This is a genomic window from Pseudomonas sp. Xaverov 259 (assembly GCF_019352915.1).
Classification (GTDB): domain Bacteria; phylum Pseudomonadota; class Gammaproteobacteria; order Pseudomonadales; family Pseudomonadaceae; genus Aquipseudomonas.
On record NZ_JAAAFV010000031.1, the window covers coordinates 202,093 to 259,763 of the forward strand.

Below are 57,671 nucleotides of genomic sequence, written 5' to 3' on the forward strand. Positions count from 1 at the left end.
GTCCAATCCTGCACCACCGAGGCCACGGCCTGTTCGTCGACACTGATCAGCACCAGCGGGTGTTCACCCTGCTGAACCGCCAGTTCATCCTGCAATTGCCGCAGTTCGACCAACCCGGCTTCACGATCAGATGAGTCCGCCAGCTGGCTGCGCAGACGCTGGATCTGCTCCACCAGTGCCAGCTCGTTGTCCCAGCGCCCTTCCACTGCATCCAGGCGCGCACGCTCGGCCTCCAGCAACGCCTCGACCGAAACGCGGCGGCTGGCAGTGTCCACGCCGATGGCGGTCTCACGTTCAATAATCGCAAGCTCGGTGTCCAGCGACTCGATGCGCCGACGGCTGTCGTCCACTTCGGCCGGGGTGGCATGCAGGCTGATGGCCACGCGGGCGCAGGCGGTGTCGATCAGGCTGACGGCCTTGTCCGGCAGCTGACGCGCCGGGATGTAACGGTTGGACAGGCGCACCGCCGCCTCCAGCGCCGCATCGAGGATATGCACCTGGTGGTGGTTCTGCATGGTTTCGGCAATACCGCGCAGCATCAGCAAGGCGCGGGCTTCGTCGGGTTCGTCGACCTGCACAGTCTGGAAACGCCGGGTCAGCGCCGGGTCTTTTTCGATGTGCTTTTTGTACTCGGCAAAGGTGGTCGCGCCGATCGTGCGCAAGGTGCCACGGGCCAGCGCCGGTTTGAGCAGGTTGGCAGCATCACCGGTGCCCGCAGCACCACCGGCACCCACCAAGGTGTGGGTTTCGTCGATAAACAGCACCACCGGCTTGACGCTGGCCTGCACCTCGTCGATCACCGAGCGCAGGCGCTGTTCGAACTCGCCTTTCATGCTCGCACCGGCCTGCAACAAACCCACATCCAGGGCCAACAACTGCACCTCTCTGAGGCTGGGCGGCACGTCGCCACGGGCGATGCGCTGGGCAAAACCTTCGACCACGGCGGTTTTGCCGACGCCGGCCTCGCCCACCAAAATCGGGTTGTTCTGGCGGCGGCGCATCAGGATATCGATGACCTGGCGAATCTCTTCATCGCGGCCGACGATGGGGTCCATCTTGCTGTTGCGCGCCTGCTCGGTGAGGTCGACGGTAAAGCGCTGCAAAGCTTGCTGTTGAGTCGGTGCCACGGCGCCGATGTCTTCACCGGGGGCCTGATAGCCGTCGCTGGCGCGCATCTGCGCCTCGGGCGAGTCCTTGAGCAAGGCGCCGAACTGTTCGCTCAAATCGTCGATGCCGACCTTGTTGAACTCGCGGGACACGCCATACAAGCCATTGCGCAGGCTTGGGGTTTTCAGCAGCGCCAGCAGCAAGTGGCCGGAGCGCACCTGGGATTCGCCGAGCATCAAGGTGGCGTAGACCCAGGCGCGTTCGACGGCCTCTTCAACCTGACTCGACAGGTCGGTGACTGAGGTGGAGCCGCGCGGCAAACGATCCAGCGCGGCGGTCAGGTCACGGGCCAATACGGCCGGGTCGATGCCGTAATGGCGGATCAGGCGCAACAGGTCCGAATCGTTGAGTTGCAGGATCTGCTGCAACCAGTGCACCAGCTCCACATAGGGATTGCCGCGCAGCTTGCAGAACACCGTGCTGCTTTCAATCGCCCGGTAGCACAGGCTGTTGAGTTTGCCGAAAAGCGCGACGCGACTGATATCAGCCATGGGCAGGTCCTTGAGAAGAGAGACGAGGGTTGATCAGCAACTGCCGATCATCGTGGTCGGGGGCTCGACTGCTCAGCCAACTGGTCCAGCCCAATGGCGCCGAACCCAGGCGCAAGCCGGGCAAGTGTTGTTTCTTGACGATCAGGTTGACGTCCCAATCCAGCGCCAGGCCGACGTATTGGCGCACCCAGTCCTGCACGCGTTGCAGGCTGTCGCCGCCAGGCAGCAGGCGACGGGTCTGCGCCAGGTCCAATGGGCCGATCAGCAGGCGAAACTTGTGTTGGGTGTTCCAGACTTTCTTGCCCATGACCGTGGTCTGGCCGAGTACCGCGGCCTCCGGACCGCTGCGCAGGGCGCACAGGCCATCGCTGGGCAGGCTCATCCAGTGGCCGACAAACTGCTCGACCTTGACGGGCACGCCGAGGTAGTCGCTGAGCAGTGCGGCAAGCCCTTCGGCATTGCGCGTCTGCGGCCCAAGGCGCCCGGCAAAGTGCAGCTTGGCCACGTCGGGCACGGCGTTGCGGTCAAGCAGCGACGCCTGGCCGATACCGACCAGCGAACCGAGGTACTGGGCAAAACGATCCGCGCCCGGCCGGTCCAGGCTCACAGCTGGTTGGGCGCTGGCCCAGGCGCGGTAGAACAGGCTGATCATGCGATGGTGGAATACGTCGCAGAACGCCGCCAGTGTCGGGTCATTGAGGTTGCGCTGGCGGTCGCGAATGTACTCGGTGAGGTGAATCGGCAACGGGCCATTGGCGCCCATCAGGCCGAAGAAATTCAACAGCAGCTTGGGCGTTACACCGGGCTTGAGCGCGGCGATCATCGCCGGTTCAAACGCCAGCGACGGTTGCTGACCGAAACGCACCGCCTCATCCGCCGGGCGCGCGGCCTGGCCAATGCGTGGCAACTGCGCGAAGGCGCATTCCAGTTGGCGCAGTGCGCCATAGAAGTCAAAGCGCCCTGGGTGCGCTTCAAGGTCAGCCAGCAGCGTCAGAGGATCTCGCATCTGCCCACCCGCGCCGGCCACTGCATGATCACACCGCGCGCCGTGCTTTTGATCACGGTTTCGGTGAACGAATTGAGCGACACGTACTTGGCGAAAAACTGCTCCAGCACCGAACCCAGCACAAATACACCGGCGCCTTCGAAAGCCGACTCGTCCAGGGTCACGCACACCTGCAAACCACGGCCGTAGGTGATCGGCCCCGGCAACGGCAGGCGCCGCACAATGCTGTCGGCGGTGACTGAACGCAGGCCTTCGATCTGCTTGTGCGCGGCTTCGTCGTCGATGCGGCAATACAGGCGCAGCACGTCGCGCAAGGCGGTCGCGCCCTGCTCCTTGTCCTGATCCAGCAACGACAGGTAATTGAGCGACAAGTGGCTGACCAACCGCCACGCCGTCTCGCCTTCAGCAAACGACGGCGCGGGCACCGTCGGCCCGGCCACGCAACGCACCGACTGCACGGGCGCGCCCGACTCGACGGTGAAATCCGTGCGGCCGCTGCCCACCGGCATGCTCAGCACCAGGTCACGGTTGCTGCACAAGGTGTCGATACCCAACTGACGCAGGTCGCTGCGGTGCGGGGCTTCCTGGGCGTCCACCAGCGACAGGAATAATTCGCTGCCGATATAGCTGGAGCGCGGGCCTTGGCGCCGCTGTTGTTCGGACAGCACCCGCGCATCGCGGCGCACCTGATAAAAGGCCTTGGGTGGCGTGCGCGCATGCAGGTCATTGGCGCGGTAAAACGATTCGAAGGTCTGGCTGGCTTCGGCACCGCTGCCGTAGCCGGTGACGTTTTCAATCTGATAGATCTCGTAGTCCATCGGCCGCGTGCGGTCGGGGATTACGTGGTATTCCGATTGTTGATCGGACAGATGCACACGCTCGGTGCGCATCGGAAACAGGTTGATGGCCGGGGTGCAATACAACCCGAAGTTGGCGGCGCTGAGGCTGTGTTCCAACACCGGGTCGAGTTTCTTGAACAGCACGATCACGTCCAGTTGCTCGGCGCTGCAGCGGCTCACACTATTGGCCAGCCCGGTCACTTCGGCAAACATAAACCGCTGGGGCATGGCGAAGTATTCCTGCAACAGCCGATAGCCCTGGAACGAACGCGGGCCGCTGGGCAGCAAGGCTTCGCTGTCGCTGTAGCCCTGGCTGCGAATGGCGCTTTTGGGCAGGAACTGATGCCAGTCCACATGCTCCTGCACCGGCATCACCAGCACACCGGCGGCCTGGGCCAGCAGTTGTTCGAGGATGCGCGAGGGCATGGCTTCGCCGCCGCGAATATGCAGGGGCAAGCCATCCAGGCTCAGGTCGCTGAAGGCCAGGCCGGCACCGACACGCAAGCGCAAACGCAGCGCCGCCTTGACCCCGCCGAGGCGTGACAGGTCGACGCCGGCGACTTGGGCGCCACAGGCAAAGTAGCGCGCCTCGACCAGTTCTACCGGCCACAAAGTCACCTCATGGGCGCTGCGAAACTCGCAGGCGGTCTGGTCGCCCTTGCCCAACTGGCTGTGCAAGGCAGTTCCGCGGGGCACCTTGAAACCGGCGGCGAGGCTACCTTCGGTCATGTCCGGCTGCAGCTGCACCACGGCCATCGACGGTGTAGGCGCCAGGTACTGGGGGTAAACCAGCTCCAGCAGGTGGTTGGTAAAACGCGGGAACTCGGCATCGATCTTCAACTGCACCCGCGCCGCCAGAAAGCTGAAGCCCTCGAGCAGCCGTTCCACATACGGGTCGGCACAGGCGTAGGTTTCCAGCCCCAGGCGCCCGGCGACCTTGGGGTAGTCGCGAGCGAACTCACCACCGACTTCGCGCAGGTGCGCCAGTTCACGTTCGTAATAGCGCAGCAGTTTGGCGTTCACCGCACGTCCCTTGTCTCGATATCGAAGACCCGTGCTTCACCTGCTTCCAGGTCAAGTTCGGTCTTCAGGTACAGGCGCTCGGGCAATGGTTGGCCCCACAGCTCGCCATGAATTTCAAAGGCCATCTGGTTAGGGCTGGCCGTCGCGCCCGAGGGCGCTACCGGCACCACCCGCACGCTGTCGCGTAAAATCCGCGGTTCGAAATCCCAGATCGCCTGGCGGATGCGCCGCCCCAGCGCTTCTCGGTCCAAACCGGCGGCGGTCTTGCCGGCCAGGTCCGGCAAACCAAAATTGATCACCGACTGCCCCGCCAACGGGTGGGCACTCAGGTCACGAAAACTGCCCAGGCTGGTGCTGTTGAGCAGCCACCCCAAGTCGCGTAATACCGCCTTGCGCAGGCCGCGCATGGACAACACGCGTTTGTCGCGTGGTTCCACGGCGTGCTCGGTGTCGTCATCGCTCAGGCGATCGAGCAAGGACGGCTGCAGGCGTTCGCGGCTGGTGAGTTCAGCCATGGGATTAGATCTCCATCTGTAAAAAGCTGATCGGGCATCTGTGGTGAACACAGTTGATGTGGTGAGCGGGGCTGTTGTGGCGAGCGGGCTTGCCCCGCGTTGGGCTGCATAGCAGCCCCACCACAGACGCCACGTTTGTGCAGGTCACAAGTGATGACTGGGTTTAGGGCCGCTGCGCGCCCCAACGCGGGGCAAGCCCGCTCGCCACAACAAGCCCGTTCGCCACATAAACCCAACCAGTCCGGGTCAGATCTTCTGGTTCTTTTCCAGGTCCCACTTCTTCGGCGTGCCGGTGATCACGGTGTCGCCGGTGAAGGAGTCGTACTCGTAGCTGATGGTGGTGAAGTTGATCGAAAAGGTTTCGCTCGGGCGCTCGCCGTTACTGCTGGCGGAGTAGGAACTGATGATGGCCTCGCCGAGGATCAGCTTGAGGAACACCTGTTGCTTCTTGTCCGGGCCGCCGGTCTGGATGAAGTGGATCTCGGCATCGCCCAGGCTCTTGCCGCACACGGCCTGCATGAACAGGTCGGCCGACGCCAGGTCGGTGGCCTTGGTCATGGAAATTTCCGAGAACGACGGGTTGCTGGTGTCACGGTCGGTGCCGCCGCCACTGATGGAGATTGCGCGGCCCACGCCCATCTGGATCGCGTCGATGGTGATCCAGTCTTTGTGCGCGTCAACAGTGGAAGTGCCTTTGATTTGGGTGCCTTTGAAGTTCAGCAGAATCATGGTGGATACCTTTCAGGTTGATCAGTTGGATTTGGTCGACGGCAGCTTGGAAACCAAGCGCAGCGACACGGTCAGGCCTTCAAGCTGGTAGTGCGGACGCAGGAAGAACTTGGCGCCGTAGTAGCCGGGGTTGCCTTCGATTTCTTCCACCACCACTTCGGCGCCAGCCAGGGGTTTGCGGGCTTTATCCGCGTCGGTGGCAGTGGCCGGGTTGTGTTCCACGTAGCGGCCGATCCAGTTGTTGAGCCACACCTGCATGTCGTCGCGCTCTTTGAAAGAGCCGATCTTGTCGCGCACGATGCACTTCAAGTAGTGGGCGAAACGGCAGGTGGCGAACAGGTACGGCAAGCGCGCGGCGAGGTTGGCGTTGGCGGTGGCGTCCGGGTCGTCGTACTCGGCGGGTTTGTGCATCGATTGCGCGCCGATAAACGCCGCCAGGTCGCTGTTCTTTTTGTGTACCAGCGGCATGAAGCCGTTCTTGGCCAGTTCCGCTTCGCGGCGGTCGCTGATGGCGATTTCGGTCGGGCAGGTCATGTCGACGCCGCCGTCATCGGTCGGGAAGGTATGCACCGGCAGCCCCTCCACCACGCCACCGGATTCGATGCCGCGGATCTGCGAGCACCAGCCGTAGTGTTTGAAGGAGCGGTTGATGTTCACTGCCATCGCATAGGCAGCGTTGGCCCAGGTGAAGTCCTTGGCACCGGCGGCGTCGGTGGTTTCTTCGAAATCGAAGGCTTCCACCGGGTTGGTCTTGGCACCGTATGGCGCACGGGACAGGAAGCGCGGCATGGCCAGGCCGACATAACGCGAGTCTTCGCTGGCGCGGAAGCTGCGCCATGCGGCGTGTTCCGGGGTCTGAAAGATCTTGGTCAGGTCACGCGGGTTGGCCAGCTCCTGCCACGACTCCATCAGCATCACGCTGGGGTCGGCGGCGGTGATCAACGGGCAGTGGGCGGCGGCGCTGACGCGGGCCATCTGGGTCAGCAACTCCACATCCGGCGCGCTGTTGTTGAAGTAGTAATCGGCCACGAACGCGCCATAGGGCTCGCCGCCGAACTGGCCGTATTCCTCTTCGTAGAGCTTCTTGAAGATCGGGCTCTGGTCCCAGGCCACCCCTTTGAACTTGCGCAGGGTCTTGTGCACTTCGCTCTTGGAGATGTTCATCACCCGAATCTTCAGGGTCTCGTCGGTCTCGGTGTTGTTGACCAGGTAGTGCAGGCCGCGCCAGGCGCTTTCGACGCCCTGGAATTCTTCGTGGTGCAGGATGTGGTTGACCTGCTCGGTGAGCTTCTGGTCAAGAGCGGCGATCAGGCCTTCGATGGTGCCCAGCACGTCGTTGGGCATCAGTTGCGTGCCTTGCAGCGCTTGCTCGGCCAAGGTACGCACGGCGGTTTCGACCGCTTCCTTGGCCTTGTCGGTCTTGGGCTTGAACTCTTTTTGCAGCAGGCTGGCGAAGTCGCCGGCGTCGAATTCCGTGACCTGGGCAAGTTGCCCCGGCTGTTCCGATTGAGTCGTGGACATGACGGTATCCTCAAATTTTGGGCAAAGCGTCCCCGTACCGGGGCAAACGAGGCACCGGCGCAGGCAGCGGTTATTCAGTTATTCGGGCTGCTTGGGCGCACTGCTCAAGGCTTGCATCACCGCAGGGTCGCTGAGCAGCTTGGCCAGCAACTCCTCGGCACCGACCTTGCCGTCCATGTAGGTCAGCAGGTTCGACAATTGGCTACGCGCGATCAGCAACTGGTTGAGGCTTGGCACCTTGCTGGCGATGGCGGCCGGGGTGAAGTCGTCCATCGATTCAAAGGTGATTTCCACCGGCAGGTTGCCGTCGCCGGTCAGGGTGTTGGGCACCTGGAAGGCTACGCGCGGCTTCATGGATTTGAGGCGGTCGTCAAAGTTGTCGATGTCGACTTCCAGGAATTTGCGCTCGGCCACCGGCGGCAACGGCTCGGCCGGTTTGCCCGAGAGGTCCGAAAACACGCCCATGACAAACGGCAGCTGCACGGTTTTTTCCGCCCCGTAGATCTCCACGTCGTATTCGATCTGAACGCGCGGCGCACGGTTGCGGGCGATGAACTTCTGACTGCTTTCTTTGGCCACAGGAAAAGCTCCGGTGTGTGGGGTTGAGACTAAAAGGGTCAGGTGTCGCTGTTGCGAACACCGCTGACCAGCGCCAGTTGCGCGAGACCATCGGGGGCGAGGTCTTGCAGCAATTCCATGAAATTCTTGTCGATCAGCTTCTTCGCCCGCTGCAGCAAAATCGGCACCGGGCTTGCGGGTTCAAAGGTCTGGAAATAGGTGCACAGGCGGTCAATGGTCTGGCGCGCGTCTTCGCGGCTATTGATCTCGCCGCGTGGCGCTTGAGGGGCGGCGACTGCGACGGCGGCCGTTGCAGCAATGACGGGCTCAACGTCAGCCGGCGCAGCACTCGGCAAGCGCCGCTGGATCACCTCACCGGCGCGGCGCAGCAGCGAGGCCAGGCTGCTCAGATCGATGGCCCGGCCAACGCCGACCTTCTCGGTAAGCCGTTGCTCGATCTGCACGCTGAGCGCCAGCGCCTTTGCCAATGCGGCTTCAGTAGCGCTCAGCGCAGCAGGATCGGCTTCGGCGAATGCGCCTTCAATCATCGCCAGGCTGACGTTATCGCCCTCCTCGCCCGTTGCCAGGTCAACCTGGCGCAAGCTCACTGCGCCCATGCTGCGGGTGCTGACCAGCGGCGCGTCCAGCACGTCGCGCAGCAAGCCGGCAGGCTCACAGAGGAAGGCGAGGATATTGATGCGCAACAAAGGGTCGTTGTCGTCTTGCGGGTCGAGTTGCGGGTGCAGGCCGTCCCAGCAGTTTTCCAGTAGCGCCTGCACCAGCTCCAAGCCGGCGGCCAGGCCTGGAATGCCGTTGACATTGAGCTGGGCGCGGGTGAGCCAGATGGCCAGGCGCAGGTCGCGGCTTTGCTCCAGCAGCGGCAAAACCAGCAACGTCACGCGTTTCCAGTTCGGCTCGATGGCTTGGGTGATGGTTTCGCCGTACTGCACTTCGGGCTTGCCAAGTGCCTCTTCTTCCAGCTCCAGGAATCCAGGGTCGTATTCGAAGTTGAGGCCACAGCCGTCGACCTCGGCCAAAGGCCGGGCCAGTGCGGTGAAATCCAGTGGTTGAGCTTCGCTGGGCAGGCCCATCGTACTTCCCTCGTTCAAGTTGTTCTGGGGATAGAACAGGCGAGGGAAATGATTTATTCCGTGGGCTGAAGAAATTTCTTAATGCGCGCGTTCTTCCTCAACACGGCGCCGGTGGGATTCGGCGTACGCGGCTTGGCGGGCGAGCAATAAAGGGTCGTCCGAAGGCGAGATGCCGGCCGGCAATTGCAGCGGGTTGAAGTCGATATCACGGCACGCGCCATCGACCTGCGACTGTTGGGCATCAATCACCAGCACGCCCGCGTCGATCTGGCGCCGCGCTTGTGGCCAGCGCACCGTGGCATCGGTGGTGACGTCACCCGGTTCGGCCAGGCTGATCATCAAATGCCAGCGCGCCGGGCCGTGTTGCAATTGCTTGGCAAAACCGAAAGCGAGGAAGTCCGGGTCGCGTGATTGCGCGGCTGTCATCGGTTGGTAAGACGCCTCAGGCACCATGCTCCAGCGCACCAGGTGCACCGCGCCTTGAGTGTCGGTCATGCGAAAGGCATTGACGCTGTAAAACGTAGTGTTATCAAACCCTGAAGACCCGGGATGGCTCGCCAGCCACGCCTCGAACGGACGCATTTCAGGATGGGCGTTTTTGAACGCCTGCATTTTCTGTGGGTCAGGCCCGCTGCTGCCGTAGGCCGGCATGGAGGCGCGCAGCTGTTGGTACAGGCCTTCGGGGGTGTTCACCGGGAACACCGGCACGGAGTTCATCGCCATGTACCAGGCGTCGCCGTCATCCGAGGCCAAGCGCAGGGCCATGCTGCGGATCATGCCGTGCACATCGGCCTGGGAAGGGTCGCCACCGGCGGCGGACAACCGGCCGATCAGCGGCACGCTGCCACGCTGTAACAAGGACGCGCTGGAAATCTCTACGGCATTACCGGTGCTTTCAAAGCGGCCGCTGATGCATTGGCCCTTGGCATGGTTACGCCGGAAGCCTGGATGAGCGCCACCGGCGACGGCCTCCATCTCATCGACGATTTGCGTAGCCGTGGGTGATGGGGCGTACCCGGCGTGCAGCGCCCAGGCAGCCAGACCTGCGAGCACCGCGATAGCCACAACGACAAGAGGTAAACGATGGGTTTTATGCAACAGGGTAGGTTTTGTCATCTAGCTATCTGGGATCGCAGCATCAGGAACCAATGCCCGACCCCAGCAGGGTCATTTCTGGATGGCGGCGATCCACAGAGGGGCAGGCACATCAGCAAACAGCTGGGCCGCACTGCGATCGGCGACAAGTCGGGCAACGGCGTTCAAGTCCACACCTTGTTCAGGCTCGCCGATAAGCGCGTAGCCCAACTCGGATTGGCGCCAGGTTACTACGTTCATCTGCGCCACGCTCTGTTGGGCGATGGATTGATCGGGCTTGGGTTCTTTCATTACACACAATGCAACCGGTGCGCCATTGGCAGGCAGGTACACCAACTGCACCAGCGCCTTGTTATTGAAGCGCAGGCGCTGCACACGCTGAAAGGTCAGGCCGGCGGCACTCAGGTCTGGAACACGCAGGGCGAGGCCGTCTACCTCACGGATATCAGCGAGTGTCTTGGTCACCACATCGGTCGGCTGGACCGCGTAGGCAACCGTTTCGCGGGTGTACAGATGCTGGTAGGCAGCCGCCTGTTGAACCCAGGGAGAGGTCTGGGCCACAGCCGGCGCGGTTGCATCAAAACCGGGCTTGAGGGCACCGCTGAATGCACCCACTTGAAGCACCAGCGCATAACAGGCCGCACCCGCAACGAACGTCAGGGCCGGCCATGCAAATTTAGGTTGGAGGAACGCGAACAGACGCGCAAAACCGCGGTCTGCTTTCTCGGCAGCGGAAGGAGTGTCAGCCGTTTTCGCCTGGGCAGACGCCGAATGTTGAGCGGCCAGCGCAGCAATACTGAGCTTGAGGCTCTCGGGCACCGGCGGCACGTTCTGGCGAGCAAACGCTTGCTCATAAGGCAGGCAGGAAGCCATCAACCGAGAGACTCGCAGAGCCAGGTCCGGCGACGCGTCTATCAGCCGCTCCAGCTCCTGGTTCTGTTGCGGCGACAGTTCGCCGTCAACATAGGCCATTAGCAAGGCATCGTCCGCTACCATGGGATTATCACTCCGTTTGTATTGATCAATTTCTGCTGTGAGATTCTCGACCTTGTGGGCCGAAGCGGCGAGTCAGCGGGTAGCGACAAGCCATCATATTGACATCGTCGTTGCCGTAGCAACAGGGCAAAAGAACGTTTAAGCAACCGCAAAACACTCGGCAACAGGTACAACAACATTAAGAAAACACCCTGGGATTGAAAATATTCCCAGGGCCGAATAAATCTTATATGTTTCACTATGTGTCCGGGTATTTTTCCTGACACGATTGTCAGACTGATTGGCCTGCTCCCTGCATAAGCTGTCAATAATCTTTCAGTCACTGTCCAAACAGATGCATTTTGTTAGCATCTTGATACAATTCACTGTCACCCCAAGGACCCTCAGCACCGCAAAAAGGACGCCGCAACCCAGGCATCCGCTACGGTATCGACCTCGTAGCCTGACCGCACCATTTTAGGCATCAAGAAATAAAAAGAGGAAATATGTCGATCACCGGTGCTGACTTACCCGCACTGCTGCCAGAACTGCTGCCGCGCCTATGGGCATTCGCGCTGCGCATTTCCGGTGACAAGCACGATGCCGAAGACTTGGTTCAGCTCGCCTGCGTGCGTGCGCTGGAACGCGCCCATCAGTTGCAGCCCGACACCTCGGTGCTGAGCTGGATGTTCTCGATTGTGCATTCCACCTGGATCAACGAGCTGCGTTCACGCAAAGTGCGCAGCCGTTCGCGCATGGACTGGAACGACGAATTTCTGGAAACCGTCAGCGACCCCGAGGCGCCCAACCCGGAATCCGACATGATGCACCGGCAGATTATCGAAGCGGTAGAAAAACTCCCCGAAGGCCAGCGCGAAGTCATGCTGCTGGTGGGCGTGGAACGCTTCAGCTACAAGGAAGCCGCCGAAATGCTCGACCTGCCGATCGGCACGATCATGAGCCGGTTGTCACGTGCGCGTCAGGCGATCGGCGCGCTTTTTGATTCGCCGAAAAGCAAACCTTTGCGCGCCCGCCCGGAAAGTTCATCGGCGTCATAAAACCGCTCTAGACCGGCGTCCACACGGGACCACCCGACGGACTACGCCAGCCCTCCTCCCTCGCCGCGAAATGCACTGGGGCTCACCCCCGTCCAGCGCTTGAACGCGCGCCGAAAACTGCGCACATCGCTGTAGCCGACTTCCTCGGTAATGCGCTCAATCGATAACCCCGGATTGCCCAGCAGGCCCATGGTGCGGGCGCGTCGAACCTGTTCCAGCAAGGCTTCGAAGGTCAGCCCGTGCTCGGTCAAGCGTCTGCGCAGGGTGCGCCCACTCATGTTCAAGTCGCCGGCGACCTTCTCCAGTTGGCTGCCCTGCAGATCCCGCGAAATAGCGCGCTCAACGGCCTGGATCAGGTCCATCTTCTGGTGCAACTGGGCGCTTTCCAACTCCAGCAACTCCAAGGCCTGGCGCAACGCCAGTGCGTGGTGATTAGGCAGGCGTTTATCCAGCCAATGCGGGGCCAGGACCATGCGATTGTGCAGGCAGCCAAAGCGCACATCCGCGCCAAACAGGCGTTGGTATTCAGCCTCGTAAGGCGGCGCAGCGTGTACGAACTCCATGCGCAGGGGCATAAACGCCTCCCCCACCAAGGCGCGGCCATACACCATCAGGCTGGCGAAGAACTCTTCGGCCGCAAACACCTGCACCTCGGCAAACGGCAGCAGGCATTCAACGTCAACGTGGACTTCTTCCAGGGTCTCATGGGTACGCGTGGTGGCGATGCCGCCGGAGGTGTGTTGATGGCGCTCGCCAATGGCAAATGCATCGCGCAGGGTCTTGCACAGGGAGATCACATGGCCGAGCAGACCGAGGGTGCCCAGCACGTTCTGATGCCCCACCCACAGGCCCAGCCCCTGATCGGGCAGCACCTTGAGTGCGCGCTGGATCATTGCCACGGCCTGGCGATAGGAAATGCGCTGGGCCGGGTCATCCAGGTCGGCCAGGGTAAACCCCAGGCCCCGGCATAAGGCTTGGGCATTCGCGCCCTTTTGCGCTACCACGTGCCCAAGGGTTTGCAACAGGAACGGCGACACCAGCGCCAATTCAAATTGCGGGTCAACGGCTTTCCTTTGCATGGCTCACGGGTTCCTGACTGAGTACTTCAGTTCTTGTTTTAGAAACATCCTGTTAATCATAGGCGCTTGCAAGAGCCGCTGCATCCTGAGTGAAACCTGTCCGGCAAAGTCCCCATATCTGGCCGCCAAAACCCTGCCACGTCGCGCGCTGAGGGCTTATTTCTAACGTCAGCGGTGCCCTAACAATAATAAAGAGGCCAGACATGAACCCCACCCGAGCACTTCCCCCCCTGCAACTGGCGCTGTTGAGCCTGCTCAGCCTGCCGGCGCTGGCCACCGAAGGCGGCGTCGACAACATCGGCCCCGGCACCGATGGTTTCTACATCCTGCCGCTGGACGTGAACAACCTGCCCGACCATATGTTCGCCTTCAACCTGTATTACAACCACTACCAGGCACGCAAACTGGACATCAGCTCCCTCGGCGGCAAGGTCTCAGAAGTGCGGATCAAGTCCGACGCGATCATCCCGCGCCTGGACTACCTGAGTCCCGTGCGTGTGTTCGGCGGGCGCCTGGGCGGCTATATCGCCCAGCCGTATATCAAGCAACAGGTGGCGCTGTTCGGTATGTCCGACACCCGCGAAAGCATGGGCGACACCACCCTGGCGCCGATCATCCTGTGGGACATGGGCAAAAACCTGACCCTGGCCGCCGCCGTGGAAATCACCCTGCCCACCGGCGAATACGACGCCACGCGCCTGGCCAACACCAGCAACAACTTCTACACCTACAAGCCGCTGGTCTCTGCGACCTGGATGCCCAATGAGCGTACCGAACTGTCGATCAAGACCACCTACAGCTTCAACGAAGAAAACCACGACACCGACTACCGCTCCGGCCAGATCTTTCACTTCGACTACTCGGCCAGCTACAAGGTGACCGACAACCTGAGCCTGGGTATCAACGGTTATTACCTGAAACAGACCACCGACGATAAGCAGTACGGGCGCACGGTGGTGAATATCTATGGTGATGAAGTGAATGACGGCGTGAAGGGGCAAGTGTTTGCGATTGGCCCGGCGGTGTATTTCACCTTCTTGAAATACGCCAGCGCCGAGGTGCGCTGGGCCAAGGAGTTTGATGTGAAGAACCGGCCGGAAGGCGATATGTTGTGGGCCAAGATCACCATTCCTTTTGCGCTGTAAAAACGCTACTTGAAACAGGAACACTGACTTGTGTGGGAATGTGATTGTGTGGGAGCTGGCTTGCCTGCGATAGCATCACCGCGGTCTATTCTTGAGACCGAGGCGTCTGCATCGCAGGCAAGCCAGCTCCCACACAAGCACACTCCCACATGTCGACCGATTTTCGTCAGGTATAGACGGGCCAGGTCTCGACGATTTTACCGCCACGCACCGCCAGCAAATCCCCAAACTGCAACAACACAAACTCACTCTGGGTCGGGCGCAAAAACACCTGATCATCAATGTTCAGTTGCACCGCAGGCGAGCCGTTGACCATCTCCTGGTTAGAACTGCGCCCAAACAGCTCATTGCTTTGCAGCCCCTGCGGCGACTCGAATTGCGCCATCCAGTTACCGCCATAAATAAAGAACGTCTCGCGCTGGTTCGCATCCCACCACGAAAACACCCGTGACTTGCCATCCAGCGCCGGAATTTCCAGCGGCCCGGTGCGCTTCAATACCGGCGTAGCAATAAACGCAGCGGGCACATGTTCACTCAACGACGGCAAATCGTAATGCGTCGGCTTGAGCAACGCGGTGCCCACCGACACCTCCGTACTCAACTGTTCCTGCTCATGAATACGGTAACTGGGGCTGCCCGCCGTATTGAGCGTCAGCCCCTCACGCCATAACCCGGCAAACTGCTGACGGGTGAAGTCAACATGGCCGTTGTAGCGCTGCATTACCTGGTCAAACAGCGCCTGTGGCGTACCGAGAATGCCCGGCACGCCCATGCCCACAAATGGGTCGTAGCCCATAAACCCGGCAAACTCCAAGTGTTGCGGGTTGGCGCTGATCAGCGTAAGCATTTGCCCCAGCACCGCGTTATCGCTGATACCGCCGCGATGCAGCCCCACATCCAGCTCGATATTCACCCGCAACCGCGTGCCCAAGCCTTGCGCCAACGCCAGGTAGTGCTGCAACCGTTCAGGCGTGTCCAGCAGCCACTGCAATTGCCTGGCCGGGTCAAACCGGCCTTTATGGGTTTGATAAAACAGCTCGGCCGAGCGTACCGGCAACGGCTTACCCATCAGGATATCGGCCTCGGGAAACACCAGCACATCGTGATTCAAAAACGGCTGATGAAACGACATCAGCCGCGCTGTGCCCGCGCGCTTGGCGATATACGCCAGCAACCCCGGCGACGGCAGCGACTTCTCCACCAGGCGCAGATGCTTGCCGCCACGCCGAACCGACTGCATCACCACGTCGATATTGTGATCCAGGCGGTCCAGGTCGATCAGCATCACCGGGCGCATCGGCCCATGGGCTTTGAGTTCCTCATTAAGGCTGCGGAAATACTCGCTGTATGGGCCGCCGCGATCACTTGGCCGCAGCCACCAGCCACCCGCCACTGCCGCAACGGCGGCGCCCAGCACAAAATGTCGGCGTTTCATCAGGCCACTCCCAGGATCGATGACAGGTGCGCATTGAGAAACTTGCCGCTCGGGTCCAGCTCGCGGCGCACGCGGGTGAATTCGTCCCAGCGCGGGTATAGCGGCTGCAAGGTGCGCGCGTTGAGGGTGTGCAATTTGCCCCAGTGCGGGCGGCCGGCGTACTTCCAGAAAATCGGCTCCACGGCGGCAAAGAAGTTGTGATGGTCCATGGCGTAATGCTGATGGACCGAGATCGAACAGCTGTCGCGGCCCTCGAACATGCTCAAGGGAATGTCATCGGCCTTGACATAGCGGTACTCGATGGGAAACCAGGTGCGCAGGTCCTTGTCGGTGATCAGCTTGAGAATTTCTCGCAGGCACGCCGGGCCGTGCTCGGCGGGCACCGAGTATTCCATCTCGTTGAAACGCACGTTGCGCACATTGGCATAGACCTGGAACGACTCGGCCACGCGATCTTCAAAGCTGGCGAAAAAGCGCAGGCTGTTGAGCAAGGTGCGGCGTGTGCCCGGAAAATCACTGGCGTATTTGTCGAGTTTTTCGATGATCGACACAAACTCATTGCCGCCCGCCTCCGCCGGGTCGACGGGAGGTGTTTCGGGGTCATCGGTTTCGTTGAGGGCGATGGACAGCGCGTAGTCGGAATGGGTGACCACGAGCATTTCCCAGTGCTGGTTTTCGCGGGTGTTCTTCGGCACATCCTCCAGCAACTCTTCGGTCTTGGCGATCCACTGGCGCTCACGCAAGCGGTACGGTGCGCGGTTCTGCGAGCGGATCCGGGTGGCCACGCCCAACGCACCGAGGGACACGCGCGCGGCGCTGAACACCTCGGGATGGCGTTGCGCGTCGCAGTCCAGCACGTCGCCTTGGGCGGTGACCAGTTGCAGGCCGGTGACGCAACCGGAATACGAGGTAAAGCCCACGCCGGTGCCATGGGTGGAGGTGGCAATCGCCCCGGCCAGGGTCTGGTAATCGATGTCCGCCATGTTCGGCAGCGCCTGGCCGACGGCCTTGAGCGCCGGCCCCATGCGTGACATTGGTGTGCCCGCGGCAAAGGTCGCTTGCAGGGTCGCAGGGTCATGCGCGAGCAGCCCATTGAAGTAGCTCAGCGACAACAAGGTTCCGTCGGTGGGCACCAGGGCGCTGAAGGAATGCGCCGAGCCTACGGGCCGAATAGTGCTCGGCGCCTGGCGAATCACCTGCACCAATTCATCCAGGTCTTTGGGCGCCAGCCGCGCCAGCGGCAGGCAGGTCTGCGCGCCCGACCAGTTGCGCCACGGGATCAGCCGTGGTGCGCGGGCCAGTTGAGCCAACACCGGGTTACTCGACAGAGCCAGGAATGCCCCGGCCACCGCCGAGCGTTGCAACAGTTGCCGCCGTGAAAGCGCCATCCACCACCTCTTTTTATTATGGGAGTTGAACACCGGCCATAAAGCTGATCAGCGCCAGGAACTGCTCTTCGGAACACTGCATGCACAGCCCCATCGGCGGCATGCCGTTGTAGCCGTTGATGCTGTGATCCAGCAGCGTGTCGGCGCCCTGGGCGACACGTGGGCTCCAGGCGGCCTTGTCGCCCGCCAACGGTGCGCCGGCGGCCGGGTTGGCGTGGCATAGCTTGCAGCTGGTGTCGTAGACCTGCGCCAGCACCGGGTCGGCGGGCATGGTCGTGGCGGCAGCGGTGCGTTCGGGGGCAGGTTTGGGCGGATTGTCACAGGCCGTCAGCAGGCCCAGCACAGCCAACAATAATACGACGCGGCGCATGGACACCCTCTCTTCTTAGTATGGAAAGTGGATTCCACACTAAGGCAGCCACGGCTCTGCGTTGAGGGTTTTGGCGGACACAAAGGGGGCTTGGGCGGACAGTTATGCCTTCACCAGCCGTTCCAGCGTGTCATGCAACTGTGGATGCGCGGGCAGACGGATACCGAAGATTTCGCGCAGCAGTGCCTGCAGCTCATCGCCACTCTCGATCGTACGTTTTTCGCTGGGCCGGTTTAAGTGATGGACCGCGTAGTGGGCATTGGCCAAGGTATGCCGTTTACCCGGCGCCAACAGCGCCGCCTTCAGTTGCCCGACAAAGACAGAGGACGGGTGTGTCGACACGTACCAATTGCCGATGGTGTAGTCGATATCCGCCTGCACTTGCAGGTCGAACACATACAAGCCACGCCACTCCTCACCCACCTGCGCCCACAAGGTGTAATCGGCGCCGTTGAAGGTCAGGCGATAAGGCTCATGGGCGGTGGCCTGGGGCGCCTCGGTGTCCAGTTGCAAGGGGCTGCTGGGCACCATGCCGCCGAAGCCGACGTCGGTGACATAACGCACGCCGTCCAGGGTCACCAGGCTCAGGCGATGGGTGCGCCCGGTGCGCGCATCAGGCGCCCCGCCCATCACCACCCAGCCGGTAAGCCCGCGGGCGTCGAAGCCCAACTCCTGCAACAGCGCCAGGAACAGGTAGTTAAGCTCGAAACAGTAACCACCGCGCCCGTCCAGCAGGACCTTTTGCTCGATGCTGGGCAGGTCGATCGGCACCGGCGCATGCAGCAAGGTCGACAGGCTCTCGAAGGCGAAGGTGCAGACGTGCCGCAACTGCAGGTCCTGCAGGGTTTTGAGCGTGGGTGGCGGGGCAGAGTCGTAGCCCAGACGCTGCAGGTAGAGCTGGCTGTGAGTCAATCGGGACATGGCGCGATCCTTGGGCGCGTGACGAGTGCGTCACTATGCCGCGCCAGCGTACGGCTTGTCATTTTGAGTGAACCTTTTTGAACGCCCGCCTATCCATCTATAACAAGACAGGGAGGCAACATGAGTACCGCAAAAATCTACACCATTCACTATCAACTGCACGGTCAACCGAAGTCCTTTGTGGTACGCGCCGAAGTGATGAATAACGCTGAAGCGTGGCACTGGGCGGCGGTCGATGCTGACATTGCGCATGTCAGCCGCATCGGGCGCGTGGGTCATGAGCAGGTCAAGAAAACCACCCGGCCCTGGGCGGAGAAGTTCGGGATCAGCGAGGTTACCTGGGTGCCGCCCAAGTGAGTTTCGTCTGGATGTGATCAAGCCCCGCTATTGCGGGGTTTGGTTTGTGGGGGTATTGGTGGTGGTGTGCATATCCGTTATTTAGGTAACGGCGGCCTATGGTTCCGCCCTGACGGCGGGTCACTTTTGTAAAGACACAAAAGTAACCAAAAAGTCTTCGCCGGTATGACTCACCCACATGGGTTACAAATCAGTTCACGCACATAGGTAACAGTTTTTAACTGGCAGGGTCGATTTCGCGAGGATCTGACCATGCCCTGGAAAGAGCTGAAACCTATGGACCTTAAAGTGATGTTTGTCGCTGAATATCTGACTGGTAAACACAGCCTTAGCCAGCTATGTCGAGACTATGAAATCAGCCGAAAGACCGGCTACAAGTGGGTCGAGCGATACAAAGCAGAAGGTCCCAGTGGGCTTGATGAGCGTAGTCGTCGTCGGCACCACCAGACTTATGTGGTGCCTCTGGCGGTAAAGCAGGCGATTATCGAACTTCGTTCTATAGGCGAGACAATCCCTGGTCCGAAAAAGATCCAGAGTGATCTGATAAAGCGCTTTCCGGGCCAGGATCCGCCCTCGAAAACGACTATTTATAACATCCTCAAAGCAGCTGATCTGATCACGCCTCGACCCTTGCGGCCAAGAGTTGCTGTCTATCCAAAACCGTTACGCAAGGCAGATGTGCCTAACCAGCTTTTCAGTGCTGACTATAAAGGCCAGTATCTGACAGGAGCGGGCGTATGGTGTTATCCGCTAACAATCATGGACCATGCCAGTCGCTTCTTGCTTGCCTGTCAGAGCATGCCCAGCACCAATTTCAAGGAGACCCAAGAGACGTTCGAACGGGTGTTTCGCGAGTATGGTTTGCCTGAGCGAATCCGTACTGACAATGGAGTGCCGTTTGCCAGCACAGGGCGCGGAGGACTGTCACAGTTGTCGATCTGGTGGCTACGGCTGGGAATCATTCCAGAGCGTATCGAGCCCGGTCGGCCAGACCAAAATGGCCGGCACGAGCGTATGCACCGAACACTGAAAAGTACTTTGCCCAATCCACCTGCGGTTGCTTGGGAGTCTCAGCAGAAACACTTTGATCGTTTCATACAGCACTACAATTACGAGCGAGGGCATGAAGCGCTGAGCCAGAAAACACCGGCTTCATGCTATTCACCTTCACCTCGAACCTATCCTGAGAAACTGCCGGAGATGGGTTATGCAAGTCATATTGAGTGTTACCGGACTGACTCAAACGGGATGATTTATCGGTCAGGTCTGCGGATTTATGTGGGGCATTTACTGAAATACCAAACTATTGGAATGGAGATGCTAAGCGACGATGTGTGGGCTGTTATTTTCGGCCCAGTGATCCTCGGACAAGTGGATGCTAGGAATGCAGACAAGGACGGCTATATTTCACTCAAAGTGTTACCTATGTGAATGCACTTTTGTGTAACCCATGTGGTTGTCCCGTACACACGCCCCAACACTCGGTGCCTCGCTTAGGCTCGGCATGCCCGCAATCCGCCAGTGATTTGGCGGGTCGCCGCGATGGGCCATCCTTGGCCCAGCGCGGCTAAACCGGCGTCCTGCCGGTTTACCCCCCAAAATCACTGTCGAATTCCGGCCATCGTGTTTGACGGGGCGATTTCAGATCAAGATCAAGATCAAAAGCGCAGATCAAAAGACCGCTGACTTCGTCATCGAAAAGGATGTAAGGGCCAGAGCAACAGCAACAGCAACAGCAGAGCCAAACTCGGTCAAAGGTGGGAGCTGGCTTGCCTGCGATGGCATCAACTCTGTGTGCCTGATGTACCGAGGTGTCTGCATCGCAGGCAAGCCAGCTCCCACAGAAAAGCAGCTCTTCAGTGCATGTAAATCTGCAGCCGACCTCATATTCAAAACTGCATGCGGTCAACTGTGGGAGCGGGCTTGCTCGCGAATGCGGTGGGTCAGTTACAGATGAATTGGCTGACACACCGCATTCGCGAGCAAGCCCGCTCCCACACTTAGACCGTGTTGCATCAGGTAGATATGTTTTGGCTTCGCACTTGATCTGGCTCTTGCTTCAACCACTCAGGTCGGCTTTCAGGCCGCCGTGCTGTAGATCTTGATCTTGATCTGAGACGCCCCGTTAACCACGATGGCCGAACGCAGGCTTGAATCCGTGGGTAACCCGGCAGGACGCCGGGTTAGCCGCGCTGGGCCAAGGATGGCCCATCGCGGCGGCCCACGGATTCAAGCCGGAGTGAGGGCACACCGAGCATTAGCGAGGTGCCGAGTGGTGGGGCGAGGACTTTTTGGTTACTTTTGCGTCCTTGCAAAAGTGACCCGCTGTAAGAGCGGAACCATAGGCGGCCGTTACCGCAGCAACGGATATGTACACCGACAACCCGCTATCGCAGGCAAGCCAGCTCCCACATTTGAATCAGATCAATTCCGCTGACTCTTCCAGCCCCCCAACCTCGGGTTCCTCATTCCGTCACATCCAACCCACCACGACACAGCCCACACCGCGTCCAGTCAAACCCCGCTGAAACCTCGCTGTCACTTGCCCCGAAACCACTCAAAAGCATGACCAAAACACCCGAGAATCTTTCGTAAAATCAAGCGGTTCCTCCCGAGGTTTTTTCCTTTTGCTGTCATCGGATACTGCGAAATTTCCTACCCATGGCCTCAACCCTCGCCACCCCCGGAACACGGCTTGGGACCGAAGCCATAGCGTCATGCAAGAGCCATCTACCCAAACGTACAAACACGACGAAAGGAGATTCTTCATGTTTAAGCGCACTATGATCGCAGCCTCTTTGGTAGTTGCAGCACTGGCTTCCGCCCAATCCATGGCCGCAGTGGTCGGTGGCGGTGCCACCCTGCCGGAAAAACTCTACGGCACCACCACCGGTACCGGCATCCTCGCTTCTTCCATCCCGGGTTTTAACGCCTACATCGGCGTTGGCAGTGGCGACGGCAAGAAAGCGTTCTTCGGCAACGATTCGACCAAGCTGAAACTGGCCGCCGGCATCAACGTTGACTACGCCGGTAGCGACTCGATCGTCAGCGCTGCCGAGTTGGCGGCTTACAACGCTGACACCGTCAAGGGTAAAGCCGCCTTCGGTGCGCTGATCCAAGTCCCGGCAGCAGCCACTTCGGTGACTGTGCCTTATCACATCAATGGCAAAACCTCGCTCAAGCTCACCAGTGTTCAACTGGCGAACATCTTTGCCGGTGTGACCAAAAACTGGAATGAGGTGCTGTTCGACGGCGTTGCCGGCCCGAATCTGCCAATCAAAGTGGTGTACCGCACCGAAACCAGCGGTACTACCGAAATCCTGACCACACACCTCAAGGCCGTCAGCGGTACGTTGTTGCCTGCTGCCAGCAATAGCTTTGCAACCGCTGTCGGTTTTAACCCGGCCGTCAACCCACCGGCCGGCACTAATTACATCGGCGTGGTTGGCAGCCAGGGCGTTGCTGCCGCGGTTGCCGACGCCAACAACAATGGTGCAATCGGCTACGTCAGCCCAGACTACGCACAGTTCAACGACGCCTCGGCTGTTGCTTCGATCAACGGCGCGCTGCCGACCGAAGTCAACGTGCAAGTCACCCTCGATACCGTTGCGCCACCTGCCTTGGGCAGCAACGATGCCAAGGATCCGTTGAAGTGGGTTCCGACCTTCGCCAACCCGACCGCAGGTTATCCAATCGTGGGCTACACCAACCTGGTCTTCAGCCAGTGCTACAAAGACACGACTGACACCGCGCGTATCCGTGTATTCCTCAACCGCCACTACACCGGCGTGAACAACGCGGCCGTCAGCAGCCACTCGTTCATCCCGCTGTCCGCCACTTGGCAGAAAGCTGTCTACGACAACTTCTACGCCACCACCAGCGCCTTGCGCCTGGGCGACACCAACACCTGCAACGGTATTGGCCGTCCGCTGTAAGCCCCGTCTCGACAGGGTTTTCCCCACAACCGGCAATGACTTCGCGTCATTGCCGGTTTTTTCGTTTCATCGCCCAACCAGCCAGTTGAACTGCACTGCGTGAACATTGTGTGACAACAGTTCGGTCGCACGCCCCGGCAACCGCCTTAAGCAATAACCCCGACACGTGGCCGCGCAGTGTTTGCGTGCCCGTCGTTCGCCTGCCCCGTCAAAAGGACCTGTAAGTGATGCGTTCCCGACTGAAGCTGCCTGCTACCCGTGCCGACAAGGTGCTTGCCACCTCAGGTCAAGTGTTGCTGCTCAAACCCCTGGCCCAAGTCATTGCGCTGCTGGTGTTTGCCGGTAGTGCCCACGCGGCGCAGCCTCAGGCGTTCAGTTCGGGATGGTTTGCCGCCAAGGGCGCAGCGCAAACGGCCGGCAGCGCACGTCCGGGTGTGGTGATGCCGGGAACGCCGCCGCCGTTGTCCCAGCAACAACGCGGCAACGAGCAGTTGCAGCGCTCCTTGCAGAACCTCAATACCAGCGTCGCCGCGATTGCCGCGCAACAGGCTGTGCAGGCCGCCGCCAGAAGCAGCGCGAGCGCGGGGCCGCAGAGCATCCACAACGGCCTGGGTGGCAATGGCTTGAATGTGGTGATCGGCGCGGACGGCAAGCCGCTGTTCGTCAACGCCGAAGGCCCGGTGCAGACCGATGCCAACGGCAAGACGCTGGTGTCGATCAAGCAGACGGCCGACAAGGCGATTCTCAATTGGCAAACCTTCAACGTGGGCCGCGATACCACCGTGCAGTTCCAGCAGAACAGCGATTGGGCGGTGCTCAACAAGATCAACAACAGCACTGCGCCGAGCCAGATCCAGGGGGCGATCAAGGCCGACGGCACGGTGATGATCGTCAACGGCAACGGTGTGGTGTTCAGCGGCAGCAGCCAGGTCAATGTGCGCAATCTGGTGGCGGCGGCCGCCGGGTTCAGCGATGAGCAATTCACCGCCAGGGGCCTGTACAGCGCCAGCAACAGCGCACCGAGTTTTACCCAGGCCGCCGGCAATGTGACCGTCGAACGCGGCGCGCAGATCCAGACCCAGGTGCCCGCCACATCGACTGCCGGTGGCGGTTATGTGTTGCTGCTGGGTAAAGAGGTGGCGAACGCCGGCAGCATTTCCACCGCGCGCGGCCAGACTGTGCTGGCGGCGGGCGACAGCTTTGTGATCAAGAAGGGCTACAGCACCGACGGCAATGTTGCTTCCACTACACGCGGCAACGAAGTCAGCGTCACGGGCACTGGCAAGGCCAGCAACACTGGGTTGATCCAGGCATCTACGGGGGACATCACGCTGACCGGCCAGCAGGTGCTGCAGAACGGCGTGGTGCTTTCAAGCTCCTCGGTGGAAGCACGTGGCACCGTGCATTTGAAGGGCACCGGCAGCAACGCCAGCGTAAGCCTGGGCGAGGGCAGCCTCAGCGCCATTGTGCTCGACAGCAGCAACGCCCTCGACAGCCAGCGCGCCGGGTTGATCACCCCGGCGGCTGACCAGGCCGGTAACGTAGTGCCGGCTGACCTGTACCGCCGCGACCAATCCCTGGTGGAAATCACCAGCGACGGCACGGTGGACTTTCGCAGCGGCTCCCTGACCCTGGCCACTGGTGGCCAGGTCGGCGTCAAGGCGGCGCAGCGAACCTTGCTGCGCGATGGCGCGGTGATCGACGTGTCCGGCGCCATTGGCGTCAAGTTGGCGATGGAATCCAACAGTGTCAAGGTCAATATCCAGGGCAACGAGCAACGCGATGCGGCGGTCAACCGTGACGGCAAAGCCCTCAACAACAACGATGTGTGGGTAGATGTCCGCGACCTGATTTTTGTGCCGGCCGGCACCAACGGTTATGCCACCGACCGTTGGTACACGGCGGGCGGCCTGCTGGAAGTGGGCGGCTATCTGGGCACGCGCAACCACGGCATTGGCGAATGGATGGCCCAGGGCGGCACCGTGACGTTCAGCGGCAAGGACGTGGTGACCCGGCAAGGTTCGCAGATCAACCTGTCGGGCGGCACCCTTGATGTGCAGGCTGGCAAGATTCAGCAAACCTGGCTCAAAGGCCCTGATGGACGCTTGTACGAACTGTCGAGTGCGCCGGGGGATTTGCTCTATACCGGGATCTACAAGGGTTACGAAGACCACAGCCAGCGCTGGGGCGTGACCGACTATTACTACAACCCGCTGATCGCACCGCGCGAGCGCAGTGAAGCCGGCTATACCGTCGGGCGGGATGCCGGGCGCCTGGTCGTCAGTACCACCGGCGCCGTGCTGGAAGGGCAAATTGTCGGCGACACCTACCAGGGTGAGCGCCAGACCCAGGCCGCGCAAAAAGGCCTGGACGGTTACCTGCAATCGCAAAAAGCCGTGGCCCGTGGCGCCGCCCTGGTGGTGGGCAGCTATGTGCCGTATTACGTCAAGGACAGTGCCCAGTTGCAGTACGCCTTGGGCGCGGACGCAAGCACGGTGAAGAACGTGGTGCTGGGGCCAAGGGCCGCTGCCGTCGCCGCTGGGTTGGACTTGAACAGCGTGCTCCCGGCTGAGCGGGTGTCCACGTTGTATCTGGACAGTGAGGCGTTGAGCACGGCGAAACTGGGGTCAATCAAGGTCGCCACCACCGGTTCGATTCTGGTCAACGGCGCGCTGGAGGTGGAGCCCGCCGGTGACATCACCTTGTTCGGTCCCAGGATCGAGGTAAATGCCAACCTCACAGCGCATTCCGGTAGCCTGCAGCTGGGCAACGTGCTGGCGCAGATTACGCCGACCGGCAAGAACGACGTGACCCTTGGCGGTCGCGGCAGCTTGATCGTTAATGGCGGCGTGTCGCTGGATACCAGCGGTCTGTGGAGCAACCAGTTGCTCAGTGTGGGCGACAGCAGCCGGTTGCCCTACCTCAACGGCGGCAGCGTGGCCTTGCGCAGCAGCGGTGATATGCGCCTGGCGGCGGGCAGCCGGGTGGACGTGTCTTCCGGCGCGGCCCTGGATGCGAGGAACCAGTTGATCGGTGGCAAGGGCGGCGACGTCACGCTCGCGGCCAACGCCAACAGCGCAGACAGTCGCGGCAACCTGGCCCTTAACGGCGAGTTGCTCGGCTATGGCGTCAGTGGCGGCGGGCGCTTGAGTGTGCAGGCCGGCAAAGTGCTGATCAGTGATCAGCCCGGCGCGCCCCAAGCGGGCACGCTGCAACTCGACAGCGGGTTCTTCAACAAAGGCTTTGGCGCTTACGAGATCACCGGCAACGAAGGTTTGTTAGTAGCCGACGGTACTCAGGTCGACGTGACTGCACCGGTGTACCGCCTCAATGACACCGCGCAAAACCTGGTGAGCGGCGCCGACCCGCGCAGCGCACTGCAAATCTGGACCCCGCCGCAATACCGCGAAACCCCCACCAAAGGCCAGTTGACGCCACGCAAAGGCGCGAGCCTGAGCCTGCAAGCCGGCACACCATTGTCCACTGCCGCGCAAATGGCAGTGGTGCAGGCGCGCATTGGCCAGGGCGCAGTGATCAACGTGGATCCGGGCCAGTCCATCGGCGTGCGCAGCATTGGCCAGTTGACCGTGGACGGCACCTTGAATGCCTGGGGCGGCAACATCACCCTGGGTGGCGTCAACGTGCAGCCCACGGTGGCCGATGGCGTTGAGGCCAAAGGCCACGAGCGTTCGATCTGGGTCGGTGAACACGCCGTGCTGGATGTGGCCGCACGCGCAGCCACTGCCGTCGACAGCCTGGGTCGACGCTACGGTGTGGTGGGCCAGGGCGGCACTCTCGTGATTGGCGGGGTGATTGACCCGGCCACCGGCATTGCCAGCGCGGCCAACCTGTTTGTGGTGGTGCGCGAAGGCGCACGCCTTGACGCTTCCGGTAGCCAGGCGCTACTGGACCTGTCCAGTGCTGGCCCCACGCTGGTTGCCAGCCGTGGCGGCACCATCTCCCTGGCTTCCAACAATGGCCTTTATCTGGAAGGCACGTTCAGAGCCAACAGCGGCGGCACCGGTGCGGCGGGTGGCAGCCTGAACGTGGCCCTGGAAACGCCGTTGTACCTCGATACCGCCGCTGCCCGTGTGCGCCAGGCGCGTGAATTGATCGTCAGTGTCGGCGATTCAGGCGCGGCTTTACCAATCGGCAGTACGCCTGAAGCTGTGGCGGGCGGCTTGACCTACGGGCATGGACGGCTGACGGCCAACCAGGTCAGCGCCGGCGGTTTCGACAACCTGTCGCTGCTGAGCAACGGCCTGATCAGTTTTGACGGTGATGTGGCCTTGCGTCTGGGGCAGAGCCTGAGCCTGTATTCAGGGGCCATGGCTTTGACCGATAGCGCCGCGAGGCAGTCCCAGGTGCTGCTGGCTGCACCCTATGTGCGTCTGGCCGGAGTGGGTAACAACAACAGCGGCACCGACAGTGCAGTGCGCCCGACCGTGCAAGGTGGGGTTTCCTCACAAGGCGCGGCTGGCTGCTTGAGGGTTGAAGCCGCAAACGTTCTGGACCTGCGTGACAGCGTCAACTTCGGCGCCCATGCCGAACGCTCCAAAGCCCTGGCCAATGGAATTGACCGACGCGCCTTCGACCAGGCCAACTTGGTCAGCCAGGGGGACATGCGCTTGCTGGCCCGCAGCGCTGACAAGACCAAAACCGCCCTGACCACCCAAGCCGACCTGAACCTGATCGCCGCGCAGATTTACCCGACTACCGGGGCCGTTGCCGAGGTGACGGCTGGCAACACCGGCGGTGACTTTGACCCCGCGCGTAGGTTGCGCATCGGTCGGGTCGGCAATACGGCCCCGGCGCTGCCTTACTCAGTGTTTGGCAGCCTATCGCTGAACGCTTCGACCATCGAGCAAGGCGGCGTGCTGCGCGCGCCCATGGGCAGCCTCAGCTTGGGCGTGGACGGCGGCATCACCCGCTCAACCAAAGTGATCAATCTGTTGCCGGGCAGCCTGACCTCCGTCAGCGCCGGCGGCTTGGTGTTGCCCTATGGCGGAACAGTCGACGGTGTGACCTGGCGATACGACGGCGCGCAGGTGGAGTTGCTGGGGGTCGGCGGCACCCGTAGCACAGGTAATATGGCGGTCGGGGTGGCGCTGACGGGGCGCTCACTGAATGTGCAGCAGGATGCGATTCTTGACCTTTCCGGTGGTGGTGAGCTGCTCGGTGCGGCCTTTGTTTCCGGGCGCGGCGGTTCCACCGATGCGCGCTACAACCCCTTGGTGCAAATGGGCGCGGACGGGCGCTTTACCTTGCCGGGGCTGGCGACTAACCCGGTCTATGCGATCGTTCCCGGCACTCAGCCCGGGGTGGCGCCCAGTGGTGGTGAAGCGGGGGCGATTGCGCCATTGGCAGGCCAACAAATCCACATCGGCACCGGCGTACCCGGCCTGCCGGCAGGTATCTACACCTTGCTGCCGTCCACTTATGCCTTGTTGCCGGGGGCCTTTCGAGTGGAGATCAACGGCCTCGCAGCACCGTTTGCCAGCGGCTCCCTGCGCAGCGCCGCCGGCATGAATAACGGCTCCTGGTCGACTGAAGGCTTCCTTTCGATTGCTGGCACTGGTATCCGTGACCGTTTGCCGAGCCAGGTGATCGTCACCCCGGCGGCAGTCTTGCGTCGTTATTCCCAATACAACGAGATGCCCTACGCAGACTTTGTTCGCGCTGATGCCGCACGCCTAGGGGTGCCACGCGCGGCGCTTGAAGCCGACGCCAAAACCTTGAAGTTGCGACTGGTGGACGGCCAAAAAGGTCTGGGCTTCGGCTTTGACGGTGAGGGTCGCTTTAAACCCTCGGAAGGCGGATTTGGTGCCACTGTCGCATTGCTGTCCGGCGGCGGCATTGAAGTGCTTGGCGATACTGCCCAAGCCAGTCCCGCTGAGTCGATGGTGTCGGTGCGCGCCAGCGATTTGAATGCCTTGGGGGCTGCCCGGTTGGTAGTGGGCGGTGAACTGACAGTGGTGTATGGCCAAAGTGGCAACTTCGTTAGGTCCGACCTGGCAGCAATCACTGCGAGCTCGGTGGTTGTACGCCAGGGCGCGACCCTGGCGGCACCGGAGGTGTTCCTGGTGTCGGGCCGGTCCTCGGGCGCCATTGAAATCGAGCAAGGGGCGTCGATCAATACCCTGGGGCGCGGTAAGGCCGCCTATGACTCGGATAATGGCTTTATCTATCAGCCAGGCACACGCAGTGTGTTGGCTGTCTCCAATGGGCGCTTGCAGATGCTGGCGCCGGTAAACGGTGACGGTTCCAGTGGGCCGGGCAGCATCCTCATCGGCCAATGCAGCCCGCGTGCCTGCGACGGCGACGCATCACTTTATTCCGAAGGTTCGATTGCCTTTGCCACCACCAACCGTTTTGCCTTGAGTGACAGCGTGCGCTACGGCACCCGCCATCTGGCCCTGGCGGTGGGTGGGATCAACGTCGGCGGTGCCGAGGCGTTGGCTGACGCCGCTGCGCGCGGTGTGTTGCCGGCGGGCCTGACCCTCAACCAGCAGGTGCTGGACCGCCTGCTGCGCGGCGACGCCTCCAACGGTGCGCCGGCCCTGCAAAGCCTGGCGCTGACCGCCGGGCAATCGTTGAATTTTTATGGAAACACCACGCTGAGCACCCTCGACAGTTCGGGCAAGTCGCTGCTCGATGAGCTGCTGCTGACCACACCTGCGATCTATGGGTACGGCAGCGCCAGTGATGTGGCGCTGATCCAGACCGGCACCTTGGTATGGGGTGGCGCCACCAGCACGCCGCCAGCCGTGATCAGCAACGGTGCGGGCACCGGCAGCGGCACCCTGGCGTTGCAGGCCCGGCGCATCGCGTTCGGTTATGGCCGCGATGCCCAGCCCGACAGCCTGGCCAACAATGGCCGCATGACGCTGGGCTTTGCCACGGTTAACCTCAACGCCAGCGAACGTGTCACTGCCAACCACAAAGGCAGCCTGACGGTATATCAGTCGCAAGGTGCTTACGAGGCTGGCAAAGGCTTTGCCTACAGCGGCGGCAACCTGAACATCAGCACGCCGTTGTTGACCGGCGAAGCCGGCTCGGTCAATCGCATCAGCGTCGGGGGCGCGTTGACTGTAACGGCGCCGGTCAGCGGCACGGCGCCAGTGAATGCAGCGGCCATCGACGCTTTGGGCGCGGAGTTGTTGCTGTCCGGGCGCAGCGTGGCGGTGGATACCTCGGTGGTGCTGCCGAGCGGCAAGCTCACCCTCAGCGCCGATGAAGAACTGACCCTGGGCGTGGCTTCACGCCTGGACCTCAGTGGTCGCAAAGTGCAGATCAGCGATGTGAGTAAGTACAGCTGGGGCGGTGATGTCAGCCTGGAAAGCCGTCACGGCAACATTCGCCAGGCGACAGGCGCGCTGATCGACTTGTCTGCGCAGTTCAACCAGGGTGGCTTGCTCAAGGCTGTGGCGGTGGACGCTGGTGCCGGGCAAGTCGACTTGCAAGGGCAGATTCGCGGTGGCAGCAGCGGTTATTACGATGCCGGTGGCACCCTGGTGCCTTACAAAGCCGCAGGTGTGGATATCCGCGCGCAGCAGGTCGGGGATTTTACCGCCTTGAACCAGCGCTTGAACCAGGGCCAGGTCGTTGGCTCGCGCAGCTTCCAGCTCAAGCAGGGCGACCTGGTGATTGGTGATGAACTCAAGGCCAATCAAGTCAATGTCTCGGTGGATAACGGCAGCCTGACGGTGCTGGGCACGATCGATGCCAGTGGCGAGCGGGTCGGCAGTATTCGCCTGGCCGGCAAGCAGGGCTTGACCCTTGCCGGCAGCGCGCTGCTGGATGCGCACGGCAGCGTCTTGCGGGTCGACGGCTACGGCAAGATCATCGATGCGCCGAACCGGGCGCTGGTGGAACTCAACAGCGGCGATGGTCAATTGACCTTGGCCGATGGCGCGCGTATCGACCTGCGCCACGGCACCGCTGCGCTCCTGGGCAGTGGTCCGGGACACTATGACGGTGTGGCCCGGGGCACGCTGGAATTGAACGCACCACGGCTCAATGCCAATGACGTGGCCATCGACGCAGGCGGGCAAGTCAATATCCAGGGCGCCCGCTCCATTGCGGTCAACGCGGTGGCCCGTTACAGCGATGCGCCGGTGGGCACCGAACCGTCGGCCAGTGGCCGACCGTATCAGGTGATTGACCAGAACTACCTCACGCAAAAGCACGCGCTCGCCGAGGCCTTCATCAACAACGCCCTGAATAACGCCGGGCTGATGCAGGGCAAACTCGCGGGCTTGAACAACAGCCGCTATGCCGAGGCGTTCCACTTGCGCCCGGGTGTGGAGATTGTCACCCAGGGCGACCTGGTGGTGAGCGGTGACCTGGACCTTTCCGGCTACCGTTACGCCAGCGTCAACCCCAACACGCCGAAGACTTCGGTGTACGGCTCAGGCGAGGTGGGCAGCCTGGTGGTGCGTGCCGGTGGCAACCTGGATGTCTACGGCAGTATCAACGATGGCTTTGCGCCGCCTCCGAAGACGCCGGACGATAACGGCTGGGTGCTGACGCCTGGTTTGCAAGGGTTCGGTGCCGATGTGATTGTGCCCGGCCCTGGCGTGGTACTCGCCAATGGCAGCGCATTCCCCACGGGCAAGACCCTCAACTACCCGTTGCCGATCCAGGCGACGACATTGGCCCAAGGCACTGTGCTGCCGACCCAGGGCACACTTGACGCACCACTGACGCTGCCAGCCAACACGGTGCTGAGCGCGGCGGTGCGCGACAGTGGCGGCAACCTGTTGTACGCCGCCGGCACCTTGCTGCAGCAACCTGTGGTACTGGCGGCCGGTACACAACTGGAAGCGGGCACGGTCTTGGCCGGCGCGGCTTCGCTGCGCGCCATGACCTGGCCGGCGGGCGTGCCACTGCCCAGCCGTGGGGGCGTGACGGGCAGTGCAACGGACGGTGTGTTGTTGGCCGGTGACCTGGCCCTCAAGGTCGGGGCGCTGATTCCGTACGGTACAGACGTGAAGTTGCCCAATGCTGCGGTGTCGGTGCCATTGCGCACCGTGACCGGCGCCACTGCGCGGCAGAACTGGGCCGTGGCGCCGATGCTGGCCGAAGGCTCGCAGTCGTGGTCGTTACGCCTGGTCTCCGGTGCCGATACCCAGGCGGCTGATACCCGTGCGATCCAGCCAGCGTATGCCGGCGACCTGACCCTGGCCGACACCCACTACGGCATTTACGAGACCCACACGAAAACTATCGTGCCTGGGCAACCTGCGCGGCCTGGTGGTGCCTGGTACTGGAGTGAGTTGGGCGCCGAGCTGTTTGGTGGCGAGGCGGGTACTCCGGTGTCGGCGGCTGATTCGGGGGCTTGCGATGAACCGGAGATGTGTGTGCGCGTCAAGTATGTGTGGAGTGATATCGCAGAGCTTTTCGGTTTCGTTCCCGGCCAACCGGTTTCACCGCAGGACGAAGGCACCTGTGACCCGGACATGTGCGTTTCCCTCGGTGAGCCGATTCCGGCGACACCCGAGACGGTGACCATTGGCGAGGTGAAACTGGTGTCGCCCGTGAGCCAGCACTTCAGCGTCCTGCGTACCGGTACGGGTGATCTGGACTTGATCGCGGCGGGCAATGTGGCGATGCAATCACCCTATGGTATCTATACCGCAGGTGCTTCCAGCGCTTCTCGTGCTGGCAGTGCGGCCGCCGGCTTCGACCGGGCCCGCGCCACCTCTGCGGATGGAACGGTACTGGGCACAGCGGCCAAGCCGTATGAAGCCTTGGTGGATAAAAGCAGCCCTTACGCCGCCTGGTATCCCGACGGCGGCGGCAATCTGTTGTTACGCACGGGGGGCAGCCTGACCGGCGATGTCTGGACGCCGCTGACAAACAATGCAATGCCTAACGACGGTCGCACTCAACTCAACAGTGCCAACCTGGGTAATTGGCTGTGGCGCCAAGGTACGGGCAACACCGCGGGTGTGTCGCCCATTCCCACCAGTTGGTGGGTCAACTTTGGCACTTATGTACAGGGCGAGAGTGGCGCCAATCAGTATTTTGAAGACGTCGCGCAGATAAACCTGCTGCCGCGCCTGGTGGGGTTCACCGGGGTGGGCACCTTGGGTGGCGGTAATTTAACCCTCGACCTGGGCAGCGATAGCGGCATGCTGGCGCGCCGTGGTTCAGCCGACGGCAGGCGGGCACCCCGCAGCCAGGCGTTGGTGTTGGCGGTGGGTAGCACCGGGCGGATGGTTGACGGTCAATTACTGCTCACCGGTGGCGGTGACCTGGATGTCCGTATGGGCGGGGATTTAAACCCAGGGCTTGACGCCCGTGCGACCCGGCCAGATACCGCCAGCTTACTGTCAGGCGACTACAAGGTCGAAACGCTCAGCCTCAATGGCGTATTCACCAACCTGCGCGGCGCCTTGAACCTGCAGGCCGGCAGCCTGGGGGGCATTGCCTTGAACTACGGCGGAATGCGTGGGTACCAAGACGCCAAGGACACCCGGGCCTACTCGCCGTATACCGCAAGCCTGGGCACGGCCACCGGCGGGATTACGTTGATGCTGGGGGACGCTACGGCCAGCGTATCGACCCGCGGTGACCTGGTGCTGGCGGGGACGGGCGACCCGGGACGGGTGGCTACCGAAAATACCCAGGCGTTCAGTTACAACGGTAACGACTATGGCAATGCAACCACCTGGTTTTCGCTATGGACCGAGCGTACGGCCATTGACTTGTTTTCCGCAGGCGGCAGTCTGACGCCTAGCGTGCAAAGCGTGTCGCTGGGTAAAGGCGGCGACACTGAGCCCCTGCAAGGGCAGAACTACTCCAGGTCGGATGGGCGTTTCATTTTCCCCTCCAGGCTGGGTGTGGTAGCCGCCAACGGCAGTGTCTATCTCGGCGCGTCCGCCTTGGGTGTTGGCCCGCAACCCAACAATCCGGCTTATTCGTTATTGCTGGCGCCCTCGGACACGGGGCGCCTGGCCATGTTGGCCGGGGATTCGATCTACGCCAGTGGCTACGCGGTCAACCAGTCGGGTGAAAGCCTGGGTTCGATACCGACACCGTTCGCGCCAGCCTTTGTCGGCAGGAATGGGTTCAGCAGCGTCGTCGACAACCTGGGCGGTGACGCGATACAGGATGACTTTTCCTTGTTTGCTCTGCGCCGCCCAACCGATCTTGCGCGCCCAGGGTCTCAGGCACAGCCGGCCAGGTTTTATGCCGGGCAAGGCGATATTGTCGGCTTGCGCAGCGGTGAGATGATCTCGTTCACCAGCACCCGTCAGGGGCAAGTCCGTTATGAAGCGGCAGGCCCGGTGTGGATGCGGGCGGGGCGCGACATTGTGGGTTCGGGCACCTACTTGGGCGAGTCCACAGTGTTTCCCAAGCTTGCGGGCTACAATGGCGACTACACAGGCGAAAGCCGCGGCAACCTGTTCGTACACAGCCGTCCCGAAGATGTCTCGGTGGTGTCTGCCGGGCGCGACATTATCTACAGCAGCTTCAACGTCGCCGGCCCCGGCACCCTGGAAGTCAGTGCCGGGCGTAATCTGTTGATGGAAGACAAAGCCTCCATCACCAGCCTGGGGCCGGTGGCCGTTGGGGATTCCCGACCGGGTGCGTCTATCGTGCTGGAAGCCGGGGTAGGGCCTGACGGCCTGGATTATCTGAAGTTCGTCACGCCTTACCTGGACCGCGCCAACCTGGCGGTGAACGGTGTGCCCCTGGCCGGGCAGACGGGCAAGGTGGTGAAAACCTACGAGGCCGAGCTGTTGCAGTGGCTCAAGCAACGTTATGCCTTCAGTGGTGATGCCGAACAGGCGCGGGCGTACTTCGCTGGCCTGGGGCCTGAGCAGCAACGCATTTTTGCGCGCTCGGTGTACTTCGCTGAAGTGCGCGCGGGCGGTCGTGAGTTCAACCTGAGCGCAGGCCCGCGTTCCGGCAGCTTTTTGCGCAGCCGCGCGGCGATCGAAGGGCTGTTGCCGAGCAAGGACGTGGCGGGCAACCCGATTGTGTATGACGGCGATATCACCTTGTATGGAGGCGCCGGGGTGCATACCCGGTTTGGCGGCGATATCCAGATGCTCAGCCCTGGCGGGCAGCAGGTGTTCGGTATTGAAGGGACTGCGCCGCCGGCGACTGCCGGGGTGCTGACCCAGGGTGCCGGGGATATTCAGTTGTATGCCCAGGGCAGCATCCTGTTGGGCCAGAGCCGCATCATGACCACCTTTGGCGGCTCGATTCTGGCGTGGTCCGATGCCGGTGATATCAACGCCGGTCGGGGTTCGAAAACCACCGTGCTCTATACCCCGCCGAAACGGGTGTATGACAACTGGGGCAATGTGACCTTGTCGCCCAACGTGCCGAGCGCGGGGGCGGGTATTGCCACGTTGGCGCCGATTGCCGAAGTGCCGGCCGGTGATATCGACTTGTTGGCGCCGGCAGGCACCATTGATGCGGGCGAGGCGGGGATTCGGGTGTCGGGCAACGTCAACATTGCGGCGTTGCGGGTGGTTAACGCGGCCAATATCCAGACCCAGGGCAAGTCGTCCGGGGTGCCGGTGACGGCTGCGGTGAACACTGGGGCAATGACCTCGGCGAGTGCGGCGGGGGCGGCGGCGTCCCAGGCGGCGGAGGACGCGGCGCGCAGTCAGCAGGCGGCGGCGAAGCAGGGCAGGGCTTCGATCGTGACGGTGGAGGTGTTGGGGTTTGGCGCTGAGCCGGTGGAGCGTGAACCGCAGCCTGCGGCGCAGCAGAAGACGTCGGGCTATAACCCCGGCAGTCCGGTGCAGGTGTTGGGGGCGGGGCCTTTGAGTGAACAGGCGCGGGCGCGGTTGACTGACGAGGAGCGTAGGCAGATTAGTTTGTAAGGGTTTTTGCGGGACCTCTCGTTGTAAGGTTTGGGGCGATCGGTGATTGCCCCTTTTTTGTGGGAGCTGGCTTGCCTGCGATGCAGGCACCTCGGTACATCAGGTACACCGAGTTGATGCCATCGCAGCGGTGCGACGATTCGACAAGCCCGCTCCCACCTTTGATCGAGTATGGTTCTGCTGTTGCTCTGGCCCTTACATCCTTTTCCCCCAGCAAAAATTGCCCCCCACCCAATCCCAAATGAAGCTTTCATGACAAAAGTTCGGTAGCCCCCACCCACTCCCGTCTTGCCTATGTAACGCGCTGCAGGCGATCAAAAGTCGCCTCCAAAGCCGTCAGCAGGACGCCAGGAGTGGGGCAATGGGAACTATGGAACGTTATTCGAAAGTCGGCATGCAGGAGCTCGATCAGCGCCTGTCGAAGATCGTCGAAGCCGCGCGCAAGAAGCCGGTTTCGGTATACCGCTACGGCGCGCCGTGGGTGTGGATCGTCTCCCAGGACGATTGGCAAGGTGCCTTGAAGGAAGTCTCCAGCTACATCCCGGCGGGCCATTCGTTGGTGTTGTTGCGCCCGCAGATCGACGACGTGCTCGCACAGTACCGCGACTGGCTCCAGCCCGAGCCGGGCATGCTGATCGCGCCGCACACCGTGGTGCACATCCTGTTGCTGCAACTGCTGTATTCGGTGCCCAGCGAACAGCAACTGCACGAGCAGCTCAACTACAACCTGCTGTTCCGCTGGTTCGTCGGCCTCGACCTGACCCAGAAGGTGTGGAGCCTGCACGCCCTGCAGCGCGACATCGCCAGCCTGTTGAACAACCCGCAGGCGGTGCAATTGATCCAGAAAATCATCGGTGAAGTGTTCTGTGGCGCCTTGCTGCACATGCCGGAGTTCTCGCTGAACTTCGCCTTGCTGCACACCTGGCTGGCCCGACACAGCCATCTTTCGACCACCAGCAATTGAGCAGGCCGAACGCCGTGCAATCGGTGAAGGCGCGCAACTTTTTTAGACAACCAGGGGGCGGTGTGGAGCATCTGTTCAAGTCAACGCTGGCGCTGTGCCTGACGCTGGGGGCCTTGGCCCAACCCGCGCTGGCCGAGGAGGAGGGCGCAGCACGGCGGGTCGACGTCAACGAGTACTTCGTGCGCGGCAATACCGTGCTGGATGCGGCGGCCATCGAGGAAGCGGTGTACCCGTTCCTGGGCCCGCAAAAGACCCTCGGCGATATCGAAGGCGCTCGCGATGCGCTGCAAAAGATCTACCAGGCGCGTGGCTTTCAGTCGGTGTTTGTCGAGCTGCCGGAGCAGAAGGTCGATGACGGTATCGTCTACCTGCAAGTCAGCGAAACCAAGGTCGGCCGCGTGCGCGTGGTGGGCGCCAAACACTATTCACCAGTGGAAATCCGCGAAGAAGTGCCCGCGCTCAAGGAAGGCGCAGTGCCGGATTTTGCCAGCGTGCAAACCCAGCTCGCCGGGCTTAACCGGGGCGTCGGGCGCCAGGTCACGCCGCTGGTGCGCGAAGGCGCGCGGCCCGGCACCATGGACGTCGATCTGCAAGTCGAAGACCAGAACCCTTGGCACGCCAGCATCGGCCTGAACAACGACTATAGCGCCGACACCGAGAAGCTGCGCACGGTGGCGACCCTGGGCTACGACAACCTCTGGCAATTGGGCCACAGCGTTTCCCTGACTTACTTCACGGCGCCCCAGGACAGCAGCAATGCCAAAGTCTGGTCGGGTTCCTACAGCGCACCGCTGGATGAGCGCTGGACCTTGCAGTTCTCCGGTTACCAGTCCGACAGCAACATCGCCACCATCGGTGGCAGCAACGTGTTGGGCAAAGGCCATTCCTACGGTGTGTCGGCGATCTACAACCTGCCGGCCAGCGATAACTGGGCCAACTCGTTCTCCTTCGGCGTGGACTTCAAGGACTTCGACGAGCAGCTCAAATTGGGCAGCAATGCCGACAAGGTGCCGCTCAAATACGCGCCGTTCACCTTCGGCTACAACGGCTATCGCTACAGCGAGCAATCGGCCCTCAGCCTGGGCTTGAACCTGGTGGTCGGCACCCGTGCGTTTTTCGGCTACGGCAGCGATGCCCAGGAGTTCGAGTACAAGCGCTACAAGGCCAGCCCGAGTTTTGCGGTGCTCAAAGGCGACACGACGTACACCTACACCTTCGCCAGTGATTGGCAGTCAGCGACCAAGGGCGGTTTCCAACTGGCCTCCGGGCCGCTGGTGTCCAACGAGCAGTATTCCGCCGGCGGCGCCACCTCGGTGCGCGGTTACCTGGCGGCAGAGCGCACGGGGGACGAGGGCCTGCTGTTCTCCCAGGAAATGCGCACGCCTTCATTGGCCAAGTTTCTCGGCAGCTACGTGCAGGAATGGCGCTTCTACGCGTTCGCCGAAGGCGCACGCCTGCGCCTGCAAAAGCCGTTGGCCGAGCAAGAAGACGAATACAGCCTGGCCAGTGTCGGCCTCGGCACCCGCGCCAGTTTGAGCAAATGGTTATCCGGCAGCCTGGACTGGGGCTACCCGCTGCTCGATGGACCGAACACCCAGAAACAGGACTCGCGGCTGCACTTCAGTGTGCAGGCGACTTTCTGACCTTTTCTCCCGGAGACTTCACCATGCAACGCCTATTTCTGAGCCTGTTGATCTGCCTGGGCTTCGCGCTCCCGGCCACCGCCCATGCCTGGTGGCAGGACGATTGGCACTACCGCAAACAGATCACTGTGGACACCACCGCCCAAGGCGCGGCCATCAATCAGGCCCTGGGCCGCACTGCGCTGCTGGTGCGCCTGCACACCGGCAATTTCACCTTTGATGGGGTCAAGGACGATGGCAGCGATTTGCGCTTTGTCAGTGCCGATGACAAGACCGTGTTCAATCACCAGATCGAAAGCTTCGACCCGTTGATGGGCATGGCGCTGATCTGGGTCGATGTGCCCAAGGTCGAAGGCGGCCAGCGCCAGGAAATCTGGATGTATTACGGCAATCAGAAAGCCCCGGCCATCGCTAACGGCCAGCTGACTTTCGACCCGAACTACACCGCCGTCTACCATTTTGACGGGGCCAACGGCACCCCGGCCCGGGACACCACGGCCTACAGCAACACTGCGCTGAACGCCACTGGCGCCAGCATTGATGGCGTGATCGGCCGCGCCCTGCAGTTCGGTGGCCAGCCGCTGATGCTGCCGGCCAGCCCATCCCTGCAACACGCCGCCGGCAGTGCATTGACCTTCAGTGCCTGGCTGCGCCTGGACCAGGCCAGTGGCGAGCAAATCGTCCTGGCCCGTCGCGATGGCGCCCATAGCCTGTTGCTGGGCCTGAACCAAGGCACGCCGTTTGTGGAAATCGACGGCCAGCGCGCGGTCTCCACTCAACCGCTGAACCCAGGCCAGTGGCAACACCTGGCGTTCACCGCCGAAGGCGAAAAAGTCGCGCTGTACGTCAATGGCCGCGAAACCGCGAACCTGGCGGTGGCTCTGCCTGCCTTCAATACGCAAATTGCGATCGGTGCCGATATGCCGGAGGCGGGCAGTACGCACCTGCCGTTTGCCGGCGCCATGGATGAGCTGCGCCTGTCCAAAGTGTCGCGTCCGGCTGCGCTGCTGCTGGCCGATGCGAGTGCCCAGGGCGCCGAATCCAAGCTGGTGGCGTATGGCGTGGATGAGGAACAATCGGGCTTCGGTTTCGGCAGCCTGGGCTTTTTGCTCAAGGCCGTGCCGATTGACGCCTGGGTGATCATCCTGGTGCTGGTGGCGATGATGGTTCAGTCGTGGTTCATCATGCTGCGCAAGAACCGTCAGGTCAGCCGCGTGAGCAGTGCCAACGAGATCTTCCGTGAACACTTTGCGCAGATTGGCACCCGGTTGGAAATGTATGCCGACGACGCGCAACTGGCCGAGCGCCTCGGTCACTCTTCGCTGTGGCGCCTGTACCTGGTGGCGGTCAAGGAGATCCGCACCCGCCGTGCCCAGGGCGCGGATACCTCATCGGTGTCGGCGGCCACCATCGAAGCGATCCGCTGCTCCATGGACGGCGTGCGCACCCGCGAAAACCAGGCCCTGAGTTCAAAATTGTCGACGCTCTCCAACGCCATCGCCGGCGGCCCCTATATCGGCCTGCTTGGTACGGTGCTGGGGATCATGGTGGTGTTCCTCGGCACGGCCATGGCCGGTGACGTCAACATCAACGCCATCGCCCCCGGTATGGCGGCAGCCTTGCTGGCCACGGCCATGGGTCTGTTCGTGGCGATCCCGGCGCTGTTTGGCTACAACCGCCTGATCACGCGCAACAAGGAAGTCAGCGCCGATATGCGCGTATTTGTCGACGAGTTCATCACCCGCCTGGCTGAGATGCACGGCGAGAGCCAGTTCAGTGAAGCCGCCCACTCGCGCGGCCACCACGCGTCCGTTCCGGCCTGAGGAGAATCAGCATGGCTTCCGTGAATGCCGCCCACGACGATGACGATGACGCCGCCGTCGACACTATCAACATCACGCCCCTGGTCGACGTGCTGATGGTGGTGCTGGTGATGTTTATCCTCACCGCCACCGCCCAGGTGTCGGGTATCCAGATCCATCTGCCCAAGGCCAGCGCCTCGGTGTCGCTGTCCGAGGCCAAGACCAAGGCCATCTCCGTCAACGACGGCGGCCAGGTGTTTCTCGACGCCTACCCGGTGACGCTCGGCGAACTGGAGGAGCGCCTGCGCATCGAGAAAGCGCAGAACCCGGACTTCCCGGTGATCGTGCGTGGCGACGCCATGGTGCAGTACCAGAAGGTCATCGAGGTGCTCGACTTGCTGCGCCGGCTGGAGCTGTCCCAGGTCGGGCTGGTCACCGGCAAGCCGAGCCAGGGCTGAGCCATGACCGCACAGATGCCGATCCCGCCCATGCCCGTGAAGAACAGGTTGCTGCGCCCGCTGAAGTGGGGCGCGGGCCTGCTGCTGGCCGCCGTGGCGGCCTGGTTCCTGTGGCAGTGGGCCAATGACATGAGTGGCGTGCGCCGCGAAGCGCCAAAGGTGCCGACCATTATTCCGTTGCCACCACCGCCGCCGCCGCCACCGGAAAAACCCAAGGAACCGGAGCCCAAGGTCGAAGAAAAAATCCCGGAGCCGGTGCCCACGCCTGAGCCCGAAGAGGTCAAGCCGGCGGAAGAAGCGCCGCCTTCCCCCGCCGATGATTTGGCCAACCCGATGCAGATCGATGGTGATGCGCAGTCCGGCAACGACGCGTTCAACATCGGCGCCGGCAAGGGCGGCGGCATGGCTGGTTCCGGTGGCGGTGGTTTGGGCACCGGTACTTACAAGCAGTACCTGGCGGGGCTGTTTCAGCGGCTGCTGAGGGATGACCCCGAGTTACGCAAAAAGGCGTATGCGGTGCAGGCCGATTTGTGGCTGAGCGCCGAGGGCCAGGTCGTGCGTGCAGAGCTGGTGAAGTCCAGCGGCGATGCCGAGACCGACGTGCAAGTGCTCGCCGCCTTGCGTGCGCCCCATGCCACACAACGCGTTCCGGCAGCGGTGACGATGCCGGTGCGCCTGTCGCTCAAGGGCCGACGCCCGGATTGACCACATCCATTTCTTGCAGTTTTTTACAGGAGTTGCGTACACATGATTTCCCCCGTGAATCGACTGACCCTGGCGGTCGGCATGGTCATCGCGACCCTGGTCGGCCAGGCGACGGCAGCCCCGGTGGCGCCGTCGGAAAACGTCACGATCAACCTGATCCGCCTGCTGGTGCAGCAAGGTGTGCTGACCCAGGACGCCGCCAACGGGCTGATCGCCCAGGCCGAACAACAAGCCCAGCAGGCCCGCCAGGCTGCTGCTGCGCCGGTGGTTGCCAGCGGCCCCACGGCGGCGCCTGGCGACGTGCGCGTGCAGTACGTGCCGCAAGCGGTGCGTGACCAGATCCGTGACCAGGTCAAGGCCGAAGTCATGGCCACCGCCAAGCAGGAAAACTGGGCGCAGCCCAATACCTTCCCGGACTGGGTGTCGCGTGTCAGCTTCGATGGCGATATTCGCCTGCGTGACGAGTCGCGTTACTTCTCGGGCAACAACAGCAACGAAATCGTCGACTACGCCAAGCTCAATGAAAGCGGCCCGTATGACGTCAACAAAGACACCAACACCAAGCTGCCGCCGTTGCTCAACGCCAACAAAGACCGTGAAAACCTGTTCCGCCTGCGTGCCCGCCTGGGCATGAAAGCAGTGATCACACCTGAGTGGACCGCCGGTATTCGCATCGGCACCGGCTCCGATAACAACCCAGTGTCCACCACCCAGACCCTGGGCGGTGGCTTCGGTAAAAAGGATATCTGGCTCGACCAGGGTTACCTGAGCTGGAAAGCCACTCCGGACGTGACCCTCACCGCCGGGCGTTTCGCCAACCCGTTTTATTCCACCGACATTTTGTACTCGCCGGACCTGAACTTCGACGGTATCGCGGCCAACTTCAACCATGCGCTGAGCAGTGAATGGGGCGTGTTCGGCACCCTCGGCGTATTCCCCGTGGAATACACCTCCGACGCGTCCAGCAGCAACGGTTTCGACAAGGAAGACAGCGACACCAAATGGCTGTTCGGCGGGCAGGTCGGCGCCAACTGGAAGATCAACCGCAGCAACAGCCTCAAGGGTGCGATGGCGTACTACCACTTTGACGATATCGAAGGCCAACGCTCCAGCCCGTGCAGGCCGTGGGCGGGTCAGCCTGCGTGTGATACCGACGGCTCGCGCCTGGCCTTTATGCAAAAGGGCAACAGTGTGTTCCTGCTGCGCGATATCACCCCCAACCCGGCCACGCCTGGGTTGACCCCGCAGCCGCAGTTTGTGGGCCTGGCCTCCAAGTTCGACGTGCTCGACCTGAACCTCGCCTGGGACGCCGAGCTGCCCAGCGACTTCAAGCTGCGCACTCAAGGCAACTACATCCACAACCTGGCCTACGACAAGGGCGAAATGCTCAAGCGCAGCGAAGGCCAGATCGTCAACAACATCAACAGCAAGGGCCAGTTTGAAAGCGGCGGCAATGCGGCGATGGTGCAGTTCACCCTCGGCAATGCCTTCGAGATGCGCAAGCGCGGCGACTGGAACCTGTTGGCGGGCTACAAATACATCCAGCCCGACGCCTTGCCGGATGGCTTCAATGATTCCTCGTTTCACCTGGGCGGCACCAACGCCAAGGGCTATTTCGTGGGCGGCAACTACGGCATCGACAAGAACATCTACGCCAGCGCCCGTTGGTTGAGCGCCTCTGAAGTGTATGGCGCGCCGTTTGAAGTGGATGTGATGCAACTGGAACTCAACACGCGCTTTTGATGCGCAGGGAGATGCCACATGAACACGCGAATCTTAGGCGGGCTGTTGCTGGTGCTGGTGGCCACGGGCGTTTCGGCCGAAGGCATGGAGGAGCGCCTGCGCACTCAACTGCGCAGCACCACCCAGCAGTTGCAGGCGCTGCAAAGTGAGCAGGCCCAGGCCAGTGCCGCGCGTATTGCCGCCGAAGCCCAGGCCAGGCAGGCCCAGGCGCAGATCAAGCAATTGAGCGCCGAGCTGGAAAAGGCCCGTGGTGCGGCCGAGCAAATGGCCGGCCAGCAGCAGAGCCTGCACAGCCAGGCGCAAGCCCAGGTGGCGGCCAGTAATGAGCAGGTCGGCAAGTTCAAGAAGGCCTATGACGAGTTGCTGGTGCTGGCCAAGGGCAAGGAAACCGAACGTGCTCGCCTGCAGGCGCAACTGAGCGAACGTGACACACAAGTGCAGCAATGTTCAGCCAAGAATCAACAGATGTACGGCGTGGCCAAGCAACTGCTGGCGGCCTACGAAAAAATCGACGTGGCCGAGGTGATGAGCATTCGCCAGCCGTTCGCCAGCAGCGCGCGGGTCAAATTCGAGGAATTGGCCCAGGGTTTTGGTGATGAGCTATACCTTAATCGGTTTGATGCTCCGCACACCGCCCTTAATCAATGATCAACAAGGAAGAGACACTATGAGCGATGTTCAACTGATCACCAGCGTCACCCCGCAAAGCCTCACCGAGCTGCTGCAGGAAGCCGGCTACCGCGTTAACCAGACCGAACAGAACGGCATCGTGCAACTGCTCAGCGCCAGCCAGGGCATCGGTTTTGCCGTACGTTTTGGCAACGCGGCGGCCGAGCAGGGCAGCTACGTGGACTTCACCTACAGCTGCGCGCTGCGGGTACAAGGTGAACTGCCCAAGGGGCTGGCCGAGGTGTGGAACGCCTCGCGGCGCTTTGCACGCCTGTCGTTGCAGGGCGAATTTTTGCTGATGGAAATGGACGTGGTAGTGGCCGGTGTGGGCGCCGCGCACCTGCGCAGCCAGCTGGAACTGTGGGACCGGTTGCTGCAGGAATTCATCGTGTACCTGCGCGAGTACAGCGAGCAAGCCGCGCAATTGCAGGCCCAGGCTGCCGCGACACCCGTGGATGAAGAGGCGCCTGTCCTGTGAAAAAACCAACCCTGCTGGTCGGCGCCGGTGCGCTGACATTGCTGGTCGTGGCGGTAGGGTTGAGTCTGCGACCGGGTGCTGACCCGGTCGCTGCTCAGCAACCGGCGCCGGGCGTGACCACCGAAGGCGCAGGCCCGGCAGTGGCGCGTCTGGGCAACCAGCAGATCGGCCTGCCTGAACTGCAAAGCGTGTTGGCCAGCTTGCCGGCCGAAACCCGCGAACAATTGCGCGGTAACCGTGGCGCGCTGGAAGCCTGGATACGTTCACGCCTGGCGCAAAAGGCCGTGCTCGAACAGGCGGATGCCCAGGGCTGGCGTCAGCGCCCGGAGGTGGAACAGCAGACCCGCGCCGCCACTGAACAGATTGTGTTCCGTGACTACATGCTGTCGGTCAGCCAAGTGCCGGAGGGCTACCCCAGCGCGGCTGAATTGCTGCAGGCCTACGACAGCGGCAAGGCCCAATGGGTGACGCCGCCGTTGTACCGGGTCAGCCAGATTTTCCTCGCCGTGAATGATCCGCAAAACCTCGACAGCGTGCGCCGTCAGGCCCAGGAACTGAGCCGCAAAGCCCAGGCTGCACCGGCTGAATTTGCCGCGCTGGCCACGCAATATTCCCAGGACCCTGGCACCGCTCAACAGGGCGGTGACTCCGGCTTGCAGCCGTTGCAGCAACTGGTGCCGGAAGTGCGCGGCGTGGTCTCGCGGCTCAAGGTCGGCGCGGTGTCGGATGCGCTGCAAAGCGCAGCAGGCTTCCATGTGCTCAAGCTGACCGGCCAGCAGCCGGCACGCACCGCCAGCCTTGATGAGCTGCGCGAACGTCTCACCCAAGCCTTGCGCGCTCAACGCCAGGAACAAATCGCCAAGGCTTACCTGGAAGGCATGCTCAATACCGCGACCTTGAGCATTGACGGTGCCGAGCTGAACAAAGTGCTGGAATAACCCCGGCCTGGCTTCGCACTGGATGCATCGACCGACACGACAGGGAGTCTCCCATGGCATATCTAGAACCGTCCGGCCCCCAGGGGGCGGCAGCTTATCGCGCGCCAAACGAGCCGCGCAGCGCCTGGCTGGCCCTGGCAGCAGAGATCGAGCCGGAGGTGGTGCGGTACTTTTTGGTCAGCGCGCGGTGTGGCTGTTTTATGCAGGCCGCGCGCAGTTTGAATATCAAGGCCACGCTGCTGCGCAAGCGCCTGGCGCAGCTGGAAGAGCAACTGCGCCGTTCACTGTTCAGCTATCAAGGCAATGGCCTGGCGCTGAGCCGTGACGGCCTGCAATTGCAAGCGCAACTGGTGAGCCTGGCCCGCGAACGGCGTGTGCCGGTGATGGTGCAACAGCCGCTGATACGCCTGGCCGTTGCCGAGCCGATCCTGCATGACGTTCTTGGCCGCGACCTGATCGCATTGTTGCGCCGCAATGCCAGTGTGCGTCTGGAGATCATCTCCATCGACAGCCAATTGTCGTTGCAGGCGGTGGATGTGGACGTGGTGTTATGGCTGTCGGATGCCGACGGGCCGGTGCCTGGGCCGAGCTTTGCAACCGAACCGCCACGGCGCCTGGCGCTTTTGCAATATTTGCCGCATATCGCCAAGCGCTATTCGCGGTTGACCACGCGCCCGGACAGTGTGGAAGACCTTGACGACTACATGCTGGTGCAATGGCAGCCGGATGTGCAGGTTGAGGCGTTGCAGCCCTGGAACAGCGTGGTTGAGCAGCGTTTGGCGGCGGTGGTGAAAGTGCAGGCTTATTCGTTGATGCTGGAGATGATTCGTTGTGGCGCGTGCATTGGCTTGCTGCCGCATTACATGGGCAGCTTTGACCGTGGGTTGGTGGCGCTGCCGGGGTTGATGGGCGAGACCATGCAGCGCCAGGTGTGGCTGGCGGTGAATGCGCAGGTGCATGATGCCGAGGCGGTGCGGATGGTGGTGGAGCTGATTGTGGGCACGTTTGAGGGGCGACGGGAGTGGTTTGATTGATGAGCTTCTGGGGGTATATCCGTTATCTCGCTATCGCTCGGCATGTCCGCAATCGGACAGTGATTTGGACCATCGTGTTTGACAGGTCGATTTCAGATAAAGATCACGATCACAAGTGCAGATCAAAAGACCGCTGACTTCGTCATCGAAAAGGATGTAAGGGCCAGAGCAACAGCAACAGCAGAGCCATACTCGGTCAACTGTGGGAGCTGGCTTGCCTGCGATAGCATCAACTCGGTGCCACTGAAAAACCGAGGTGCCTGCATCGCAGGCAAGCCAGCTCCCACAGAAAAGCAGCTCTTCAGTGAATGCAAATCCGCAGCCGATCTCATATTTAAAACTGCATGCGGTCAACTGTGGGAGCGGGCTTGCTCGCGAATACGGTGTGTCAGTCAATTCATCTGTCACTGACCCACCGCATTCGCGAGCAAGCCCGCTCCCACATTTAGACCGTGCTGCATCAGGTAGATAAGCTTTGGCTTTGCACTTGATCTGGCTCTTGCTTCAACCACCCTCCTGGTCAGCCCCAAGACCGCCTCAACATTAACGTTGTGTAGATACCTATGGCCATTGCAGGCAAGCCAGCTCCCACAGGTTTGCTCAAAAACTCAGGCGTCAAACCGCGCCCTAGCCGGGATTGAACCGGCATCCTGTTTCATGTGTGTTGTAATATATGGGGATAACTTCGCCAGTCTCCACTGACTGCGCCACGAAACAGAGTGAAGTGTGATGCAGGCCACCCGTTTGACCTTGATTTGCCACGCTGTCACGCCGCTGCAAAAGCGTGGGCGGTTTCCCGATGACGAGTCTGTGGCGATGGATTGGCAGGGCGCCGCGTTATCCCTGGCCGGGCGTTTCAAGAAAACCATGCGCCTGGCGTGCGCGCCCGAGGCCAGAACCCGTCAGACCGCGGGCCTGTTCGGTGCCGACGCGCAGATCGACAGTGCTTTGCGTGACGCTGATTTCGGCACCTGGAAAGGCCAGGCCATCGATCAGTTGGCCCCCGAGGCCTTGGCGCAGTGGGTGACTGACAGCACCGCCGCACCCCACGGCGGTGAATCAGTGGAACAGCTCTGCACGCGGGTTGGGCACTGGCTCAAATCCCTCGAAAACCACCCCGGCCATGTCGTGGCCGTCACCCACCCCTTCGTGATCCGCGCCGCGATGCTCTACGTCCTGCAATTTCCCATCTCGATGTTCTACTTGATCGACGTCGAACCGCTGTCCGCCACCGAGCTGCGCTTTAACAATGTTTGGCGCCTGCGCCTGGAAACTCACGCCTGACCCGGCGAACATGGCAAAATCCACGCCCCGCAATGAGAGCACCCCATGAAACGCATCCTGATCATCGGCATTGGCGCCGGCAACCCTGACTACATCACGATGCAGGCCGTAAAGGCACTGAACCGCACCGACGTGTTTTTCCTGATGGACAAGGGCCAGAGCAAAGACAAGCTGATCGACCTGCGCCGTGAGATCTGCGAAACCTACATCACCGCGCCCGGTTACCGCTTCGTCGAGGCCGACTGCCCCGAGCGCGTGCGCGGTGATATCGACTACACCACCGCCGTGCAGGACCTGAACCGCGACAAGCAGCAAACCTTCGAGCGCATGATCAACGAGCACATGGCCGACGGTGAAGTGGGCGCTTTCCTGGCCTGGGGCGACCCGGCGCTGTATGACAGCACCATTCGCATCCTGCAGGCGATCCTGGCCAGCGGCCGTTGTGCGTTTGAGTTCGAAGTGATCCCCGGTATCACCAGCGTGCAGGCCCTGGCAGCCCAGCATAAGGTGGCGCTCAACCGCATCGGCCGCTCCATCGAGATCACCACCGGGCGCCGGTTGGCGGCGGGGCAGGCGAGTGATGCCGACACCTTGGTGGTGATGCTCGATGCCGAGGACTCTTATCGCACTGTGGCCGACCAGGATATGGATATTTACTGGGGCGCCTACCTGGGCACGCCGGATGAAATTCTTATCAGCGGCAAAGTCAGCGAAGTGGCCGACGAAATCCAACGGGTGCGCAAGGCGGCGCGCCTGGAGAATGGCTGGATCATGGACACGTATCTGTTGCGCAAACCTTGAGGTTGATGCCCATGTTCAGATTGTTCGCCTTGGCGCTGGCGTTAGTCGCCGGTGCCGCCCACGCCGATGATGCCTTGCACACCGACTTGCCGTTGCCCTACCTGGAGCAGACGCAAAGTGACGCGCGCAATCAGCCGTTGGTGATCTTCCTGCACGGGTTTGGCAGTAACGAGGAAGATTTGTTTGGCATCAAGGACGCGTTGCCATCCACCTGGACCTATTTGTCGGCCCGCGCGCCGATGCCGGTGGACCCCAGCGGCTATCGCTGGTTTGCCAGGAAATCCGGTGAGGGTGATTACGACGGCGAGACCGCGGATTTGCAGCGCAGCGCCCAGCTGATTGAAGACTTTGTCAGCAAGGCCACGGCCAAGTACCACACCCACAGTGATCGGGTGTTTTTGGTGGGGTTCAGCCAAGGTGCGATCATGGCGTATGAAGTAGGCTTGCGAAAGCCTGCGCTGGTGCGCGGAATTGCGGCGTTGAGTGGCAGCGTGTTGCCGGTGCTCAAGGCTGAGCTCAAGCCTGATGAGTCATTGAAGCGCCTGGCGATTTTTATCGGCCATGGCACCTTGGACCAAGCGCTGCCGTATACGTCGGCCACCCGTGCCAAGGAGGTGTTGCTGGGGCTGGGGTTGAAGCCTGAGTTTCATGGGTATATGGGCATGCCGCATACCGTGAGCGAGGCTGAAATACAGGACCTCAAGGCCTGGCTGGAAAACAGTTTGAAGTGATCGTTCCCACGCTCTGCGTGGGAATGCTCCCTGTGACGCTCCGCGTCACGCCTTTTGAAAGCAGACGCGGAGCGTCCAGGGCTGCATTCCCACGCAGAGCGTGGGAACGATCGTAACCAGGTTATTTGCCGCCGGTAATCTGCTTCACCAACTCTGCATGTCCCTTCACATCATCCGCCCGCGAAATCGCCTGGATCACCAGCAAATGGTTGCCCGAACCGCCGAGGAACGTGGAGTTCAGGGTCTTGCCACCGCCCTGGGTCGCCGTGCTGTCCACCTGGCGCAGGCCCAGGCCTTTGAACGTCAGCTTCTTCTCGTTTTGCTTCTTGAAGTCGGGCAGGGCCGCGCTCTGGTCCTTGACGAAGTCAGCCACGGCGCCATCGAGGAACTGCGGGTCATTGTCCTTGATGCTTGCCCCGTCGTTATGCACGGTTTCAGCGACGATCACCACACTTTTCGTGGTCGAGTTGGCGTACAGGGTGCCTTGGGTGTCGGCGGTGCCATCCTCGACCTTACCGGTCGGCAGCGTGTCGGCGACGTAAGCCTTGGGCAGGTTGAAGGTGAACTTGCCGCCCAAGGTCGAGATGGTCTGTGTGGCAGGGGGCTTGCTCGCGGCGAAGACGCTACCGGCGCTAAGCGCAAGGGCCAGCAGGACGGCGGTCTTGGTGAAAGTGGCCATGAAGCGCTCCAGGGATGAACGAAATTGCGGCGTATTCTGTCAGAAATTTCGCAATATCGTTCACCCATAAGCTCACACCTTGTCGGACTCCTCCTCGATCCGGTCCATCTCAAACAGCCGCGCCAGTTCCGTGCGGGCTTCCTGGGCCGATTGCAATACTTTGGCCGCGTCGTCGTACACCGCATGTTGAGCGGCAAGCAACTGGTGGTCGTGGTTTTTGAATCGATCGATGCGCGCATCGGCCTGGGCCTGGCTTAAGCCGAGGCCGACCAGGGTGCGGCGGCTCATTTCCAGGCTGGAGTAGAAGGTCTCGCGCACCGGCGAGGCGTCCAGGTCGACCAGGCGATGCACGTGCTGACGGTTACGTGCGCGGGCGATGATTTTCATGTGTGGGTAGAGGCTGCGCACCAGGGCGGCGGTCTTGATGTTAATTTCCGGATCGTCCATGGCGATCACGAAAAACTCGGCCTGGTCGACCTTGGCCGCATGCAGGATTTCCGGGCGCTGCGGGTCGCCGTAGAACACCGGCATGCCGCCGAAGCTGCGAGTCAGCTCGATGGTTTCCACCGAGGTGTCGAGGGCAATGAACGAGATGTTTTGCGCGCGCAGGATTCGCGCGACGATCTGGCCCATTCGGCCCATGCCGGCAATCACCACACGCGGCGCATCGCTTTCGATGGTGCGGTATTCCTCCGGCACCTCCACGGTCTTGGCCTTGTGTTTGAACAGCTTGGGGCACACCAACAACAGCAGCGGTGTTACCGCCATCGACAAGGTGATGGTCAGCACCAGCACGTCGTAAAGGTGCGGTTCGAACAGGCCCTGGTCGCGGCCGATCTTGAACACCACAAAGGCGAACTCACCGCCTGCGGCCAGTACCACACCGAGGCGCAAGGCGCTTTCGCGATTGAGATCACCCACCATTCGACCTACCGCGTACAGCAGCGGCAGTTTTAAACCGATCAGCAGCAGGGTCAGCCCGATCACCATCAGCGGCGTGCTGAGCAGCAGGCTGAGGTTGGCGCCCATGCCCACACTGATAAAAAACAGACCCAGCAGCAGGCCCTTGAACGGCTCGATCTGGGATTCCAGTTCGTGGCGGTACTCTGAGTCGGCCAGCAGCAGCCCGGCGAGGAACGCACCGAGGGCCATGGACACACCCACTAGTTCCATCAACCAGGCGGTGCCGATTACCACCAGCAACGCGGTGGCGGTGGACACTTCGCGCAGGCCGGTCTTGGCGACAATGCGAAACACCGGACGCAGCAGGTAACGCCCGCCGATGATCACCACGGCGATGCTGCCCAGAATCTGCAGCACGTGCTGCACGCCCTGGGCTTCGGTGGTCGGGTGATCGCTGCCGGCCAGCAGCGGCACCATCGCGATCAGCGGGATCGCCGCGATGTCCTGGAACAGCAGGATGGCAAACGCCAGGCGACCGTGGGGCTGGTTGAGTTCCTTGCGTTCGGCCAGGCTTTGCAGGCCAAACGCCGTGGAGGACAGCGCCAGGCCCAGGCCCAGCACGATCGCGCTGTTCCAGGGTTGGCCAAATAGCCACAACGCCACCACGCCCATCACCACGCCGGTGAGCACCACCTGAGCCAGGCCGACGCCGAACACCGCCTTGCGCATCACCCATAAACGTTTGGGCGACAGTTCCAAGCCGATGATAAACAGCAGCAACACCACACCCAGTTCCGAAAACTGCGCCACGCTCTGCGGGTTGCCCACCAGGCCCAACACCGATGGGCCGATGATCACACCGGCAAACAAATAGCCCAGCACGGCGCCCAATTGCAGGCGCTTGGCCAAAGGCACGGTCAGCACAGCGGCGAGCAGGAACACCACGGCTGCTTGTAACAGGTTGCCTTCATGGGGCATTGAGATCTCCCAGATCTTTTAAGCGAATCGACAGGACGCTATTAGAGCGTTTTTTACATTTGGAAACTTGTATTTATGTCGCGACAGTCAATGGATGCTGGCTGTAATCCCATTCTTACGCGGCGCTTACGAAAGTATTAATACCATTTAATTCAATGACTTTTCTGTAGGTCTACTACCGTTTCGACAAATTGGATCAGTTGTCACCACGGTCAGGTATCTCGAATTCGATGCGTGTGGGTCAATCAGGTTGAGCTTCTACGCATACATGGATGAAAGGCTTGGACCACAAGGAGTTGAGCGTGGATAGAAGACTTGCTACTGCCGTTGCACCTCGTATTTCTGCGCTTTCACTTGCGATCCGCCTAGGCGTAGCGGGGCTGGTGATGGGCCTTGCAAGCCCGCAAGCGATGGCCGCCTGCACGCCCGCAATCCCCACGGCGGGCGCCACTGTGACATGCACGGGGGTGCCGTCGTTACCGCTGTTTCTGAATACCTTCTCCAGTGCGGTGAATAACCTGACGGTCAACGTCAACCCGGGCGCGCAGCTCAATGCAACGCTGGGCGGCATTGCGTTGAACCTGATCGGTAACAACACAACACTGAACAATTCCGGCACCATCGACCCGGCGCTACTCGGGCTTGTATCCGTGCTCAGTGGCGGTGTGGTGGTGGGCAATACCGCGGCCAGCACGGTGAATATCACCAACACGGCCACCGGGATCATCCGCGGTACCGGCGCATTGCTGGGGCTCAACCTGACTTCATTGGCGGGCGCGGCGCTGAACGTCACCAATGGCGTCGGGGGCACCACCAACCTCACCAACGCCGGCACCCTCGGCTCCAACGCCTTGCTGGGGCTTTCGTTGTTTGCCTCTGACACGCCAGTGGTCGCAGTGCAGGGTGGCGGCCAGGTCAACATGACCAACAGCGGTACGCTCACCGGGCGGGTTGCCTTCGAGACGTCCGCTGCGGGTAACACGTTCGTCAACACCGGGATCATTTCCGGCGGCGTGTCGATGGGTGCCAACAGCACTAACACCTTTACTGCTGTGACCGGGTCGAGCGTGTCCTCGGGTGGCGGTATTGGCCTGAGTCTCGGCGGTCTGATAGGTGTGAACCTGACGTTTGCACCCACCGGCCAGGTGGATGGCGGCGCAAACGGCAGCAACACCTTGATCCTGCAAAACCCCGGTGCCACCGGTAGCAGCGGCACCGGCACGGCGTCCAGCGCCACCTATGTCAACTTCAACAACCTGACCATCAACGGTGGCACCTGGACGCTGCAGGGGCCGTTGGTGAGCGGCAGTACAACGCTCAATGGCGGCATTTCGCAGTTCGATAACAGTGCGACGTTCGGTACTGGGGCAATCACCGCCAATGGCGGGATTATCGAGGCAACGGCCAACAACCTGACGCTGGCTAACTTGCTTACGCTGGGCACCGGCGGGTTGACGGTGCAGGGCGCCAATACCGGGCTGACCCTGGGCGGCGTGCTCTCGGGCACCGGCGGCTTGACCAAGGCGGGCACGGGGCAACTGATCCTCAATACCGCCAACACTTACACCGGTGCCACCACGCTGTCCGGCGGTTCGGTTCAGTTGGGCAATGACCTGGCACTGAGCAGCGGCGCAGTTAACGTCACGGCCGCAACGACCTTGCAGGCGCCCGGTACCGTCAACCTTGCGAACGCGCTCACCCTGACCGGCAACCTGATCACCGATGTGGCCGGTACGCTGAACCTGAACGGCACCCTTACCGGCAACGGTGGGCTTACCCAGAGTGGCGCGGGCAGCCTGACGCTCAATGGCATCAACACCGGCTTCAGCGGCGCCACCAGCCTGGGCGCCGGCACGCTGGTGCTGGGCAATAACAATGCCCTGGGCAGCGGCAACCTGAATGTGACGGGCACTGCCAGCCTGAACACCAGCGGCGCCTCGTTACTGAACAACAACGTGGTCTTGACCGGCGATCTCAGCCTGGTCAACGCCAACCCACTGACCTTGAGCGGTGTGATGTCCGGCGTTGGCGGCCTGACCAAAACCGGCGCGGGCCTGCTGACCCTGGCCGGCAACAACACCCGCACCGGCATTACGTCGCTCAATGCCGGCGGCTTGCTGCTCAGCGCCAACACTGCTCTGGGTACGGGCGCGCTGAACACGGCTGCGGGCACTTCGCTGGATACCACGACAGCGGTCACGCTCGCCAACGCTGTCAACCTGACCGGCGCCCTGACCTTGGGCGGCAGCCAGGCACTCGGCCTAGGCGGGGTGATTTCCGGCGCGGGCAGCCTGAACAAAAACGGTACCGCCGGGTTGACGCTCAGCGGCGCCAACACCTTTACCGGCGACACCAACCTCAATGCCGGCACCCTCACGCTGGGCAATAACACGGCCCTGGGGGTTGGCGGCACCTTGAACACCGCTGACAACACCACCTTGGATTCCAGCGCAGCCTTGATCGTCAACCATGCGCTGAACCTGACCGGCAACCTGAATATTGCCGGTAGCAATAACCTCGGCCTCACTGGCGTCGTCGGCGGCACCGGCGGCCTCACCAAGACCGGCGCCGCGACGTTGAACCTCAACGGCGTGAATACCTTCCAGGGCGGTACCACGCTCAGTGCCGGCACCTTGAGCGTTGGCAACAGCGGCGCGCTGGGCACTGGTGCATTGAATGTGACCGGCGCTGCGGCGCTGGACAACGGCGGTGGGGTCAACCTGGCCAATGCCATCGACCTGGGCGCCAACCTGGCCCTGGTCGGCACCAACCCACTGACATTGAGCGGCGTGATCAGCGGTACTTCGGCGCTGATCAAAAACGGCGTGGCCAATGTGGTGCTCGGTGCCGCCAACACCTATCAAGGCGGCACGCTGTTGAACGCCGGCGGCCTCACGCTGGGCAACGCTGCGGCACTGGGCACTGGCGCACTGACCGTGGCGGGCGCGGGCAGCCTGGACAGTACTGCGGCGCTGAGCCTTAACAACGCAATTACCCTGAATGCCAACCTGACGGCGGGCGGCGCGAATGCGCTGACCCTCGGCGGGGTCCTCAGCGGTGCAGCCGGCCTGATTAAAAACGGTGCGGCCGACCTTGTGCTTAACGGTGCCAATACCTACACCGGCCCCACTGCGCTGAATATCGGGACGCTGGTGGTCGGGTCTGACACGGCAATCGGCACCGGCGCATTGAACGCGGCGGCAGGCACCACGTTGCAAAGCGGTGCAGCGGTGAGCCTGGGCAACAACGTCAATCTGGGTGGCAACCTGACCATCGCCGGTGTGAATCCACTGACCCTGGGCGGCACGGTGGCCGGCGTCGGCGGCCTGATCAAAAACGGCACGGGCGACCTGGTGCTCAACCACGCGAACACCTACCTGGGCAACACGGCGTTGAATACCGGCAAGCTGGTGGTGGGGGCGAGCGGCGCGCTGGGCGCCGGGGCCTTGAATGCGGCAGGCGGGACCACGCTGGATGCCAACGCCGCTGCCACGTTGAACAACGCAGTCAACCTGGCCGGCAACCTGGGCATCGGCGGCACCGCCGACCTGACGCTGGCCGGTACGGTCAATGGCGCTGGCAGCCTGACTAAAAACGGCGCGGCCAACCTGTTACTCAACGGCCCCAACAATTTCCTCGGGGGCACCACGCTCAATGCTGGCACCCTCACGGCCGGCTCCAACTCAGCCCTGGGTCTGGGTAACTTGACCGTTGGCGGCGCGTCGACGCTGGACACCAGCGCGGCATTCAACCTGGGCAATAACGTTGTGCTCAACGCCGGGTTGACCGTAGGCGGTACCAATAACCTGACCCTGGCGGGTGTGCTCAGTGGGGCTGGGCCGCTGAGCAAAAATGGCCTGGCCAACCTGACCCTCAACGGCAACAACACCTTCAGCGGCGGCACCACCCTCAATGCCGGGTCCTTGACCCTGGGCAACGCCAATGGCCTGGGCAGCGGTGCCTTGACCGTCGGCGGCGCGGCGACCCTGGACAACAGCGCGTCGTTTGGCCTCGGCAATGCCATTGCGCTGAACGCTGACCTCACAGTCGCCGGCAACAACGACCTGAGCCTGAACGGCGTGGTCAGTGGCGCTGGCACCCTGATCAAAAATGGCTTGTCCGACCTGGCCCTGGTCGGCAACAACACCTTCACCGGCGCCGTAGACGTGGTCTCCGGCAGCCTGACGCTGCTCAACGCCAATGCCTTGGGCAGCACTTCCGGGGTTAACGTAAGTGCAGGTGCCGGGGTCAACCTGGCCGCCGACGTCAGCCTGGCCGGCTTGAGCGGCAGCGGTGGCGTGCAACTGAGTGGCGCCAACACCTTGACCGTCGGTGGGGTCAACACCTCCAGTACGTTTGATGGTGACTTGAGTGGTACGGGCGGGCTGATCAAGGTCGGCACCGGCACCCTCAACCTTACTGGTATCAATGGCGTCACTGGCAACACGGCGATCAACGCAGGCACCTTGAACCTCAGCGGCTCCCTGGCCAGCGCCCAGGTCAACGTCAACAACGGCGGCACGCTGACCGGTACCGGTTCGCTGCTGGGCGCGTTGAATGTCAACAACGGCGGCCATCTGGCGTTGAGCAGCGGCAATACCTTGTCGGCCGGCGCGCTGAACATGGTCGCCGGTGGCAACCTGGATGTTGCCCTCGGTGCGCCATCCCTCACGTCCTTGCTCAATGTCGGCGGTAACGTGGCGCTAGCCGGCAACCTGAACGTCACCGATGCCGGTGGTTTTGGCGCGGGCACCTATCGCCTGATCAACTACACCGGCGGCCTGACCGGTGCGCTGACCGTTGCCGGTGTTCCCGTGGGTTATGGCCTGGGCGATCTGCTGGTACAAACCTCGGTCGGCAACCAGGTCAATCTGGTGGTCTCGGCGCCCAATATCCGCTTCTGGGACGGCAGCCAAGCTGTCGCCAATGGCGTGGTGGATGGCGGCACTGGCATCTGGACCGCCGGCGGTACCAACTGGACGTCCGCCGATGGCCTGACCAACTCACCTTGGGCCAGCGGTTTTGCGGTGTTCACCGGTGCTGCCGGTACGGTCACTGTGCAAGGCCCGCAAGCCTTTACCGGTCTTCAGTTTGCGACCGATGGCTACAACCTGGTCAGCGGCGCAGGCGGGCAGTTGACTGCAATCAATGGCGGCAGTGGCAATGTATCGATGCGTGTAGATCCGGGCGCAACCGCGACCATTGGCGTCAATATCGATGGCGCCGGCACCCTCAACAAGCTCGACACCGGCACCCTGGTGCTCAACGGCACCAACACCTACACCGGCGGCACCTTGCTCAATGGCGGTACGCTTATCGTCGGTAGCAATACCGCACTGGGCGGCGGCCTGTTGACCACAGCGGCCGGGACGACACTGGACAGTAATGCCGCGGTTACGTTGGGCAATGCGGTGCTGTTGAACGGCGACACCACTGTCGCGGGCAGCAACGCACTGACCCTTAATGGCGGGATCAGCGGCGCTGGCGGCCTGATCAAAAACGGCGCGGCCACTTTGACCCTGGGCGCAAATAACACCTTCCTGGGGCCGGTGGCCCTGAACGCAGGTGGGCTGATCCTGGCCGCCAACAATGCCTTGGGCGCTGGCGCTTTGAATGCAGCAGGCGGCACGACGCTGGATGCCAGCACGGCGGTCACGGTTAATAACGCGATTGGTCTTGGCGGCAACCTGAGTGTCGGCGGCACGGCCGACCTGACCCTCGGCGGCGCGATCACGGGCGCAGGCAGCCTGACAAAAAATGGCGCAGCCAACCTGATCCTCAATGGCGCCAATACCTACCTCGGCGGCATGACGCTGAACGCGGGTACCTTGACCCTGGGCAACAACCTCGCGCTGGGCCTGGGCAACCTGACGGTGGCTGGCGCGTCGACGCTGGATAACAGCAGCGCGCTGAGCATCGGCAATGGTGCTGTGCTGAATGCGGCCTTGACGGTGGCAGGCAACAATGACCTGACTCTCGGCGGCGTGCTCACCGGCACTGGCACGCTGATCAAGGACGGCGCTGCCAACCTGACCCTCAATGGCCCCAACGTCTACAGCGGCGGCACGACCCTCAATGCAGGTACCTTGACCCTGGGCACCGCGACAGCGCTCGGGACGGGCGCCTTGACGGTGGGCGGTGCGGCCAACCTTAGCAATGGCACGCCACTGGTGCTGGCCAATGCGGTCAACCTCAACGCCAACCTGACGGTGGGCAGCCTGAATAACAACCTGACGCTGGCCGGTGTGGTGGGAGGGAGCGCCAACCTGATCAAAACCGGCACTGGCGACCTGGCCCTGACCGGTAACAACACCT

At 62.0% G+C, this 57,671-nt stretch carries 37 protein-coding genes (2 of these 37 only partly in view); 20 read left to right on the forward strand and 17 right to left on the reverse strand.

The features are described 5' to 3' along the window. From tssH to K0H48_RS11625, 10 genes are all read right to left on the reverse strand, one after another. Positions 1-1,658 carry the 5' portion of a type VI secretion system ATPase TssH gene (gene tssH / locus K0H48_RS11580; RefSeq protein WP_219267555.1) on the reverse strand. 976 nt of this gene lie to the left of the window's left edge, so 1,658 of the gene's 2,634 nt are visible here — the first part of the coding sequence; it begins with the start codon at positions 1,656-1,658; its stop codon lies off the left edge, out of view. Then, complete coding sequence (gene tssG / locus K0H48_RS11585) at positions 1,651-2,664, reverse strand: type VI secretion system baseplate subunit TssG (RefSeq protein ID WP_257626925.1); 1,014 nt, start codon at positions 2,662-2,664, stop codon at positions 1,651-1,653. Before tssG ends, tssH begins: the two co-directional genes overlap by 8 nt. Beyond that, entirely contained in the window at positions 2,649-4,526 is a 1,878-nt protein-coding gene (gene tssF / locus K0H48_RS11590) for a type VI secretion system baseplate subunit TssF (RefSeq protein WP_219267557.1), read from the reverse strand. Before tssF ends, tssG begins: the two co-directional genes overlap by 16 nt. Further along, positions 4,523-5,041, reverse strand: a complete 519-nt coding sequence (gene tssE / locus K0H48_RS11595) for a type VI secretion system baseplate subunit TssE (protein WP_200431851.1) — start codon at positions 5,039-5,041, stop codon at positions 4,523-4,525. The genes tssF and tssE overlap by 4 nt, the downstream gene beginning before the upstream one ends. Positions 5,042-5,287: 246 nt before the next feature. Beyond that, positions 5,288-5,770: a type VI secretion system tube protein Hcp gene (locus K0H48_RS11600; RefSeq protein WP_078743332.1), complete on the reverse strand. Its 483-nt coding sequence runs from the start codon at positions 5,768-5,770 to the stop codon at positions 5,288-5,290. A 21-nt stretch (positions 5,771-5,791) separates the two neighbouring features. Further along, complete coding sequence (gene tssC, locus K0H48_RS11605; RefSeq protein ID WP_219267558.1) at positions 5,792-7,291, reverse strand: type VI secretion system contractile sheath large subunit; 1,500 nt, start codon at positions 7,289-7,291, stop codon at positions 5,792-5,794. Positions 7,292-7,369: 78 nt separating this feature from the next. Beyond that, positions 7,370-7,870, reverse strand: a complete 501-nt coding sequence (tssB, locus tag K0H48_RS11610; protein WP_219267559.1) for a type VI secretion system contractile sheath small subunit — start codon at positions 7,868-7,870, stop codon at positions 7,370-7,372. A gap of 38 nt (positions 7,871-7,908) precedes the next feature. After that, a complete protein-coding gene (gene tssA, locus K0H48_RS11615; protein ID WP_219267560.1) occupies positions 7,909-8,940 on the reverse strand; it encodes a type VI secretion system protein TssA in 1,032 nt (343 codons plus the stop codon). A 78-nt stretch (positions 8,941-9,018) separates the two neighbouring features. Further along, positions 9,019-10,056, reverse strand: coding sequence for a catalase family peroxidase (locus K0H48_RS11620; protein ID WP_257626926.1), 1,038 nt, complete (start codon positions 10,054-10,056; stop codon positions 9,019-9,021). Between the two features lie 51 nt (positions 10,057-10,107). Beyond that, positions 10,108-11,031 (reverse strand): anti-sigma factor, encoded by a 924-nt coding sequence (locus K0H48_RS11625; RefSeq protein WP_257626927.1) that lies wholly within the window; start codon positions 11,029-11,031, stop codon positions 10,108-10,110. A 485-nt stretch (positions 11,032-11,516) separates the two neighbouring features. Here K0H48_RS11625 and K0H48_RS11630 point away from each other — a divergent pair, with 485 nt between their 5' ends. Beyond that, entirely contained in the window at positions 11,517-12,068 is a 552-nt protein-coding gene (locus K0H48_RS11630; protein ID WP_219267561.1) for an RNA polymerase sigma factor, read from the forward strand. Between the two features lie 41 nt (positions 12,069-12,109). Here K0H48_RS11630 and K0H48_RS11635 read toward each other — a convergent pair whose 3' ends face one another. Further along, entirely contained in the window at positions 12,110-13,147 is a 1,038-nt protein-coding gene (locus K0H48_RS11635) for an AraC family transcriptional regulator (RefSeq protein WP_219267562.1), read from the reverse strand. A gap of 203 nt (positions 13,148-13,350) precedes the next feature. Here K0H48_RS11635 and K0H48_RS11640 point away from each other — a divergent pair, with 203 nt between their 5' ends. Beyond that, positions 13,351-14,292, forward strand: a complete 942-nt coding sequence (locus K0H48_RS11640) for a transporter (RefSeq protein WP_219267563.1) — start codon at positions 13,351-13,353, stop codon at positions 14,290-14,292. 166 nt (positions 14,293-14,458) lie between these two features. Here K0H48_RS11640 and K0H48_RS11645 read toward each other — a convergent pair whose 3' ends face one another. The 4 genes from K0H48_RS11645 to K0H48_RS11660 all read right to left on the reverse strand — a co-directional run bounded on the left by K0H48_RS11645 (position 14,459) and on the right by K0H48_RS11660 (position 18,406). After that, positions 14,459-15,667, reverse strand: a complete 1,209-nt coding sequence (locus tag K0H48_RS11645) for a DSD1 family PLP-dependent enzyme (RefSeq protein ID WP_219267955.1) — start codon at positions 15,665-15,667, stop codon at positions 14,459-14,461. A gap of 59 nt (positions 15,668-15,726) precedes the next feature. Then, positions 15,727-17,055, reverse strand: coding sequence for a D-arabinono-1,4-lactone oxidase (locus K0H48_RS11650; protein WP_219267956.1), 1,329 nt, complete (start codon positions 17,053-17,055; stop codon positions 15,727-15,729). Positions 17,056-17,131: 76 nt separating this feature from the next. Continuing rightward, complete coding sequence (locus tag K0H48_RS11655) at positions 17,132-17,485, reverse strand: cytochrome c5 family protein (protein WP_219267564.1); 354 nt, start codon at positions 17,483-17,485, stop codon at positions 17,132-17,134. A 102-nt stretch (positions 17,486-17,587) separates the two neighbouring features. Further along, entirely contained in the window at positions 17,588-18,406 is an 819-nt protein-coding gene (locus tag K0H48_RS11660) for an arylamine N-acetyltransferase (protein WP_219267565.1), read from the reverse strand. Between the two features lie 120 nt (positions 18,407-18,526). Here K0H48_RS11660 and K0H48_RS11665 point away from each other — a divergent pair, with 120 nt between their 5' ends. From K0H48_RS11665 to K0H48_RS11745, 17 genes are all read left to right on the forward strand, one after another. Next, positions 18,527-18,763, forward strand: a complete 237-nt coding sequence (locus K0H48_RS11665; RefSeq protein ID WP_017137532.1) for a DUF6555 family protein — start codon at positions 18,527-18,529, stop codon at positions 18,761-18,763. 252 nt (positions 18,764-19,015) lie between these two features. Continuing rightward, a complete protein-coding gene (locus K0H48_RS11670) occupies positions 19,016-20,194 on the forward strand; it encodes an integrase core domain-containing protein (RefSeq protein WP_219267566.1) in 1,179 nt (392 codons plus the stop codon). A gap of 1,337 nt (positions 20,195-21,531) precedes the next feature. Next, positions 21,532-22,698 carry a substrate-binding domain-containing protein gene (locus tag K0H48_RS11675; RefSeq protein ID WP_138815080.1) on the forward strand — a complete coding sequence of 389 codons (1,167 nt, stop codon included), beginning with the start codon at positions 21,532-21,534 and terminating at the stop codon, positions 22,696-22,698. A gap of 227 nt (positions 22,699-22,925) precedes the next feature. Further along, positions 22,926-35,546: a filamentous haemagglutinin family protein gene (locus K0H48_RS11680; RefSeq protein ID WP_219267567.1), complete on the forward strand. Its 12,621-nt coding sequence runs from the start codon at positions 22,926-22,928 to the stop codon at positions 35,544-35,546. Between the two features lie 370 nt (positions 35,547-35,916). Then, positions 35,917-36,510 carry a transposase gene (locus tag K0H48_RS11685; protein ID WP_138815396.1) on the forward strand — a complete coding sequence of 198 codons (594 nt, stop codon included), beginning with the start codon at positions 35,917-35,919 and terminating at the stop codon, positions 36,508-36,510. Between the two features lie 62 nt (positions 36,511-36,572). Beyond that, positions 36,573-38,153, forward strand: coding sequence for a ShlB/FhaC/HecB family hemolysin secretion/activation protein (locus tag K0H48_RS11690; protein WP_219267568.1), 1,581 nt, complete (start codon positions 36,573-36,575; stop codon positions 38,151-38,153). Positions 38,154-38,176: 23 nt separating this feature from the next. After that, entirely contained in the window at positions 38,177-39,976 is a 1,800-nt protein-coding gene (locus K0H48_RS11695; RefSeq protein ID WP_219267569.1) for a DUF2341 domain-containing protein, read from the forward strand. Between the two features lie 11 nt (positions 39,977-39,987). Then, positions 39,988-40,413 carry a biopolymer transporter ExbD gene (locus tag K0H48_RS11700; RefSeq protein ID WP_017139644.1) on the forward strand — a complete coding sequence of 142 codons (426 nt, stop codon included), beginning with the start codon at positions 39,988-39,990 and terminating at the stop codon, positions 40,411-40,413. Positions 40,414-40,416: 3 nt separating this feature from the next. After that, positions 40,417-41,118 (forward strand): energy transducer TonB, encoded by a 702-nt coding sequence (locus tag K0H48_RS11705; RefSeq protein WP_219267570.1) that lies wholly within the window; start codon positions 40,417-40,419, stop codon positions 41,116-41,118. Between the two features lie 42 nt (positions 41,119-41,160). Next, positions 41,161-42,861: a putative porin gene (locus K0H48_RS11710; protein ID WP_219267571.1), complete on the forward strand. Its 1,701-nt coding sequence runs from the start codon at positions 41,161-41,163 to the stop codon at positions 42,859-42,861. Positions 42,862-42,879: 18 nt separating this feature from the next. Then, complete coding sequence (locus tag K0H48_RS11715) at positions 42,880-43,509, forward strand: DNA repair protein (protein ID WP_219267572.1); 630 nt, start codon at positions 42,880-42,882, stop codon at positions 43,507-43,509. Between the two features lie 19 nt (positions 43,510-43,528). Next, a complete protein-coding gene (locus K0H48_RS11720; protein ID WP_219267573.1) occupies positions 43,529-44,008 on the forward strand; it encodes a YbjN domain-containing protein in 480 nt (159 codons plus the stop codon). Continuing rightward, positions 44,005-44,946 carry a peptidylprolyl isomerase gene (locus tag K0H48_RS11725; RefSeq protein WP_219267574.1) on the forward strand — a complete coding sequence of 314 codons (942 nt, stop codon included), beginning with the start codon at positions 44,005-44,007 and terminating at the stop codon, positions 44,944-44,946. The genes K0H48_RS11720 and K0H48_RS11725 overlap by 4 nt, the downstream gene beginning before the upstream one ends. Positions 44,947-44,999: 53 nt before the next feature. Further along, positions 45,000-45,980, forward strand: coding sequence for a LysR family transcriptional regulator (locus K0H48_RS11730; RefSeq protein WP_219267575.1), 981 nt, complete (start codon positions 45,000-45,002; stop codon positions 45,978-45,980). Positions 45,981-46,709: 729 nt separating this feature from the next. Next, a complete protein-coding gene (locus K0H48_RS11735) occupies positions 46,710-47,264 on the forward strand; it encodes a histidine phosphatase family protein (protein ID WP_219267576.1) in 555 nt (184 codons plus the stop codon). A gap of 45 nt (positions 47,265-47,309) precedes the next feature. After that, positions 47,310-48,065, forward strand: a complete 756-nt coding sequence (gene cobF / locus K0H48_RS11740; RefSeq protein WP_219267577.1) for a precorrin-6A synthase (deacetylating) — start codon at positions 47,310-47,312, stop codon at positions 48,063-48,065. A gap of 11 nt (positions 48,066-48,076) precedes the next feature. After that, the gene (locus tag K0H48_RS11745; protein ID WP_219267578.1) at positions 48,077-48,796 is read left to right on the forward strand and encodes an alpha/beta hydrolase; all 720 of its coding nucleotides are present in this window, start codon (positions 48,077-48,079) and stop codon (positions 48,794-48,796) included. A 121-nt stretch (positions 48,797-48,917) separates the two neighbouring features. Here K0H48_RS11745 and K0H48_RS11750 read toward each other — a convergent pair whose 3' ends face one another. Both K0H48_RS11750 and K0H48_RS11755 read right to left on the reverse strand, forming a co-directional pair. After that, positions 48,918-49,475 (reverse strand): hypothetical protein, encoded by a 558-nt coding sequence (locus K0H48_RS11750; RefSeq protein WP_219267579.1) that lies wholly within the window; start codon positions 49,473-49,475, stop codon positions 48,918-48,920. Between the two features lie 72 nt (positions 49,476-49,547). Then, complete coding sequence (locus K0H48_RS11755; RefSeq protein ID WP_138815095.1) at positions 49,548-51,356, reverse strand: monovalent cation:proton antiporter-2 (CPA2) family protein; 1,809 nt, start codon at positions 51,354-51,356, stop codon at positions 49,548-49,550. A 302-nt stretch (positions 51,357-51,658) separates the two neighbouring features. Between K0H48_RS11755 and K0H48_RS11760 the strand changes: the two genes are divergently transcribed. Further along, on the forward strand, positions 51,659-57,671 hold the beginning of the coding sequence (locus tag K0H48_RS11760; RefSeq protein WP_219267580.1) for an autotransporter-associated beta strand repeat-containing protein. The gene runs 6,659 nt beyond the window's last position; the window shows 6,013 of its 12,672 coding nt (coding positions 1-6,013); it begins with the start codon at positions 51,659-51,661; the stop codon falls past the right edge of the window.

What these genes read in the sequence shown, in the direction of transcription:
- K0H48_RS11670 (WP_219267566.1), top strand. Translation starts at nt 19,016, where the DNA reads ATGCCCTGGAAAGAGCTGAAACCTATGGACCTTAAAGTGATGTTTGTC.
- tssG (WP_257626925.1), bottom strand. Translation starts at nt 2,664, where the DNA reads ATGCGAGATCCTCTGACGCTGCTGGCTGACCTTGAAGCGCACCCAGGG.
- K0H48_RS11640 (WP_219267563.1), top strand. Translation starts at nt 13,351, where the DNA reads ATGAACCCCACCCGAGCACTTCCCCCCCTGCAACTGGCGCTGTTGAGC.
- K0H48_RS11695 (WP_219267569.1), top strand. Translation starts at nt 38,177, where the DNA reads ATGCAACGCCTATTTCTGAGCCTGTTGATCTGCCTGGGCTTCGCGCTC.
- K0H48_RS11710 (WP_219267571.1), top strand. Translation starts at nt 41,161, where the DNA reads ATGATTTCCCCCGTGAATCGACTGACCCTGGCGGTCGGCATGGTCATC.
- tssE (WP_200431851.1), bottom strand. Translation starts at nt 5,041, where the DNA reads ATGGCTGAACTCACCAGCCGCGAACGCCTGCAGCCGTCCTTGCTCGAT.
- K0H48_RS11755 (WP_138815095.1), bottom strand. Translation starts at nt 51,356, where the DNA reads ATGCCCCATGAAGGCAACCTGTTACAAGCAGCCGTGGTGTTCCTGCTC.
- K0H48_RS11735 (WP_219267576.1), top strand. Translation starts at nt 46,710, where the DNA reads ATGCAGGCCACCCGTTTGACCTTGATTTGCCACGCTGTCACGCCGCTG.
- tssA (WP_219267560.1), bottom strand. Translation starts at nt 8,940, where the DNA reads ATGGGCCTGCCCAGCGAAGCTCAACCACTGGATTTCACCGCACTGGCC.
- K0H48_RS11600 (WP_078743332.1), bottom strand. Translation starts at nt 5,770, where the DNA reads ATGATTCTGCTGAACTTCAAAGGCACCCAAATCAAAGGCACTTCCACT.
- K0H48_RS11745 (WP_219267578.1), top strand. Translation starts at nt 48,077, where the DNA reads ATGTTCAGATTGTTCGCCTTGGCGCTGGCGTTAGTCGCCGGTGCCGCC.
- tssC (WP_219267558.1), bottom strand. Translation starts at nt 7,291, where the DNA reads ATGTCCACGACTCAATCGGAACAGCCGGGGCAACTTGCCCAGGTCACG.
- K0H48_RS11630 (WP_219267561.1), top strand. Translation starts at nt 11,517, where the DNA reads ATGTCGATCACCGGTGCTGACTTACCCGCACTGCTGCCAGAACTGCTG.
- K0H48_RS11720 (WP_219267573.1), top strand. Translation starts at nt 43,529, where the DNA reads ATGAGCGATGTTCAACTGATCACCAGCGTCACCCCGCAAAGCCTCACC.
- K0H48_RS11660 (WP_219267565.1), bottom strand. Translation starts at nt 18,406, where the DNA reads ATGTCCCGATTGACTCACAGCCAGCTCTACCTGCAGCGTCTGGGCTAC.
- K0H48_RS11680 (WP_219267567.1), top strand. Translation starts at nt 22,926, where the DNA reads ATGCGTTCCCGACTGAAGCTGCCTGCTACCCGTGCCGACAAGGTGCTT.
- K0H48_RS11750 (WP_219267579.1), bottom strand. Translation starts at nt 49,475, where the DNA reads ATGGCCACTTTCACCAAGACCGCCGTCCTGCTGGCCCTTGCGCTTAGC.
- K0H48_RS11635 (WP_219267562.1), bottom strand. Translation starts at nt 13,147, where the DNA reads ATGCAAAGGAAAGCCGTTGACCCGCAATTTGAATTGGCGCTGGTGTCG.
- K0H48_RS11655 (WP_219267564.1), bottom strand. Translation starts at nt 17,485, where the DNA reads ATGCGCCGCGTCGTATTATTGTTGGCTGTGCTGGGCCTGCTGACGGCC.
- K0H48_RS11730 (WP_219267575.1), top strand. Translation starts at nt 45,000, where the DNA reads ATGGCATATCTAGAACCGTCCGGCCCCCAGGGGGCGGCAGCTTATCGC.
- K0H48_RS11700 (WP_017139644.1), top strand. Translation starts at nt 39,988, where the DNA reads ATGGCTTCCGTGAATGCCGCCCACGACGATGACGATGACGCCGCCGTC.
- K0H48_RS11685 (WP_138815396.1), top strand. Translation starts at nt 35,917, where the DNA reads ATGGAACGTTATTCGAAAGTCGGCATGCAGGAGCTCGATCAGCGCCTG.
- cobF (WP_219267577.1), top strand. Translation starts at nt 47,310, where the DNA reads ATGAAACGCATCCTGATCATCGGCATTGGCGCCGGCAACCCTGACTAC.
- K0H48_RS11620 (WP_257626926.1), bottom strand. Translation starts at nt 10,056, where the DNA reads ATGACAAAACCTACCCTGTTGCATAAAACCCATCGTTTACCTCTTGTC.
- K0H48_RS11705 (WP_219267570.1), top strand. Translation starts at nt 40,417, where the DNA reads ATGACCGCACAGATGCCGATCCCGCCCATGCCCGTGAAGAACAGGTTG.
- K0H48_RS11625 (WP_257626927.1), bottom strand. Translation starts at nt 11,031, where the DNA reads ATGGTAGCGGACGATGCCTTGCTAATGGCCTATGTTGACGGCGAACTG.
- K0H48_RS11715 (WP_219267572.1), top strand. Translation starts at nt 42,880, where the DNA reads ATGAACACGCGAATCTTAGGCGGGCTGTTGCTGGTGCTGGTGGCCACG.
- K0H48_RS11665 (WP_017137532.1), top strand. Translation starts at nt 18,527, where the DNA reads ATGAGTACCGCAAAAATCTACACCATTCACTATCAACTGCACGGTCAA.
- K0H48_RS11675 (WP_138815080.1), top strand. Translation starts at nt 21,532, where the DNA reads ATGTTTAAGCGCACTATGATCGCAGCCTCTTTGGTAGTTGCAGCACTG.